We start from the raw sequence: 57,671 nt of genomic DNA on the forward strand, positions 1-57,671 counted from the left end.
TCTTTGATCCTGTAACGCTGCTGGCTAAAACAGCATAGGCAAATAAAATTAATGCCCCTGCAAGCATTGCTTTTTTTCTGTTCTCATCCATCTGATACCACTTTCACTTAACAGAGTGAGATCGATATCTATTTAATATTTTTGGATATGCCAACTATCATATTCTAAGGAATAGCCCATTTAAACTTGTTTCAGGACTTCTAGGCTACTCCGCTTTCAATATCCCGGATCAATGAAAGGATTATAAGCAATACTCTAAGGTTCACACCTGATATTCCAGAGGCCCCAGATCCCAGTTTCCTTTTTTGGTACCGGCCTGGTATACACTTTCCATGAAATCCATTATCTCCTTTTTGGGGTCAGGGGATTCTCTGATGTCATTATACATCAGAAGGGCCATACCTCCTCCATCGGGTGACCAGAATGCTTTCTCAGGACTCAAAGGCTCATCGGTAAGTCCTTCGGGTTCAGGATATACGGCAGCATAGAATGCAGGTTCTCTGACGTTCTCATCCCCTGCCCAGAAACCATAGGCTATCATCTCATGCGAATAGGCCTCGCTGTCCACCATGCTGGCGCCTTCCCACAGAGTTGCAGCTTTTCCAGAGAAGAAGATCAATGAAAGGTCCTTATGATGCCAGAAATATTGGACCGGGGAACATTTTCCTGCAAATCTTCCTCTGTATGTCTGGAAGACCGAGTTCATCTGCACAAGGATACGCCAGTACATGTTCACATACTTCTCGTCATATGCTGCATGTTCTTCGTCCGTTTCGAACGGTTCCGTACTAAAGGGTGTGTCATAGGGAACAGCCCATATTTTTGCCTTTATACCAAGTTCTGAAAGGGATGAGAATACATCCTTATAGAATCGGGATACAGAAAGTCCTTTCAAGGGGATGACCTTCTCAGAATCCCTGCTTGTCGTGATAACCAGTACATGGTCAATGAGATCGAATTCCATCTCAAAGGCCATATCCTCATAAGGAATAGGTCCTGTAGTGATCCCTCTTGTAGACATGTACAATGTCGCATGCCACCAGTGGTTCCTTTTAGGGAATAGCCCAAGGCGGATCTTTCCGATTATTTGCGAGAATAGATGGAATGTGTTCATTGTATCTTCCCATTCTTCAATGGGAAGAGCTGGAAACTGTTCTTCATGGTGTATATTGCTCATAGTTATTACTCCCACAGGTTCAAATATGAGATCTTAATAGCCCCAATAAAGGTATGAGGACAATGTTATAAAAATAATTGGAAAATGTGAATAATATCTCTACAAAGCAAAATGGGTATATAGTAAAAAATCAAAATTAAAATGGGGAGCCAGAATCGATTTCTGATCGATACTGGAGTTTTGTTCTAGCAGAGCTTCCAAGCCGTAAGAATGGACCAAGGGGGAGTAAAGTGACCGCTGAAGAGAATATGGAATTAATGATAACACTGGACGATGCCTGGAATGCACAGGACTGGGATACATTCGATAAGCGTCATGCTGACGATACAGCTGTCTACTGGCCAGGACAGGATGAACCGACAAGAGGAATAAAAGCACATAGGGAAGAAGCTATAGAGTTCTACAAGACCTTCCCGGACAATCATGTGGAGAACAGGCCCTACAAAACATTGTTCGGCCAGGGAGACTGGACATGTTCAGTGGCCGTATTTACCGGTACTATGAAAGGTCCAATGAAAACTCCTGATGGAGGGGAGATCCCACCCACAAATAAGAGTTTCAAAGTGGACTTTTGTACAGTTGCTCACTGGAAGGACGGACAGATCGTTGAAGAGAAGCTTTTTTATGATCTCATGAGTGTGATGAAACAGATCGGGCTGATGTAACTAATTTTTCCGATAATGATCTTGATATGAGCACCTGTCCCGTGGAAACGTAAGGTGTCCACAATAACAGATGGGCTGCCGATGATACAGGAAGTTTTCATGCTTCCAGCTTCGGCCACTTCCATGCATATCCGACGATCAGTAAAAGAAGCACGAATTCCACAACGGAACCGAATATATAAAAGAACCAGGACTCTCCAATTGTATTCCCTATCACAACAACAATATAGAGTATACCCACGATGATATTCGTCCAGCGATTAGCTTTTGCCGGCAACGCCACTGACAGGAAAACCATAAGAGCGGGAATGGTCATTAGTACCATGGCTGCTAACAAAGATGCCTGAGTAACCGGAAAAGGTCCCAGATTCCCTGACATTATATGTTCGATTTCCCCTGGTGCATGCAAATAGAAAAGATCTACATATAGATATAAGAACATCAAAGTTGCCCATAGTGCTGAAAGTTTTAACTTCACATTTATCTTCACATCTTCTAAGATCCCTGTTGTCCCTTTAGTTGAATTCATTTCATGCTAACTCCTTTTAATTAAATTGTATGTCATTGGCTTTAAAGTACCTGTAGGGATCCTGTTAGTTATACTTTGAATTCATCAATCTTCAACAACAGCAGTATTTTGTGTTCTTTAGAATGGCAGTGGAGGAAAGTGCCGCCTGCGGCGGATGTCGCATTGTCCTTTGTTTGCCAATTATTCTTGTATAACTATCAGAAACACAAGGTTGCAGGGGGACAATATGATTGACGGATCGGAAATCATAAGCAACTAGATCCATCCCGGAGGGTACGGCGAAGCCGGCACTATCCTGAAAGGTGGAAATGAATTTGTTGCTTGAACTTTTCTGATGAAGTCGAATGGAAAATATATAGAGCCTGTATTTTCTTCTATGAAGCCAAACCTCTTCACTTCATCCCCGGTTTTTTGTTCTCTTCAAGTCGCTTAATGAGTTCTTTGAGCCTTCTTTGCCTTGTTTCCTCTCTTTTAGCATCGAGTATCCATTCAATATAGTTTCTTTTGTATCCGGGTGCAAGGTTGTTGAAGTACTCACTGGCCCTTTTATTTGCAGAGAGGGCCTTTTTAACATTAGGAGGAATGACAAGTTTCTTTTTCGCTTCTTTGTTCGTTTCCTTTTTGCTGACCTTCAGGCCGTTCTTATCCTCTTCCAGCAGTTCCCTTATTTTTTCGCAGCCGGCATCTGTCATCTTTCCTGCTTTGATCATCTTTCTGGCCCTTTCTTTGTTCAGGTAGGACCAGTTGCTTTTGCTTTTCCGGGGCGTGAACTTCTGCATGTACTTTTCATCGTCCAGCTTTCGTACAACACTGTCTATCCATCCGAAACAGATCGCTTCTTCCACAGCATCGTCGTATGGTATTGTGGGCTTACTGGTGTGTTTCTTATAGTATACCAGCCAGATCTCACTTTTCTTGTCGTGATGTTCATCAAGCCATTTTCTCCACTCATCACGGTCACTTACGTAGAGTTGTTCAGGTGGCTGCTTTTTGGTCTGTTTGGAATTGTTTGTGGAATTCATACGACCTTACCCACATCTAATTTGTAGTGCTTGTTTATTTACTTCTTTATGTGGGTGGCATGTGAAAAGAGAGTTTATTCTCTAATAAGTGCGGGAAAAACGTAGGAGGAAATATCAAAAATATGGAACTAAACCAGGGGGTGGAAAAAGGTTAAAATTTACAGGATCTTTAAAAAATCCTGTTTGTTACAATTTCCGGGCTTTGGCTTTTAAAGTCTATCTTAATGGTAGCACTGAAATCATAATAATTCAAAAATAGTTCTGTTGTATCGGAAAAAACATGTTTATTAGCCCCTATTGGCCAGGTCCTATTGATGTCTGTATCTTCTTCAATTTCGAAGACAGGAACATTGAAAGCATTTCAAGCTCATCAAAGGGTATCTGCATCTCTTTCAGGATGGGTTTGAGGTGGAATTCCAAAAGTTCTGCCTCATATGAATCTACATTTTTTTTCCATTCCTCTTTTATCCTGGCCTTCTCTTCATCTGAGCTATTTGATCTTGAAAAAGAGTCAACTATCCATTCAGCAAAATCCCGGATGATCAAAAAACCAATTGGACATGGCTGCAGTCCAACAGAGTTGCCGGATGTGTTTACCTTGAAGGGATACATACCACAAACGGTAGGTCTTTTATCATACACTTCGCATCTGCCGGTTGAACCGAGGAAAGAGCAGGGTGCATTCATCAAGTAAAGGCCTGCAGATAAACCTTCATTTGTGATCATCCCGGCTTTTTTCTCGTTCAGGATACTCAGGACCTTTACCTCATCCTCGAATATGTGTATCTGCCCCTGACTGCAGCAATGTGCTCCACAGGTATCAGGGCATTGATAGTGTTTCAGGATATTCTGAACCGCTCTATAATGAATTGCATTCTTTACAGCAGTGCTAATTTCCATAGGCTTGTTTTTCACCTGTTTTTAATTTATTAAATTGCTCTAAAACAGTGCTTATAACTAAAACTATGGATATAATGGTTTTGCTCATAAAATATCTACTATAAACTATTTTATAAAAAAATAATGCTCTATTACTACTTTGATTCTCTATTAATCTAGTATTATCTCTTTTATTCCTAAAATCGGCTTTAATGGTAGATTTTAGATTCATGTCATATGTTAGCAGTAGAAGTCACAAATGTTACAATGTATGATGTGTGGTTTCAGGAATAGTACTCTGAGCTGTAGTTCACGAGCAAGGTTTGCAACCCCTTGCAAGGACACAGGAAATGATGTGAAGAGTTCAGGGAATATGCCGAATGCAGGGGCTTGAGACCAGGAGCTGGTTTATGTGATACTCTTCTAGCTGTGTGGATTGCTCCGGGAATAGGATCGATCATCACAGTAGAAAAGTGTCAGAAAATCGATATACTCACTTTGATATATGAGCATCAAAAGAAAAATGATGAATGGAAGAGAATCACTCTCTCCATTCATAGATGTAGTTTGTCCTGTAGAATGCAGCATTCTGGTAGGTGTATGTCATTCTGAATGACCCTCCAAATGCATTTTCCCAAGGTGCGTTTGCCTTGAATGTACCTTCCTTGACGGTGCCTGTTGGGTCATTATGCTCCATCTTGAAGAAAGCTCCATAAGTATCATCTTCCAGATAATAGTGGCTTCCGGAACCTCCTCTGATATCAATATCTGCATCGTCTATTACAATGTAGCTTGAATCTCCAAGGTAGAGACCTTTAGTTTCCATCAAAGTGGCCTCTTTTCTAACATAGATCGAGATCTCTTCTTCAGCAGCGTAGAAGTCCTCTGGTTCTTCACTGATAGTTCTTACCTGTGCAGTCTCACCTTTGTCTCCTATATCACTGGTCCAGACATTTCCTCTTTCGTAATCTACGTCGTATGTGTAATATTCGTGTGTACTTACTACTTTGTCTCCGTAGTCTTCGACTTCAACGAGGTACCAGCCAGGTATTATGTCTGATGAGCTTATGCTTGCTGACTGTCCAATTCTGCTTCCTGTCCAGCCACCACTCCATGATGAACTGTCAGAGCCGTATCTCCAGTTTCCTTCGAATGAGTTACCGTCGCTGCTAAGTTTAAGTTCTACATCACCTGCATCGTTAGGTGCTGAATATGAAGGGCTTTCGGACCAGGTTCCTATGAATACGTCGCCGTTCATGACACCTTCAAGTCTTCCGCTGTCGTGAGTGTACTCACCGACTATCTTATCACCAGATTGCCAGAATGTCATATCTCCCCAGTTCGAGCTCCATTCTCCTACAAAGCTGTATGATGTGCTTTCAGATACGAATCCGCTTTGTGGAGTTGGTATTGTATCAGCTGTTCCTGTGCTTCCGAAATCGGCCTGATGGCTGCTTGTTGTTGTACCGTCGAGCAGGTCAAGTGGTATTGAAACAGTCTCACCGTCTATTATCTCGAACTCAACGGATTCTTCAACTCCTGCTCCGCTTATGATTACCTCATAATCTCCAAGTGGCCAGCCATCATCCGGTTTTTCTAGAATGAAAGTTCCACGTCCGAAGTCTTCACCGGTTTCGGATTCGAAGGTGTAGATCGAATAATCATTTTCGAGATATATCCACTCGATGCTTATCATGTCGTAATCGAAGTTGTCATAGATGAACCATGCATACAGTTCGTCTGAATCCTGTGAGTATTTCAGTACCTTATCAACTGGAATGAAGTTGTGTGTTGTTGATGTCATCATAACTTCGAGCAGTCTTGGTTCTCCACTGGCTGTCATATCACCATACTTCTCAGTTACTGCATCTACGATCTGCTGCTCTTCTTCGGTCGCTCCGAAACTTCCGGGCTTATAAGAATCACTTATGTCTGTACAGCCCGAAAGCGCTACTATGCTTACAAGAAGCATTACCACCAATAATTTTGCTTTCATTTTTTCACATCCATTTATGTATTAATATTATTTTTCCAACCACCCACTAATAATAAAAATATATACATGCCTTGTCTTCTTTCTTTAATATTTTAGGCCATTTCACTGGTCATTCGCTCTATATATAATTATATGTTTTCAATCTACTTGAAATTTTAATTAAATGTAATCTTGTCCTTCTCATGCAGTGATATATTCCTGTCTCGTATACACTCCAAATATAAATATGACATAAAACCAATCTCCCTATATGAGTTCCATCATCGACAGGATAATCCCAAAACAGCGTAAGATGTCCACAAGGGTAGGCGGACTGCTGATAATCGTGGGAGAGACCATGTTCCTTTTCTCCCTGCTCAATTTCCTGATGATAACCAGATTGCAATATTACAGTTCAGGTGATAGTTTTATGAGAACGCTTTTTCCTCATTACCTGCTGTTCCTTGCAGCCTTGTTCTTTGCAGCATTCATAGGCATGTGGCTCACCTATGTGTACGTATTCCCGAGCAAGCAGCGTTTCTCGCAGGAACAGTCGATCAAGGATGACAGGAGTCCTATGTATAATAAGGTCCTTGGGATCGAGAATGAGATCTCTGAACTGAAACAGATCGTTCTTGAGATATCAGAGAAGATGGAACGTATGGACATGAATAAGGATATAGATAAGGATCAGGGAAATAGCTGATCCCGGTGACAATGACTATCAAGATCGATCCCATAATTGATGAACCTGCACTTGTGGTAAGCAACGAGACAAAGGCACTTGTGATAGCTGATGTGCATCTTGGTATAGAGTGGGATCTCTACAGAAGTGGATTCTCCATTCCCAGCCGTATGAAATATGGTCTTGAGAGGGTTCTTGCTTACATCAAGCAGGTATCTCCCGACAGGATCATCCTTCTGGGGGATGTGAAACACAATGTTCCACAGATATCATGGCAAGAGCGTGATGAGATCCCGTATTTCCTTTCAACACTCTCCGACCATGCCATAGTGGATATCTTCCCCGGAAATCATGATGGTGGTATAGAGTATCTGCTTCCCGATGACGGAGACATTAACGTACATCCGGTACGTGGTTCTGTGATCGAGAACGTGGGCTATTTCCACGGCCACACATGGCCGGACCCGAAACTGCTCAATGCTGAATACATCATCACTGCACATAATCATCCCACCATCCGGCTTACTGATTCACTTGGTTTTGCCATGGTGGAACAAAGCTGGATCAGGACACGTCTGGACCTTCAGGTACTTCAGGGACATTTCACCAGTCTTGAGCTGAGCAAGGAAAACGGTAACTGGAACGACCCTGAGCTTATCGTAGTTCCATCATTCAATGAACTCTGTGGCGGTGTGGCCTTCAATGAATCCATGCATGATGACCTTCTGGGACCGTTGTTCTCATCGAAGGGTGTCGATATCGACAATGCACAGGCTTACCTTCTGGACGGGACCCAGCTTGGAAAGCTAAAGAATATAAGGAAACTGGAAGAGAGCAAAGTCCGTCCCAGGAGAAAACGTAAGGGGGCTAAGAAATGAGCGACGAGATAAAAAGAGATCTTAGATTCGGGAATCTATTCGATTCATTCGACCCCAGAATTCAGGATGCCCTTGAGAAACAGGGCTTCAAGGCTCCTACAGAACCTCAGGAAAAGGTGTTCCCATACATCATGAAAGGTGACCATACTTTCCTTATTGCGCCCACAGGTTCCGGTAAGACCGAATCCGCAGTCCTTCCCATATTCCATGCCATCCTTGCAAAGTCAACAGAAGAGAGGACAGGGATCTCAGCTCTCTATATCACACCTCTCAGGGCGCTCAATCGTGATATGCTCTCCCGTATCCAGTGGTGGGGAAAGGAACTTGGCATCGATGTACAGGTGAGACACGGTGATACTTCTCAGTACGAGAGACAGAAGCAATCGCGTAAACCGCCGGACTTCCTTATAACGACACCTGAGACATTGCAGGCTATGTTCACAGGTTCACGTCTGCGGAAGAACCTGAGCTATGTGACACATGTCGTTGTAGATGAGATACATGAGATGTCATCCTCAAAGAGAGGAACCCAGCTTACTGTTGGTCTTGAAAGACTTGTGGAACTTTCAGGCGAGTTCCAGAGGATCGGGCTTTCAGCCACAGTGGGAAATCCTGATGTGGTGGCAAAGTTCCTTGCAGGTGCAGAAAGGGATGTTTCCATAGTGTCGGTTTCCCTGCTAAAACTCCTTGAATTCAGTGTTGTGTGTCCTCAGGTAACGGATGAGGATATAACGATATCGAAGAAACTGGCATGTGATGTCAACTTTGCAGCACATGTCCGATGCGTCAGGGATATTGTGATGGACAATGTCTCAACACTGGTTTTCGTTAATACCAGACAGAGTGCAGAGGCACTTGCAGCCGGATTCAATATGCTGGAACTTCCTGTTGGAGTTCATCATGGTTCCCTTTCGGTTGACTCGCGTATCGAGGCTGAGGAATCCTTCAAAAATGGTGACCTAAGGGGTCTGATATGTACATCATCCATGGAGCTTGGTATTGATATAGGTAACGTGGACCATGTGGTACAGTACGGTTCTCCGAGGCAGGTCTCAAGATTATTGCAGCGTGTTGGACGTGCGGGACATCGGATACATGAGGTCTCAAGAGGCACTATCATTGCCATGGATGCCGATGATGTGGCAGAGAGCATGGCGATATGTAAGCTGGCTATGGAAGGGAAGGTCGAGTCTATATCTCCTCATATGAATTCACTTGATGTGGTTGCCAACCAGCTTGCTGGGATAGTGCTTGATTTCGGGGACATTGGGATCGAGAAGATATACAGTATCCTCAGGCGTGCCTATCCTTTCAGGAATCTTCGTATCGAGGTTCTCAGGAAGGTCATAGCTCAGATAAAGGACTACAGGATGGTCTGGCAGGAGGAAGGTTCCGATAATATCAGCCGCAGGAGGAAGAGCTGGCAATATTATTATGACAATCTCTCCATGATCCCGGATGAGAAGAAGTATGAGATTTTCGATATCGTCACCGGAAGGACAGTGGGTGTTCTTGATGAGGCTTTCGTTATAAATTTTGCAACTCCTGGTGCGGTGTTCATCACCAAGGGTGATATGTGGCGGGTGATCGAGATGATCGGTGACCGTAACAGGATAAAAGTGGAACCGGTCAGGGGAATGGGTGAGATCCCAAGCTGGGTCGGCGAGGAGATACCTGTTCCTTTCGAGGTTGCTCAGGGAGTTGCGGATATCCGGTCACTGATAGCGGGTATGGTCCATGAGGAAAAAGAGGATGACCATATCGCAAAAGAGGTATCTTCAATCTATCCTATCGACCCGGAAAGTCTGGCAGACCTGCTTTCCATTATCAGGGAGCATGTGGAAGGTGGATTTCCGCTGCCGGATAAATATATGTTCGTTATAGAGGATGCCGGGGATGCGGTCCTGATGAATGCCTGTCTTGGTCACAATGCAAATGAGACTCTGGGAAAGGTTTTGACATCTTTGCTCGCTGCAAGGTATGGGAGCAGTGTTGCACAGGAGATCGATCCGTACAGGATCCGCATGACACTTCCACGGAGGATAAAGGCGAAAGAGATCGAGACGCTTTTGCAGGATATTCAGCCGGAGCATATTGAACCTATCATCGAGATGACCCTGAAGAACACCTCGCTTATGAAGTGGAAGATGGTACATGTTGCCAGGAAGTTCGGTGCCCTTAGCAAGGATATCGACTATGGCCGGATAAGCATGAAGAAGCTCCTTGAGATATATCGTGATACTGCCATGTATGATGAGGTTATCAGGGAGATCTTCCATGATATGCTGGATGTAAAGAGGGTCACGGATATCCTTACAAAAATGGCCGAAGGTGAGATCGGTCTTGTCATCAGCAGATCGACGCCGATAGGCAGTTCCGGTTTTTCAATGAAGCGGGACCTGGTGGCTCCGGAAAAGGCAGACAGGTCCATTGTAATGGCTTTGAAGGAACGTATAATGAATGATCGTGTGATCCTTTTCTGTGTCCATTGCAGGAAGTGGACCTCAAGGAGACAGGTGAAGAATGTTCCTGATGATATCATCTGTCCTGTATGTGATTCCGGTCTGGTTGCTGCTCTGAAGCCCTGGGAAGAAGAGGAGATAAAGCTTGTGAAGAAGCAGGATAAGGTCACTGCAAAGGAGGATGTGAAACGTATCCGCAGGGTCTACAGGAATGCCAACATTGTGATGACCCATGGGAAGATGGCAGTAATAGCACTTGCAAGCAGGGGTGTCGGACCTGAGATGGCAACCCGTGTGATACAGAAGATGCGCCATGATGAGGAGGCTTTCTACCGTGACATACTGGTGGCTGAAAGGAACTATGCCAGGAATAAGAGATTCTGGAGCTGATCAGCTCTTACGTCTAAGGCTGTTAGTATAGATTATATTAATATTGCTATGAGTCCAATATATTTATTGGGAAAAGGTCACTGACCTTGAACCGGGAGGCTAAAGATGCAATCATTCATAGTTGAACACTATCTGCAAAAGAGGATCGATATCTATTGTGGCGGACCTGACAGGTTCTATGGGGTCGTGGAAGCATGTGCTGACGGGGTCCTGACGATCAAGGATAACGATAAATATACACATATTGCAATTGACAAGATCATTGCTATATGGAGTGATGAAAAGAAGTAACTGGTGAAAGGCCAGTTTACTGTACATTTTACTTCAACCTGATCCTCAACTCTTATTAATATTTATTCGTCGTATCTCTATAAGTTGGATAGTTTCTCAGTTTATCATGGTTATTAATTGTGATTTTTTCTAATTTTCTGCATCCCTCTGCTTTAATCCAATAGTTTTATATCTGATGTTACGCAAATCAAGGTGACTAAAATCTACTCAACAGAGAAGGATTCATTATGAACATGAAAGAAAGATTACTCAAAGCATTAAATGGTGAAGAAGTCGACAAAGTACCTGTTTGTACTGTAACACAGTCTGCAATTGTTGAGCTTATGGACCAGACCGGTGCAGAGTGGCCAGAGGCACACAGCGATGCACAGAAGATGGCAGACCTTGCAATCGCATCATATGAAGTATGCGGTCTTGAGGGTGTAAGAGCTCCATACTGTCTTACAGTTCTTGCAGAGGCAATGGGCTGTGAGATCAACATGGGTACAAAGAACAGACAGCCATCAGTCACAGGTCACCCATACCCAAAGGGTGTTGACGACCTTAAAATGCCAGAGAATCTCCTCGAACAGGGAAGGATTCCTGCTGTAATGGAATGCATGAAGATCATCAGAGAGAAGGTAGGAGACGAAGTACCTATCATCGCAGGTATGGAAGGTCCAGTAACCCTCGCATCTGACCTCGCAAGTGTAAAGAAGTTCATGAAATGGTCAATCAAAAAGCCAGAAGACTTCGACACAATCCTTGATTTCGCATGTGATGCATGTATCGAGTACGCAAACGCACTCTTCGATGCAGGAGTAGACGTTATCAGTGTACCAGACCCAGTAGCATCCCCAGACCTTATGGCACCTGACACATTCGACAAGCAGCTCAAGCCATTCCTCCAGAAGTTCGCTGATGGTGTAAAGGGACCAATGATCCTCCACGTTTGTGGTGACGTATCCCCAATCCTTGAAATGATGGCAGACTGCCACTTCCCAGCAATCAGTATCGAAGAGAAGGTCACAGACCTCGTAGGCGCAAAGGCAAAGGTAGCTGGCAAGGTAACGATCTGTGGTAACGTATCAAGCCCATTCGTACTTCTCGCAGGCGATGAAGCAGCTGTAAAGGCAGCAGCAACAAAGGCTCTTGAAGACGGAGTCGATGTCCTCGCACCAGGCTGTGGAATTGCACCTGACACACCAGTTGCAAACCTTAAGGCAATGGTCGAAGCAAGGAACGAATACTACGCATAAATTCTCTAAACGGACATGCCATAGTTCTATCTATGGTCATGTCAAACTCTTTTTTTATTCATTCATAACTTATTTTAGGTCTCTTGCTTACGTTTTACTCTTCGGTGTTAACATAATATTTTAATATAACCTGGCTACATCTTTAATTGATCAAAGGTTAATTGCATCATTACTTTATCTTTTTGAATGTAACCTTGGTTTTCTGACTTGTAAAATGGAGGTATATTATGCACTATAGTCTGGGAATTGATGCAGGTGGGACGTATACGGATGCTATTCTTGTAAAGGATTCAGATGGTTCCATTATAAGTTCGTCTAAGGCCCTTACTACTTATCCCGATCTTGTTGTTGGTATACGAAACGCAATTGAGTCACTTGATTCGGAATCTTTTGAACATGTAAACCTTGTTTCTGTTTCCACTACGCTTGCTACAAACACTGTGCTTGAAGGTACAGGATGTCCCGTAGCCCTTATTCTTGTAGGCGAGCACCCTGTAAAAGGTGATTTTCCGGCAAAACATATACTTTCTACACCAGGTGGTCATGACTTTAACGGCGGAGAGATTGAGGAGCTTGATATTGAGGCCGTTAGAAACTTTGCTGAAAAAGTAAAAGATGATGTTGCTGCTTTTGCTGTTTCTTCTTTTTTCAGTATTCGAAATCCTGAGCATGAAATTGCAATAACCGATGTAATACATGAAATGACAGGTCTGCCTGTAGTTTGTGGTCATGAGCTTTCCCAGGACCTTGGTGCCTATGAAAGAGCGGTCACTGCAGCTTTGAATGCACAGCTGATTCCCATTGCCCACAAGTTTGTCCGTTCAGTAATGGATGAAATTGAAAGAAAGAATATCGATGCCCGGCTTCTCATGCTAAAATGCGATGGTACTGTTGTGGGTCTTAAGGATGCACTGGATAAACCAGTGGAAACTATATTCTCAGGTCCGGCAGCAAGCCTTGTAGGAGCATCTTTCCTTTCGGGCCTTGATACCTGCGCTGTTGTGGATGTTGGTGGTACAAGTACGGATGTTTCAGCGATTAACGATGGAATTCCTGAATTATCAGATACCGGTGCGGTTGTAGGTGGGTGGAAAACAAGAGTCCGCGCTACAAGAATGGAAACATCCGCAATGGGTGGAGATAGTCATGTCTGGACACGTTCAAAAAAGATTAACATTGGTCCCAGGAGAGTAATTCCTCTCTGTCTTGCTTCTTCAAAGTATCCTTCATTTTTGAATAAGCTTAAGAAAAGTCCTGTTCCCCTGAGAAGCGTACTTGACAGAAATGTGCAGCCTACAAAGTTCTTCATGAGATCCGGATTCAAACCAGTGGGCCTGGATGAATCAGAAGCAGAAGTTCTCAATGCAATTGGTGATGAGCCCATGAGTCTGGATGAGATATCACTGGTATCAAAAAGATATCCATCCACTGTAATCATTGATTCCCTTATTCAGAAAAGACTTATTCAGGCAGTTGGTTTTACTCCCACGGATGCTCTGCACGTTCTGGGAGAATATACTTCATGGGATGTGGAGGCCTCAAAAGTAGGTGCTGAAAAGCTTGGAAGACTTAGCAAAATGACCAGCTTTGATTTTTGTGTGAAAGTAAAAGAAATTGTGGCCAAAAATATGGCTTTTAACCTGATGTCCTATCTGCTTCCGGGAATAGATAGAGATGGGATTAAAAAGATAGTGGAAGGGGAATTTAAGTCCAGATTTAAAGTTGATATTCCCGTTGTTCTTCTTGGAGGGCCGGTTATTGCCTATGAAGAATATATGGAGAATGTAATTGATGCTGAAATAATCATCCCTGATCATGCCGAAGTTGGAAATGCTGCTGGTGCTCTTTTTGGTAAAGGTATCAAGAGAGTAGAACTAATTGTAAGGCCTGTTTCGGTTGCAGACCCTTCAGAAGGTTATCTGGCATTTTCACCAATGGGACGAAGGACTTTTGACAATTATCGTGAAGCAATTGAGTATGCCAGTGATCACGGCAAAAAACTTGTTATTGACTATATGGGTGAATGTGGTGTCAGTAAAGATAACACTGAGATCAATATTACTCAAAAGACGTATTCTCCGGAAGACTGGAAACATGATCCTCTTGAAACTGTGATTCACATTACAGGAATAGGCTACCCCAAGAAATTCATGATGTAATCTGCATCATGTTCTTTTATTTTTTTAGTTCATTATTTTGAGCCGAAAAAAGAGCATACTATCCAGTATGGTATTTTGAACTAATTTCTGAAAAAAAGAAAAAAGGAACAAGTTCTGAAAGAACTTGTTTCGCATCTACATTTAGAACTTGTAGTTGTCGTCTGGTCTGAACACAGCGACTTCTGCCTTGTACTTCTCGAGACTGTCGCTCATGAAGGTGTCGGCTTCGTCGGTCATTGCGCTGAGTGCATCCTTTGCATTGTTGAGAGCATTGATCTCGAACTTGGACATGACAAGCTTGCTGCTGTCTGCTGCATTGAGGATGTCTACACAGGAGATTGCTGCGTTCTTTGCACGGAGGTAAAGGTCGTCTCCGTCCTTTGCGATTGACTCTGCAACCTTGTATGCGTTGTCGTATGCAAGGACATATCCCTGTGGGTCTCTGTACTTGTCAGAGAGTACGAGGATGTCACGAAGCATCTTTGCGTTTCCTGTCTCGGTTGCTACGTTAAGCATTGCTGCATCGTAGTTAAGGGACTCGGACCAGCACTGTACAGAGGTACCACCGAATTCTGCGTGGTATTCTACAGACTCGTTTGACCAGAGGTCACAGCACTGCATGACAAGGTTACCCATTACATCTGCGTGTGCACATGTTGAGGTCTTTCCTTCCTGGGTGATTGGGCATCCGGTGATTGCTTTTACGATTGTGTTCTCGTATCCACAGTCCTTTCCTGGACCCTGAGCACCTGCTTCATATCCTGCGAGTGTCCTTGGTGCGGAGATTGCTCTTGCGATGATTGCAATGGTGTGTGCGAGGTTCTTGTCGAGGAGACCACCTGCAATAAACATTGCAGTGTTTGCCTGTGCACAGTCTGTGTCACCAGCTGCAATTCTTCCCTTCTTGTCAGCGATCTTTCTGATGTCTGACCATATCATGGTCATGTCAATTGAACCGAGGCAGCCAATTGCGTATACGAGACCTGGGATATCGTTTCTGAGGATAGAGTAGTCAAGGATTTCCTTACCGCCCATTGTTTCGATGGACAGGAAGTCAGCACCGTTGTCTGCGACCTGCTCAAAGGATTCCATGAGCTTGTCGTACTTGTCACCGATAAGTGCAAGAAGGTCACGGTTCTCACGGATGTCACCAGGGGTGTGCCTGAGAGCGGACTTGATTCCGTATTCTTCATGGTATTCTTCCATGATGGTCTTCTGGACGTGAGCGACCTCTCCTCCCCGGTCTGGGTTGTTGGTCATCTGCTCGACGTGCTCTGTCTCAAGTGCTACTCCTGGGAAACCGATCTGGACTGCTCTTGCCATGATATCGGTTGTGAGTCTGCGGTATTCTGAAACGAGTTTCTCCTTGGAGACACCAGCTTCTGGTCTTGGTGCGTAGTTAACTTCTGCAGTTACGTATCCTGCACCTACTTCTAATCCAAGTTCTGCCTTTACTGGGTATACTGACTTACCGAAGATCATGTCGTCAGCAGCTTTGTATGCAAGTGATGTGTATCTTTTAACCATTTCTGTCACCTCTGTTTAGTGTTTGTGGAACTGCTCCTTAAGCTGTGCAAGACCCTTTCCTGAGAGGATTGCGTCTGCCATCTTTGGTGCGTCTGCTGCTTCTTCACCATATACACCGAGCTCGTACTGGACAACGAAGTCCTGGTTTACTGCTCCGCCACCACACTGGAATGGAAGTTTGATTCCGGACTCGAGGAGTCTGTCATTGACTTCCTTGAATGCATACATTGTTGTTGTCATCAGTGCTGTTCCGGTAAGCATCATTGGGTTTTCCTTCTTTACAGCTGCGATAACTTCATCTACTGGTACATCACGGCCAAGGTCGACTACTTCGTAACCAGCTGCTCTGAGGAGTGCTGCTACAATTGTCTTACCGATGTCGTGTACGTCACCTTCTGCTACGTGGCATACGATCTTGCCCTTTGGCTCTGGTGCTGCACCGCCCTGTTCCTTACAGAACTCGATACCTTCGAGCATTGCATCTGCTGACATCATAACGTTTGGCAGGAAGATAACACCCTGGTCATATAAGTCTGTGGTGATCTTCATTCCGACCATAAGCACATCGTCGATGAGTGCGATTGGGTCTGCTCCGCCCTCGATTGCCTTCTCGAGGCCCTCGATCACGTCGTCTTCTTCTCCATCAAAGATTGCTGCGCAAATTGACTTTGCTGGCTCTTCTGCTGGATAGAGTTCAGCTGCCATCTCTTCAGGTGTCTGTGCTTTTTCTTTAGCAACGTTGTACCTAACTAATATTTTACTTGGGTCTACATCCATCTAATTCTACCTCCTTAGATCTAGATTGACTTCCTGCAACTTTATTCATTACTTCAAGCGAAGTAATTCAAAGCAGCAGATGGAATCTATTGGCTTATGACTTTAATCAACCGGGCAAAAGTCTCCACAACCATTTGCTAACGATCTTTAGTCATCTGCTAACTTCATCTTTCCACATAAACACCTATTCTGAGTTGGTATATAAACCTAGCGGTTTCTCCATTTTATAATAAAGTAAAAATACTACTTGGCTATTTATTTTTTGACAGTTCCGGCTGTTTTCTTTTTTGTGGGTGCTCTATGGGTGTATCTCCTGATTATATTTACAGAGTATGCCATCAACTGTTAGATTTTATTTACTTAAATGGGGTTATTTGTTTAGAATGTATCAGTTAATTTTAAATACTACCGGTGAAATCTGCGATTTCCCTCAGATTAACTAAAGTTTGCTTGTTATCTCTTATTCAATATTTTTGTTTTTATTTAATTGTGTAATCTTATTTTTTTTTGATTATCTATTTTTTTTATTTTAATGTTTGTGTATTGAAATGCAATATGTCACTTTAGCCGTTAATTGTTAACCGTTCAATTTAAGTAACGTCATATGCCGAAGTCTACGATACAACATGCTAATATTTATACGAAAGTATGAAATCTTAATGATCATACGTTATACTTATATAACAGTTAATGTGCCGGTCAATATTGCCACATTCTTTGAGAATTTGTCCTTACTTTTCCGGACAACTCTACTACCCTCTCAAGGGTTAATTATGTCAAGGTTATGAAAAAAAGTATCAGCAGACCTTTTCAGGTGAGGTCTGCGATATAATCAATTGTTGTTGATTAGGTCTATCGGTTTGGGGTGACCGTGGCCATGTGGTTTACTGTGCTTGAAACTGATGTTACGGCCTGAGAGCTTTTCAGATATGGTGTTATTCACGATATCTATCAGCTTACCCTGGTCAATACTTGAAACTGCGGTGAGTACTTTGAGTCGGGGCGCATCCGCTGGAACTGTATTGATGATCTCCATGGTAATGTCCTGGTCAAATGCCGTAAGGTTCGTCTTGATCGTGTTAGTATCTGACTCTATGAACAGTTTAATGTGCCCCACGAACTCCGGGCTCAGTTCCATTACCTTTGCCTTGAGCTCTTCCATAATGTCCTTTGCAGTGGTCTGTGCGACATCTGCCGGGATCTTGCTATCTAACTGGAACTCTGTGGCATAACTGGATATTCCTGATGCCTCAATGGAATCAAGTGTTTCTTCCACAGGTTCACCTGTTATCTCATCGAGAACCTGTGTATCAGGGCTGGTAGTTTTGAGCTCATGCTTTTCCTGATATTCAGGGAAATCTCCCATTGCAAGCTTCACGAAGTCGAACCAGTGCTCATCTTCCTTAGATGCAGAAAGCAGTATGACCTTTGCCTTTGGGTTCAGTTGCTGTACTGAAGCCTCAATGATCGGAATGCGTATCTCATCGATCAGGTCTATCTTATTGATACCCAATATCTCCGCATCGATTATCTGGCGCATAGCAAAATTCTTTGCTTCTTTCATTAACTGCTTGAACCGGCTACCATCTATAAGTGTAACAAGAGGTTGGATTGTGGTATCCCTGAGCTCCATCAGGTCGATCTCGTTCTTGATGAGCTGGGGGAATGCGATCCCGGTAGGTTCTATAAGTACGATATCCGGGTCATATTCTTCCTTGAGGATCTTCAATGTGGCCTTCATGTTGACCTTAAGGGAGCAACAGATGCATCCGCTTGTCAGCTCCTTCATATCCAGTCCGTATTTTGAGATCACATCACCGTCAATACCTACTTCACCAATTTCATTGACAATGACAGCGATCCTTTGTCCCGTCTCGCTGAATTCCTTGCCCAATCTTATGATGGTGGATGTTTTTCCGCTACCTAAGAACCCACCAACTACTAGTATTTTCATTTTTTATTCCTTCTAAAAAGTTTAAAAGAGGCTTATGCTGCCTCTTCCAATACTACCAGGTTTTCCCACTTGAACTTATCATTCGGACATGCATTGATGCATCTCTTACAATTTGCACCGTCACAGAGGTCAGAGCTTATCATTACAATACCCTCAGAGTCCATTGTTATAGCATCGTTAGGACAGACCTTGATACACTTCTCACACTCAGGGCAATCAACCTTCATGGTAAGGTATGTTCCAACCTGCTCAATGACTTCAAGTCCTTCAGGACCAAGTACAGGAATATCTTTCTCAACAACCTTGTTTACACTGACAACGCCTTCCGGAAGGTCGATCTGTGGAAGTCCTTTCTTCTTAAGGAATTTCTTGAGCATCTTGAAAGGCATGCCTTCTCCCCAGTATGATATCTCCTGGATGTAGGCTTCCTTGAAGGCAGGGTCAGTTGCAAACATCACGTGGTTGCTGACGATCTTTCCTGCAATATCCTGGAGTTCCCAGAGCCTGTCCTCTGAAAGAAGGATCTCCCTTGCGACAATAAGTGAGGTGTTACCGATCTGTATTACTTCATCTACATTGTATGGGACCATACCTACCTGGTGCGCCTTGACAGCATCCATGTAAGTACCTGCAGCACCGGACATGTATGCCTTCTTTACATCGGCAACCTCAATACCGGCTGCATTACAGAGTGCAAGGTGACCTGCGCGGATAGCACCAATTGCAAGACCTGCTGCTTCAACGTCCTTCTCGAAGAACTTGATCTTGTCCTGCAAATACAGGATGTGGTCAGGTGTGTTAATCTTTGGGAGCGTGATGATCCCGTCCTTCATTCCTGCCTCGATGATGGCAATTACACCTGTTCCGGTAATTCCTTTTGCCTTGATCGAATCCTCTTCGATTATGTCTCCATTGTTCGGGTTGATCAACTGTGCTTTGACGGTGTCCATATCTGCGTCAAGGACATAGTTGCGTATGTTCTTGCCCTCGAACTCGACATCTGAGATGACGAATGGTGATGCTAGGTTACCGTATTTGATCTGCTGACCTTCAAGTGCAGGACCTGCTGCTGCGGAACCTGTGTAGATGGTGCCCTCGTGGATGAGTGCCATCTCAGCGTTGGTTCCGTAGTCAGTTGCTATAGCTGTTTCTTTTGTGTCCAGGAATCCTGACTTAATGATAAGAGCAAGTGCATCGGCACCAACTTCGTGTCTGATCGCTGGTGGGACTACAAGCTGTGCGTTTGGATATACTTCAAGTCCTTTGATCTCTGAACAATCAATGATCCTTGCGCTTCTGTCAGATTCCTTGATGTTCAGCCTTTCTTTCTTTCTCTCGCCTGCATATGCGAGGTCATCAATAGGGATTCCCTGGAATATTGAAAGCTGTATAGGGTTTCCACAAATTGACATCCTTTCCAGTTCTTCGGGCTTGACACCCAATGTCTCTATAACGTGCTTTACCGCGTTAACGTGCAGGCCCTGAGCAAGATCAAGTCCATAGGTGATAGCGAAGTCCAGGTGATCCATAACATTTGCTCCCGGGAGCGGGTTACGGAGAGTGATGACTGTCTTCTGGATATCGCCGGAATCAAGGTCGATCTTCTGTGCTCTTATACCACTGGTACCAATATCTATTGCAACTCCAAGTTTCATTTGAATCCCTTTTAATCCTTTCAAATTAAATAACGTAGTATCTGTGTTCCAACTTCAAAATATATGTTGCGGTAATTTTGTCTCTCTGAGTGTCATTATTTAAACTGATTGAAGTACATCTCAAAACCTCTGGAATATGACAGTACCGCTGTCAGATCTCTTTTGTTTATGGATCAATTGAAGTTTCAAAAAAATGATGTACTATATTATATGTATCCCGGGCATATGCATGACATTTTTTGGATAACGTGGTCTTATGCCTGAAAAAAGTTCAATTGCGGCATATCCTCTCACCCTTTTCTGTCAATTGGTATGCTTTTCCCTTTATGTCTCCCCCTTCATCGGAGCAGGAAGATGCCGCACTGCATGAACAACATGCAGATGACTTTGGTTTTGAATTATTGCATACTTCTCTTATGTATCCCATATGTTCCAGCATAAGGAGCCTGTCCCTGATGCTTCTCTGGTCGGTCCCAAGTTTTGCTGCCGCTTCCTGAAGCGTACAATTCTCAATGAAAAGCAGGTTCAATGTCTGTTTTATCATTTCAACATCCCCTTCTCGGGTATCGGGTCGAACATATCTTTCCATTTACTGAATGCGAACAACGGGAGAAGTGCAAGGTATATTCCGGGTCTAAGGTCACTGAGTGGTGTCCAGTCAACGAACTCCTCATTCTTTAGCAGATATGCCTCAAGCATGTTACCCGTACTTACCAGCATATATATCGCTGCAAATATCAGTGCTATCAGGATGCCCACATATGCATAGGATACACCTTCGTATATTCCTGACCGCATTTCCATCACACCATATATGAACACTGTTCCTATGAGCAGCAGTACGAATGCTCCGATGATGTCCGCAGGCACGAACAATATGCCTGTAAGTGGTATTTGTGTGTCAGGTCCAAGGATGATCTTAGCCGTACCTGCTGATAACTGAAGGAGTCCTAAAAGGACATAGAGGGTACCAGTGACAATGGAAAAGACCATTGGGATCCTTGTGTCAGGTTTTTCGTCCACTATATCTCCTTTAATAACCAAGTAACCTGCCTCCCTGATAGATGATAAATGCTGTGATCCATGCGACTGCAACCCCGTAGAATATTGCGAACGTGGTCCATTTCCATGACCCTGTCTCCTTTTTGACAACACCTATGGTTGCCACACAGGGCATGTACAGTAAACTGAATGCCATGAGGCTGAGTGAACTAAGTGCAGTGATGCCAGGGTCTGCCAGAAGTCTTTCGCTGAGTGCTTCTGAATTGTCACCCGAACCGTAGAGGACACCCATGGATGCCACAACGATCTCTTTGGCAACCAGTCCGAATATGAGTGCAACAGATATCTTCCAGTCAAAGCCAAGTGGTTTAAGCAGTGGTTCCACCGCATGCCCGAGACTGCCGACATAACTTGCCTCGCTTCCGTATTCAACACCCCATGGGAATGATGCCATTATCCATATGATGACAACACCTACAAGGATGATGGAACCTGCTTTTTTTATGTACATGAATCCATTGTCCCACATATGGATGATACTGGACTTGAGCGTGGGAACGCGGTATGGTGGAAGTTCCATTATGAAAGGTGCCGGTTTACCTCTGACCACCGTGCTTCTGAGTAACTTCGCGGAAATGATCGCTATGACTATCCCCAGTATGTACATTGCGAATATGACAGTCCCTGCCTGTCTTCCGAAGAACGTGCCTGCGAACAGTACGTATATAGGTAGTCTGGCTCCGCAGGATACGAAAGGAACTACAAGTATGGTGATGAGTCTGTCCCTGTCATCCTCTATGCTTCTTGCAGCCATGATAGCAGGCACATTACATCCGAATCCCATGAGCATGGGAATGAATGACTTGCCATGCATGCCTATCTTATACATGAGCTTGTCCATGATGAACGCAGCTCTGGCAAGGTAGCCACTTCCTTCCAGCAGTGAAAGCAGGAAGAACAGGATGAATATATTCGGCACGAATACAAGTACTGCCCCGACACCACCGATTATTCCGTCTCCCACAAGTGAAGCCAGCCAGTCGGGATGGAGGCTGGAGGATACATAACCTGCAAACCACGTGGCTGCAATGTCTATCATATCCATGAATGGTGTCGCAAAGGCGAATGTAAGTTCGAATGCACCCCACATGAGTGCAAGGAAGATCGGGATACCCAGATACTTATTAGTTAGTACCCTGTCGATCATATCCGATTTTGTAAGTGTGTCATTGGCACGGGTACACATCTGCGGGAATATTGTGTTGATGGCAAGATAGCGCTTGTCTGCGATTTCCGCCTCATATTCTTCCTGGTCGATGGAATCGATGATCTTCATTACTCTGTCATATACCGGGCTGTCAGCGATCTTCTCCCTGACGTTGCTGTCACCTTCGAGCAGACGTATGGCAAGCCATCTCAAGGGGTAACGCTTATCACGATTCTCGTCCTCGCTGAGCACCTTCTCGATCTCAAGAACCCTGTCCTCTATCTCATTGCCGTATCCTATCTCGTGTCCGTGCTGCTGATCGATCTCCTTTTGTTCGATCACCCTGTCAAGAAGGTCGTGTATTCCCTTCTCCTGCGTAGCAACGGTCTTTATCACCGGGGTTGCGAGGAGTTCCTGCATCTTTTCGATATATATCCGGTCGCCTCTTTCCTCGGCAATGTCATACATGTTGAGAACAATGAGTATCCGTGACCCCAGTTCCATGAGCTGGGTAGTCAGGTAGAGGTTCCTTTCAAGATTTGATGCATCCACTACCTGAATTACAACATCCGGTTTTTCCTCTATTATGTAATCCCTGGCAACGATCTCGTCCATGGAGTATGCGGTGAGACTGTATGTACCGGGCAGGTCTATTACCTCGATATCGTACTCTTTATATGTTACCCGGCCACTTTTCTTCTCCACAGTGACACCTGGCCAGTTACCAACATGCTGCCTGGAACCAGTAAGAGCATTGAAAAGAGTGGTTTTCCCAACGTTCGGATTACCTATGAGTGCTATCTTTATCTCCCTTTTTTCCATGGGATGCTCCTCTGAGAATAGTTATAGTAATTATGTATGTGCCGTAATGTCCGGCGATATGCAAATATCGTGAATGTCGACTTAGAGTTTGTTGATGAATATCTGACTTGCTTCTTCTTTCCTGATGGACAGGTGGTAGCCCTTTATGTTGTAATCCATTGGGTCTCCGAGTGGTGCATTCCTGACAAGTTCGATCTCAGTACCGGCAACCATTCCCATATCCATTAGTTTCCTCCTTGCAGTACCCTTTACCCTCACTTTTGTTATCCTGGCCTTCTCTCCAGGTTCTAATGTATCAAGTGTTGTCTCTTCAATATCCTGCAAGTTCATTACCTGTCCTTTTCTATGATAGCACTAATCCGTTTTTTGTATATAGCGATTTCTCCCAGCCTAATTTATTTAACCATGCAAAGATGTGGTATAGACCATACTTCCAGTTACAGGTGCTGGTAATTGACATAAGTAGCAGGTGTATCCCATGAAGCGAAAACATTCTGTTCTGCTTCAGGATAATCAGGTGTATTTTATGCCTGTGCCTTCTTTTTTCCATGCACAGGACAGTCATCCTTCGCCGTAGGGATGCAGTTAATGACCTCTCCGGTTTCACAATAATGGTTGAAGTGGTCAAGCCAGTATGGCCATTCTTCCCTGATGTTCATGAACTCTACGAACTTTGTGAGCACTTCAAAGGTATCAGGTGTTAGCACATGCTCTATCTTGCATGCATCATGGTCTGCAATATTCTCGTCAAGACCCAGAATAAGTAAGAAATCCCTGATGATGCCGTGTTTTTCCATAGTACACTTTGCGATCTTCTCGCCTTCGGGTGTAAGGGTCACGCCACCGTATTTCTCATAGTTTATGAATCCCATTTTGGTAAGTTTCTTGAACATCCCTGTGACGCTGGGTGAACTGATATCAAGTTCTCTGGATACGTCTTTAACCTGTGCATAACCTTTTCTTTCGATTATCTTCTCGATGACCTTAAGATAATCTTCAGTTCTCTCAGTTGTCATGTAAGAAACTACCTTTTTTTGGATATGATTGATCCGCTTTCATTTATATATTCTGAACCAACCATTATTTTGTATACTACAGGTACTATTTTAACTTTGCCTATTTTGACTACAAAATATAGGTTCTATAACAAAAAGTAGATTTACTGGTTCTGAGTGCTCTCTTTGAGTTTTCCCTCTTTAAGATATCGTTCCAGCCTGTCCATTCCTTCCATTATATTCTCAAGACTGTTGGCGTATGAAAATCTAAGGTGCCCTTCTGCACCCTGGCCGAAATCGATGCCAGGGGTGATGGCAACTCCGATATCCTCCAGTATCTGCCTGCTCATCTTCAGGGAATCCTCGCCGAATTTGCGGGCATCGGCAAGAACATAATAAGCTCCCTTTGGTTCCACCTTGATCTCGAAACCAATATCTTTCAGTCTTCCGATCAGGTACAGACGCCTCTTATTATATGTATCGACCATCTCTTCTGTAAGTTCCTGCGGACCTTCAAGGGCAGCGATACCTGCGTACTGGACAAAGGCATTCGTGGAGATGAACAGGTTCTGCTGTATCTTTTGCAATGTCCTTATGTATCTTTCTGGTGCTATCAGGTAGCCGAGTCTCCACCCGGTCATGGCATAGAGCTTCGAGAAACCGTTAAGCACGAAGGCATTGTCCGTATACTCCAGGATAGTATGTTCTTCGCCCTCGTAGACCAGTCCCTGATATATCTCATCGGATATGATGGGAATATCTCCGGCAATCTCTGCAAGTCCTCTTAATGTTGCGTCAGGTAATACCTGTCCGGTAGGATTTGATGGGGAATTGATGAGTATTGCCTTTGTTCTTGGGTTGATGTGTGCGGCAACCTCTTCCGGCTGCAGCATGAAACCATTGTCCTCATTGGTATAGATGAAGTCCGGTACGCCTCCCACAGTATTGACAAAGTTGGGATAACATGCATAGTGAGGGTTCGACATGATTATCTCATCCCTTGGGTCGATCATTGCAAGGAAAAGCAAAAGCATGGCAGGACTTGTGCCGGATGTGACTATTATCTGGTCAGGGCTGATATCCACATCGAACCTGTCGTGATAACTTCTGGCAATTGCCTGCCTGAGTTCTATAAGACCCTGGCTGTGTGTGTATCTGGTATTACCTGCACACATTGCTTCCTTTGCTGCATCACATATATGCGGAGCAGTGGGCTGATCAGGTTCTCCTATCTCCAGATGGATGATACTTCTCCCCTGCTCTTCAAGCTGTTGTGCTCTTTCAAGTACTTCCATTACGTAAAAAGGCGGGATGTTTTCAACTTTTTCAGATAACATATTACTCATCGTCAGCAAAAATTATAGTTCTGGATCGATCTGGAACGATAAAAGATCTTTGTTCAGGAACTACGATAAAAAAAGAAACTGGCAGATTATGCCAGCTTGTATATCTATGGATTATGTTCTATGTCTCTGTATACTTGCTCTGGGATCCTATCTTTTTGCCCTGGCATATTCCACAAGCGCTTCCTTGATACCCCATTTGAAAGCCACAACAACTGCAATACCCCATGCAAGCGGTCCAATAAGGATATAGAATATGCTGGTATCAATAAGCAGTGCATCAAGTGCCAGAAGGATCACTACGAATGCCAGGAACCCTCTCAGAGCAGGGATCCATATATTCGTACCTTCGACATTCATATTCTTGAGCATGCTTTCAATATAGTCACCGAACATGTCGATCGACAGTAATCCTATAAGCAGGATGAGTATTCCTGCAAACAGGTTTGGCAGGTAGTTCAGTATAGATTGTATTACTCCGGCTATCATGTTGAGATTAAGTATGTTCAATGCTGCCATGATGAACAGCAGATAACCGAATACCTGTACTATCAGAGCTACAAGTCCTGAACCTGTTGTTCCACTTGCTGCCATTGCACTGCCAAGACTTGTCCTGGATATGTGCTCATCAATACCTGTTGCTATCAGTACGTTCTTGATGAGACTTGCAAGGAAATCAACCACAAGAAGACCTATAATAAGCACTACTACGGCAGAGAGTATCAGAGGTATGTAAAGTATTATCTGCGTAATGAAATCTGCTACTATCTGTATGTTGAGCAGGTCTATGATTATAACTGCAAAGATGAAGTAGACGAACCACCTGATAGTGGCATCGAAGAATTCCACGGTTGTGATGTTTGTCCTCTCTATCATCTTTCCGATAGAGGTTTTGTCTATCAGATCATCAAGACCTATCTTGTCAAGTATCTTTGAACCTATCTTTCCTAATGCTTTACCGGCTATATTTCCGACTATCAGCAGTAATATTACAGCTATCAGTGTCGGAAGAAAAGCTATTGTTTTGTCTAGCATAGCGTATACGCTATCCATGATTGGCGATGTTGCCATAATTTTCCCCCTTTGATATTTTCTTTTATGCCAGCAGAACTGGCATAACCCCGTTTTCCGCTTTAAAAATCTTTCTTGATACTATTTATATGTACTCATATTTTGTTAAAATATCAAATGAAGTAGAAAATTATGTCCTGAGCAAAGCTAGGAGTGAATATCAGATACATATGGGGGTAGCGGGGCTTAGAATACTATGTGCTGTATCCCTGCTATTATATGCTGACAAGTCCTGCCATTGAAACGATTGCAAGGACCATCATCATATAGAGGAATATGATAATACCTACTTTTTTCGTGCTTATTATGGCTTTGTTGTTCATTCTCCAACTCCATTACTCTATATGTACTAAAAGTATATAATGAATTTTAGTTATTTGTTATCTATAATACGGTGTATGCTTTTGCTGCTGGTTTGTTGTTAACTTATTATATTATGGATATGAAATAAATATCAAAAAGTTTATATCTATTTAGCTCAATCCAAGACTTGAATCAGTAGTGGGGGTGGTCTCACCGAGGCAGGACGGCTCTTTAAGGCCGTTGCTTCGAAGGCCGTCCTGCCCATCCTGCTTGAACACATAGGATGTGAGACACTTGGGCTTAGCAACAATACACCCCCACAAATGACCTTTTCTATTGTCTCTTTTACCAAAGGATCATATACTTCCTGTGACCAACTTCTTATGGGGTCTTAAATGGAGAAAGTTGAACGCTATTTCTTTGCATTATTAGGATTGGTGATCGTGCTCCTTCTTGTATTGGTTATAAGCATGGTGAATGACCAGCGTACAAGCTACACATACATGCCGGGATATGAATCCGGGGGCATGATGGGTGCCGGTTATTATGGACAGGGTGGCATGATGGGTTCAGGATATTATACTGACGATGGTATGATGAGAGGGGACTATGTATATCCTTACGGGGTTGACCTGAAAACAGATTTCGATTCCAATGGGGAGGCCATCTACTATACCGGTTACAATGAAAGCGGATCAAGGATCAGCTTCACATATGGGCCTAACTGGCTCTATGTTCATGGTGGAAGCTGTGTCAACTGTCATGGCGTTGACGGAAAGGGTGGCGTCCCGATAATGATGTCCTATGTCATACCGCCGGACATCACTTATGATTCCCTTACATCTGAAGAGCATGAGATGGAAGATGGTGAGGAACATGAGGTGTTCACGGAAGAGGATATAATGATCGCAATAAGGGATGGTGTTGAGCCATCAGGTGAGGAACTCGATCTGGCGATGCCTCGCTGGCAGATGTCTGATGAGGACCTGAATGATATTCTGGCATACCTGAAAGAACTATGAAGGTAGCCAGCTTTTTTCTTTTTTCTTTTCTTATTTTCTCGATAAAGAGCAGTATTGTCCTGATATCATGTACATTCCTTTCAAATCTGGGCGTTAACGTGATATATCCATGAGCTCGTAAATGTGCATGAAGAAACACTTCTAGGAGATATACATGACTTCAAAAGATAACCTTAAAGCAGCATTTACCGGCGAATCAATGGCGAACAGGACATATCTCGCATTTGCAAAGAAGGCAGATGCTGAAGGATATACACAGGTAGCTAAACTCTTCAGGGCTGCTGCAGCAGCTGAAACCATCCATGCACATAATCATCTTCAGCGCATGGGCGGTGTTGGGACTACTATGGAGAACCTGAAAGAAGCAGTCAATGGTGAGACCTACGAATTCGAGCAGATGTATCCTAAATTCATCGAAGAGGCAAAAGCAGAAGGTGACAACAAGGCACTCTGGAGCTTTGAGGTTGCAAATGAGGTCGAAAAAGTTCATGCCACCCTCTTTGAAAAGGCACTGAATGAACTCGGGGACAACGAAGATGTCGATTATTACGTATGTCCTGTCTGTGGCCATACCCATGAAGGTAAACCTGAGGACAAATGTCCTGTCTGTGGTGCACCTGCATCCAAATTCGAAAGGATCGATTAAATTCTGAAAAATAAACGATCATATCTGTAAAGCCTGAAGGAACACGGGCTTCATTTTTTTAATATCGGTCATTACAGTTTTTTCAAATTCTCAACAAGCAATTCATATTGCTTATCAAGCTCTGGTATCTTTTCCTGCAGATCATCTATTTTCCCAGACTTTGCTGCTGTCTCTATTTCAGCAGCAAAATGACTTAACGTTATTCCGCCAACACTTGCAGAAGCGCCTTTTACTATATGTGCAGAGTTGTTGATGTTCTCTATTTCTTCCTTATTGATGGCACTCTTCAGATTTTCAAGTTGACGCGGGGCATTCGTCATAAAAATAGATATGATCCTTCTTGCAGTTTCCAGATCATCCATCACGTTTTCCATAAGCATGTCACTATCAAATATCAGTGTGTCCAATCTTGCTTTTTCCAGTTCTTTGACACCCTTATAACTCTCTTCATGCAGTGGATTAAGCCACTGGTCCAGTATGTTCGCAAGTGACTTCAGTTTGATAGGTTTTGATATGTAGTCATCCATACCAGCTTCAAGGCACATCTCCCGGTCTCCTTTCATTGCGTGGGCGGTCATTGCAATGATAGGCGTATGCCGGTCACTGGATAAAGTGTGTGATCTTCGTATGTGCTTTGTTGCTTCCAGTCCATCCATCTCGGGCATTTGCACATCCATTAGAATAAGGTCATACTCTGCTTTCTCAAAAGCTTTTACAGCTTCAATTCCATTGTTTGCTATATCTGCATTGAGTCCAAGTTTTTGCAGCATACTCTGTGCAACGTGTTGATTCACGATATTGTCCTCTACAAGCAGGATCCTGACATTGCTGTCCTGGAATTCATGAGTGACTGTTTCATCTCTTCCAGTCTGTGTTTCCTTTCTATTTTCATCAGTAGCGAACAATGAGTTCAGTTTATCACAAAGTTCGGAGGGTCTGATGGGCTTTGTCAGATAGGCTTCAAAATTGGATCTGTATTTTGGCCATGAGTGTGAATGGTTTCCCAGGGAGCTTAGCATGATTAGCGAGATACCACTCAGGTCCTTATCTGATTTTATGACCCGTGCAAGTGATTCCCCATCCATTCCGGGCATGTTCATGTCAAGAAGAGCTGCATGGAATGGTTTTTCATTCTCATGTGCTCTGGTAAGTGCTATCAGTGCTGTGGGTCCATCTTCCGCTTCCTCCACTTCCAGACCCCATGATGTAAGCAGTTTAACGAGTACCTCGCGGTTAGTATCATTGTCATCTACTATGAGGACACGTCCATCCTCTATTCTTGAATAATGTTTCTTTTCATTTCCTGTATTGGGATGCTTCTCAAATGTTATCTGGAACCAGAACTCAGAACCTTTTCCTTCCTCACTTCTAACTCCGATGTTACCTCCCATTATCTTTACAAGTTCTTTGGAAATAGCAAGTCCGAGTCCTGTTCCACCATAGTGGCGTGTTGTTGAGGCATCAACCTGACTGAACTTATTGAAGAGTATGTCTATTTTGTTGTCAGGTATGCCGATCCCTGTATCTTTGATAGAGAAAAGCAATGTTGCATGAGTATTTGTATCTGATATGATGCTTACATTGATGGCAACCTCTCCTTCATGTGTGAATTTGATGGCATTTCCACCAAGGTTCGTCAGGATCTGCTTCAATCGGGCAGGGTCTGCTATGATATTGGTTGTTACGTCGGGGTCTGCTGCACATATTAGTTCAAGTCCTTTGTCGTGAGCTTTAGCAGACAGTAAAGAGGCAAGCTCCTCAAGAACATCATCCAGGTCGATATCTATCTCTTCAAGTTCGAATTTGCCGGCCTCTATCTTTGAGATATCCAGTATATCGTTGATAAGTTCAAGCAGAGCTTCCCCGCTCTTTTGAACTGTATTTACGTAATGTAGCTGCTCTTCGTCCAACTCTGTATCAAAAAGCAGGTTTGTCATACCTATGACCCCGTTCATAGGTGTGCGGATCTCATGTGACATGTTCGCCAGGAACTCACTTTTTGCCCTGGTTGCTTCTTCAGCTGCTATCAGGGCTTTATCAAGTTCTTTGTTCTTCAGCCTCAGTTCATTTGTATATTCCCTCATCTTCTTCTCTGCCATCTTGATGTCTGTCACATCAATTCGTGAGATCACGACTTTGCGGGGGAATGATTCAGTTCCTTCAAAAGGATGTACTTTGCTTAAGAACCAATGCTTCTTTTTTGTGAAAGGACATTCGAACTCAAGTTCAAAATGCTCTTTCCGTCCCATCATTACATCTTCTATCCCGAGGATGAATTTCAGGGTAATGTTCCTGAAGTCGGTCTTTATGTTCTTTAGTGACCTGATCAAATTCGTACCTTCACTGAAGGTATTGAACATGTCTATATTCTCGGTGGCAAAATCCTTCCAGGAGCGGTTGGCTTTGATGATCATTCCGGTCTCATCAAGTACACATACACTGGCATCAAGGGAATCAAGTGTAGATTGGTTCAGACAGTTAAGTTCTTTGATCGTCTGTTCTGCATTCCAGTTCTCAGTTATGTCACGTCCCACACCAACCAGTCCGATGATATCGCCTGTCGAATCGCGAAGGGGTGCTTTGATTATATCAAGAAGGACCTTTAAACCATCATGGTAGTTAGCCCATACCTCGTCATGCCTGATCTTCCCTTCTTTCATCATGAGCTTATCGTTCTTTGTGAAAATGTCAGCTTTTTCTTTACTGAATATATCGTGTGATGTAAAGCCAATGATCTCGTCTTTTTGCTTTCCCGCGAATTTTGAGAATTCAGAGTTACATCCAAGATATTTTCCCTGAAGATCCTTGAAGAATATCATATCCGGTATGGAGTCGAGAAGTCCTTTCAGAAGAGTTCTTTCATTCTCAAGTATCTCCTCTGCGACCTTTCGCTCTGTAATATCACGGACGGCGGCTACACGAACCTTTGTTCCTGCATGTATGATACTATGTACTTCTATTTCTACCGGCAGTACCGTACCATCCTTTTTCACAGCACGGACCTCATAGGGTTTTACATTATCATGGACCATTTTGCTTATTACCAGACCCCTGTCATCCGGATGTATGGCTATTTCGATGACATTCTTTCCAATAAGATCATCACATTCATATCCGGTAATTCTGGTGATGGCCTCGTTTATCTCCTGAACGAATCCATTCTCATGAATAACGATACCTTCGAATGTTGTGTCTGAAAGTAAACGGTATTTCATCTGGCTGCAGGTAAGTTCTTCCTGCATCTCGTTGCGTTCAGTGATATCCGTTATTATCGAGCAGAGCAGATCCTTTTCATCTATATGGACCGGGACGGTGTATACTTCGATATCACGTATCTCCTCACTTGAAAGGCGATGTTTGAAAAAAAAGTGGTTCTGTGTCTCTTGACTGGCCTTTTTCATCTCAGCCATCATCTCTTCTTCGGATAATGTATTTATCTCGAATATCCTCTTACTGGTGATCTCCTTATGGGACCATCCATAGAAGTTACAAGCGGCACTGTTGGCATCGACTATACTCGCAGTTTCAGGATCCAGCAAAAGCATGATCGTGTGGTTATTATCAAATAATGACCTGTACCCTGTTCTATCCTCATGCAAGTCATTTGCAGAGTGCTTATCCTTATCTTTGTCCATGGCTGTCACGCCTGAGCGGGCTGTTCAGCCTGGCACTGTTTATCAATACCTGACTATACTTTAAGCCCTTGATATGATATTGGATCTGTTTTGCAAGCAAAATACACATTAATATAATTGCCCTATTTATACTAATCTATAAGGATATATAAAATTATTGATGTGTTATTACTTAACTGAACAAAGCTCATCAATGACTGCGAATTCGGGAACATCTCAAGTTTGTAGCTCTACAGTTTCTTCAATTCCTTAATTAAGAGCTCATATTGTTCTTCAAGTTCCTTAAGTTCCTCCTGGACATTATCCAGTTCATCTGTAGCGGCTTCCTGTTCTATTTTTGAAGCTACGTCGCTAAGTGCAATTCCACCGACACTTACGGAAGACCCTTTTATGGAATGTGCACAGTTTGCAATATCATTCGCTTCCTTTTTATCGATCGCCTCTTTCAAGGCAAGGAGTTGTTTGGGCGTATTCTTCTGGAAAATATCTATGACCTTTTTTGCAATTTCAATGTCACCAACTATGTTGTCCAGAAATGCCTGTTTGTCGAATATCATGGGTATGGTTATTTCTTCTTCAGGCGATTTTTCCTGTATCTTACTTTCAGTGAATATTCCTGCCCATCTTTCAAATATTCCGGTAAGTGCATCCATTCTGATGGGTTTTGAAAGATAATCATTCATCCCTGCTTCAATGCAGCGTTCCTTATCGCCTTTCATGGCATGTGCTGTCATTGCGATTATAGGTACATCATGATCAAGGACCGATGATTCCGGATTGCGGATATGCCGGGTAGCTTCCAGTCCATCCATCTCGGGCATCTGCACATCCATGAGGACAAGGTCATATTCCACTTCCTCAAGAGCCTCTATTGCTTCCAGTCCATTATTAGCAACGTCTGCTGTGAGGCCAAGTTTTTGCAGTACACCCTGTGCAACATGCTGGTTCACGACATTGTCCTCGACAAGCAGTATCCTTGTTTCCCCGTTCAGGCCTGTGTGAAGTTCTGTTGCTACCTCTCCGGCATCCTTTTCATATGTTTGTTCTTTGCTGGCAACAACATCTGATAATTTACTCAATACTTCCGATGTCTTTACCGGCTTTGAGATATAAGCATTGAAATTGTGTTTGTTCTTCTCCCATATCTCAGACTGTTGCCCTGCAGAACTTAACAGTATCAAAGAAACATCTTTCAGGTCATTGTCTGACTTGATTATGCGTCCAAGCAACATTCCGTCCATATCTGGCATTTGCATGTCAAGAAGGGCGATCTGATAAGGATCTCCTTCTTCGTGTGCTCTGAAGAGGGCATTTAGTGCAGAGGGTCCGTCTGCAGCTACTTCTACATTCATGTTCCATGAACCCAATAATTTGAAAAGGATATCACGGTTCGTTCTGTTGTCGTCCACTACAAGTACATGTATTCCATCCAGTTCAGTGGTATCTTTTTGCTTTTTCTCTCTGCCCTGGTGTTTTTCAAACGTCACTCTGAACCAGAACTCAGAGCCTACACCTTCCTGACTTTCAATTCCTATCTCCCCGTTCATCAGTTCTACAAGTTGCTTTGAAAGGGCAAGTCCAAGCCCTGTTCCTCCGTACTTTCGTGTCGTAGAGGCATCTACCTGGCTGAACTTCCTGAACAGAAGGTCTTTTTTATGTTCCGGGATCCCGATCCCTGTATCTTTTACAGAGAATAGCAATGTAGCTTTTGAATCTGTTTCACGGTCAAGGCTCACCCGAATGGCAACCTCTCCTTTGTGACTGAATTTGATGGCGTTGGAACCCAGATTTATAAGGACCTGTTTCAGTCTTGTTGGGTCGGCTTTGATATTAACGGGTACATCTGGTTCTGCCATACATATAAGTTCCAGTTCTTTACCATTGATCCTTGTAGACAGCAATGATGCTGTCTCTTCCAGGATCTCATTAAGATCGATGTCAAGCTCTTCAAGTTCCAGCTTGCCTGCCTCTACCTTGGAGATGTCAAGTATGTCGTTTATGAGGTCAAGCAAAACCTCCCCGCTCATTTTCGCAGTCTCTACATAGTGATGTTGCTGTTCATCAAGGTCTGTATCCAGCAACAATCCTGTCATTCCGATCACACCGTTTAGAGGTGTGCGTATCTCGTGGGACATATTGGCAAGGAACTCACTTTTTGCTCTGGTGGCTTCCTCTGCTTTTATGAGGGCTTTATCAAGTTCGTAGTTCTTATCTTCCAGTTCTTCAGCATACTCCAGCAGTTTTTCCTCTGCGCTCTTGCGAACAGTAATATCCTGTAGTGTGCCGGTTATTTTTACAACCTTTCCAGCTACTATCTTTGGATAACCACTTGACCTTACCCATTTATGGTTACCTTTAGCTGTGGTAAATTCAAGTTCAAGTTCATAGGGATCGCCCCTTTCTATGAGTTTATCAAGTGCTTTTTCAAGTATTTCCCTTGATCTTGAAGGGTAATAGGACAGTCCTTTCTCAATATTTAACGCTTCATCACTGTCTAGTTCATGTATCTTTGCAACTTCAGGCGTCCATGTAGGTTCGTTGGTCAACAGATCAAGCTCCCAGCCACCGATCATTGCAATATTTCCCATCTCATTAAGAAGAGATTCTCTTTCAAGCATTTTCTCTTCATATTCTTTACGTTGTGTGATATCTTCTGCAAAAATTATAATGCCGCCAATAGATCCATCAGCCGCTTTCCATGGTCTGAGTTCCCAGCGCAGCCAATGTACGCTACCATCCTCTCCAATGTAGAAATCCTCATTGTTGCGTATAACTTCTCCTTTCATGGCTCTGCGATGTGCATCTTTCCATTCTTCTTTGATATACGGCATCACTTCGTAATGATGCTGACCTATAATGTCCATATCAATGGAGAAGTCCTCAAGCCACCGCTTGCTTACGGCTATGTGTCTCATATCATGGTCCAGCATCGTCAAAGCTGCCGGAGCATGCTCGATGAACAGTCTGAGTTTCCCCTCGTTCTCAAACAGTTTATCTTCTGCTTCCTTGCGTTGACTTATGTCCTGGATCATACCTATTATTTTAACGACCTTACCATATACTACCTTAGGACGTCCACTTATTTTTACCCATTTGTAATCACCTTTTTCTGTGATTATCCTCAGTTCAGAATCATATGGTTCAGCATTTTCAATAGCATTATTGATAAGTTCTTCAAGTCTCTCTCTTGAATCAGGTGGATAGCAGGCAAGTGCCTTCTCAAGACTTTTGAGGTCTTCAGTTTCATGGATCTCTGCAACTTCAGGTGTAAATGTGATCTCATTGGATGCGACATCAAGCTCCCATCCTCCTATCTTTCCGATTTTGCCCATTTCATTAAGAAGTGCTTCACTTTCCCGAAGTTTATCTTCTGCTTCTTTTCGCTTGGTAATATCCCTTGCTACTGCGTAGATATGTTCTCCTATAGGAGTAGAGCGCCACTCTATCCAGCGATAGGTACCGTCTATGGCAAGATAGCGATTTACAAAACTTTGAACCTTCCTCTTATGGATGGCCTGATCAGAAAGGTTTTCAATAGTAGCTTCTTTGTCATCCGGATGTACCATATCTATGAAGTAACGACCTTCCAGTTCGCTGATGGGGTACCCAAGGACGTTCTCCCATTCCGGGTTCAGGCGAATAAATCTTCCCTCAAAGCTGGCAATACAGAGAAGATCAAGACTGGATGTGAAATAACGCTCAAGTTCTTCGGTCTTCTCGTGCAAAGCCTTTTCTGCCAGTTTCTGTTCGGTAATGTCCCTGAACTCAACAACTCTGACCTTTTTTCCTTTGTAGGGTATATTCTTTGCTTCAAGTCTTAGAGGATATTCAGTTCCATCTTTGCGACGTCCCATTGCTTCATAAGGTTCCTCATAGCCTGCAAGGATGTTGGACATAACAAGATCTCTGTGGCTTTCGGCTATTAGCAGCAATCCGTCCATTCCTATCAGTTCTTCATATGAATATCCTGATATTTCTGAAAGCCCATGATTACAATCGATGATCCTGCCTTTATCGTGAATGGTAATTCCACCAAAGGAGGCGTTGTGCAAGGCTTTGAACCTTTCTTCACTTTCCCTCAATGCAATTTCAGCTTTTTTGGGCTCAGTTATATCCTGCATCACACCTGTTACTTTGATGACCTCATTGTTTTCGATAATCGGCTTTCCAATTGTTCTGACCCATTTGCGTTTTCCTGTTGATGAGATAAATTCCAGTTCCAGGTCATACGGCTTTCCTTCTTCAATAGCAGCATAGAATGCTTTTTCAATCATCTCCCTTGATCCTGATGGAAAATGAGTTATTGCATCTTTCGGGTCTTCATACGGGCCGGTTGTTTCAAACAGATCGATGACTTCGGATGTCCAGACAGACTTACCAGTGATCGTATCAAATTCCCATCCACCGATTTTGCTCATTCTGCTAACTTCAGTCAGGAGTGCTTCACTTTCTCTTAGTTTACTTTCAGCTTTCTTACGCTCCGTGATGTCCCTTATTGCTGCAACGCGGACCTGCCTTCCTTTGTGGGTTATACGATAGGATTCAATTTCAACAGGGAATACTGATCCATCCTTTCTGATACAGCGGACTTCATATGGCTGTGAATTGTCTTTTTTTATCTGTTTTAGAACAATATGCAGATCATCGGGGTGAATGGCTTTTTTCAGTATGTTCTGACCAATTATCTCTTCTCTTGCGTATCCTGTAGCACGGAACACAGCTTCATTTGCATCAAGGACTATGCCATTCTCATGGAAGATTATACCTTCAAAAGTGGCATCTGAGAGCATCTGGTATTTATCATTACTTTCCTTGAGTTCCTGTTCCATATCCTTGCTTTTTGTAATGTCCTGAAGCGTACCTATTATTTTGATGACCCTGCCATCTACAATTTTCGGACGAGCACTGGCTCTTACCCATTTATGATTACCTTTTCCTGTGATGATTTCCAGTTCAAGGTCAAATGGTTCACCTTTTTCTATTGCATCATTCGTTGCTTTTTCAAGTATGGTTCTTGATCCGGGAACAAAACGTTCTATTGCTTTCTCATAAGTATTGATCTCTTCAGTTTCATGGATCCTTGCAACTTCAGGTGTAAATGTGATCTTATTGGTTATCACATCAAGATCCCATCCCCCTATCATACCTATCCTGCCAACTTCATTCAGCAGTGCCTCGCTCTCACGCAGTGAAGTGAGTAGTTCATCACGTTCTTTCAGTGTCCTTGCAAGTTTGATGTTACTATAGCTCTGTGAGGAGAGGACAGACGTTAATTTGGTATAGAATCTCATTACGGTATTGACTGTTTCTCTATTCCAGCGCGGTACTCTCTCAAGTGCTTCCATGTATTCCTTTTCATCAAACCCATATTTTTTTGCCTGATGCCTGAAAGTATCGTAGGGAATATCTTCATCATCAAAGAAGAACTGGCCAAGGAACAGGTTGCCTAACTGAGATCCTGAAGCCATAATGGGTGTTGCGATATCCCACATGTTATTCTTGCACTTGTAAAGCTTGAATGTTCCCGGAGCTATATCTTTGGAGAATTGTTCATCGCTCTCAACACAATGCTTACATGTTTCGGGATGCACTCGATGGAAATTCGTGCAGATATCCTGCCATCCGGTAGCAACCAGTATATTGCCCTTGTTATCAATTACAGCACTCCCGATATGGGACAATTGGTAAAAATCATCCATAATTGATTGCAGAGTCTGGGTGTCAATGATATCGGCAAGTTCCAGTTCTCCGATATCTCCATCGGGCTCCATAATAGCATTCAACTTCCGTCTGACACGACTCTCACTTTCCCGCAATTTATCTTCAGCATTCTTGAGTTCAGTGATATCCTGTAGTGTGCCTGTTAATTTTATAACTTTATGATCTTCAACTACAGGTTTTCCAATTGTTTTAACCCATTTATGTTCCCCTTTTGCTGAGATAAGTTCCAGCTCAAGATAAAATGGTTCTGCTTTTTGTAAAGCATCTTCAAGTGCTTTTTCCTGTATCTTTCTTGACTCTGGAAGCAAGAGTTTCATGCTTTCTGTAGGGTTGGATATAGCTTCTTTACCCAGAATATTTGCAGCTTCTTTTGTCCAGGTGGCTTTATTGGACTCAACATCAAGGGTCCATCCTCCGATCTGGCCGAGTCTGCTTACTTCGCTCAGGAGAGCTTCATTTTCACGAAGTTTGTTCTCAGCATTTTTGTGTTGGGTAATGTCCTGGAATGCCCCGATGACCTTTACTACTTTTCCATTCTCTGTTATTGGACGGCCGCTCGTCCTTACCCATTTATGGTTGCCTTTTGCTGAAATAAATTCAAGTTCCAGATCGTATGGTTTACCCTTTTCGATAGCATCATTGAACGCTTTTTCTATGATAATTCTTGAAGTGGGGAGATACAAAGCAAGAGTATTCTCAATGCCTGTGGGAGAGCCGGGTTCAATATCATATATCCTGTAAACTTCAGGCGTCAATCTACCGTTTTTAGTTTCGACATTATATTCCCATCCACCTATCTTAGCGATAGTTCCGACCTCATTCAGAAGAGCTTCACTTTCCTTTAGTTTATCCTCAGCTATCCTGCGTTCAGTAATATCCTGGAAAACGGCTGCTGCAATATCTTCTTCTATGGAGTATGCAGCAATACTATAGTATCTTTTAAGTTCTTCAGAATATAGTTCTACATTATGGGGACTTCCGCTCAGTATTACATCTCTGTGCAGGTCGATAAAGGTGTTCTCCCTTTCCTCGATTCCCGGGTACACTTCAGTTGCACGTTTTCCTATTACCTGCTCTGGTCTTAATCCGGTGTGTATTTCAAAAGCACTGTTTACATCCAGAAAAATAAAATCTATTGGATATCCGTTCTCATCCCTGACAGTTTTAGTGACCAGTATGCCACTCATGTTATTCTCGAAAAGACCACGGAATTTCCTCTCACTTTCTTTCAGGTTCTTTTCAGCCTTTTTACGATCAGTTATATCCTGCAGGGTGCCGGTTATCTTTGTGACCTTATGATCTTCAATGATTGGATTTCCAATTGCTTTGACCCACTTTTTTCTGCCTTTTGCTGATATAAGTTCCAGTTCATGGTCAAAAGGTTCATGTTTCCTGATCGTATTGTCAATTGCTTTTTCAAGTATTTTCCTTGATTCTGGCGTGTAACGCTCTAATCCTTTCTGTAGATCGCTCTTTCCATAATCTTCTGTGATCTTATTGATCTCATCAGTCAGGGTGACTTCCCCTGATATCAGGTCCAGTTCCCAGCCACCAATTTTAGCAATTCTTCCAACTTCTTCCAGACGAGCTTCATTATCAAGTAGCTTTTCTTCCGCTTTTTTACGTTCTGTGATATCCCTTGCTGCAGCTACACGAACCTTTTTGCCTTTGTATGTAATGGTATGGGATTCAATTTCTGCAGGATATATCGTACCATCTTTTCTTATGACGCGGATCTCATAGGGTTCTGTAGTATCCTTCTTCATCTGCTGGTTTATATTGTCAATATCATCAGGATGTGCCAGCATTTCGAGAATATTCTTGCCTATCAGTTCTTCTTTTGTGTATCCTGTCAGACGACATACAGCTTCATTTACCTCAAGGATGACTCCATTGTCATGAATGGTAATTCCTTCGTAGGTCAGGTCTGAGAGCATCTGATATCTTTCCTGACTTTCTGCCAGTTCTTGCTCTATTTCCTTATTCCTGGTTACATCTCTGGATATCCCTTCTATTGATATCAGGTTCCCATCTTTGTCAAAATTATGAATGGCCTTTTGTTCAAGCCAGTAAAGTTCTCCGTTCTTCCTTATCCAGCGAAAAGTCCTGGTTGTTCGCTCACTATGTGTTTTCAACATCTCTCTCAGACTTGACAGGTCATCTGGATGTACTATCTTAGAAAGCAGTTTAGGATCCTCGTAGAATTCCTCGGGTGTATAACCTGAGATTTTATGTACAGCCGGGCTAATGTAGGTGAATCCTTTTTCAGGTTCATAGCGGTATACGATATCGTCTGCATGCTCAGCAAGTGTCCTGAAACGTTCTTCGCTTTCCCTGAGCTTTTTTTCCATCTCCTTGCTTCTGGTGATGTCCCTGAAAACACCAGCAACAATATCCTCTTCTATCTGGTAGGCATTAATGCTGAGGTATTTGTTCAATTCCTCTGAATATACTTCATTACTAACAGGCTTTCCATTAATTGCGACATTCAGATGCAGATCAAGGGCTGTATTCTTTCTTTTCTCGATCCCGGGATAGACTTCAGTTATACGTTTTCCTATTACATCTTCGGCTTTAAGTCCGGTACATTTTTCAAAAACATCATTTACTTCCTGAAAAACAAGATCTATAGGAGTTCCCTGTTCATCTCTAATGATCTCAGTGATGACCACTCCGCTTGTGCTGTTCTCAAAGAGTTCGCGGTACTTCTTTTCGCTTTTCCGGAGAGCTTCTTCATAGAGCTGCAACTCTTCATCTGTTCTTTTGGGCCTGATGCTGTCGTGAAAGGTCAAGCATAGCAGATCCCTATCTTCTACTATTATGGGGGTCGAGCTTACTTCAACATCATGTATTTGTCCGTCTACTAACGGATGACTGAAAGAAAAGGAGGTTTGCTGATCTGTATTTGCATTTTCTATATATTTCCTGATATCTTCTTCAGGCATTGCATTTAGTTCAAATACATTTTTCTGAACGATCTCTTTCAAGGGTAGTCCATAATAGTTGCAGGCAGAATCGTTTGCATCCAATATATCAAGGGTTTCAGGATCTATAATGATCATGACATCGTAGCTTTTATCAAACAATGCCTTATACCCGACAGTATCATTTTTCAGGATATGATTTTCCTTTTTATCTTTATGTGTACCCATTGTTCCCCCGTTTTTCAGTTGTTCAGATGATAACTTTGATTGTGTGATGTGAATTTGTTTTACAGTATCTACTCAAATGTTACTCACAATCAATTGCAAGGTCTGGTTGTATTCATCCCACATGAAATACAATATTCAATATAATATCAGGGTCTATATTATATCTATGTATTGTTTCATGGCTCTGGATATTGATATTCTTAAATAATATGTTTGTATTTTGATTTTAAATATCATTTTTTAGACAGGGTTTGTTAATTAAATGTGCAAAAAAATAACAAATATCAACTATGATATTAAGCACGTGAATGATATCTACAAAAAAGAGTAAAGAGGGAATACCTTGATTCCCTGATCTCAAGCCCCTGGAGAGATTCGAACCCTCGGCCTGCTGATTACGAATCAGCCGCTATACCGCTAAGCCACAGAGGCAGTGTGAACGACACTATAATTCTATATAATGATTTAATGATTTCGCTTATCTGTAATTTTTTCTGATTTTTTTCTTTAATAATACTATCCTGTGAAATAGGTATCCATGTACTCAGGCCATGAATTATCTTTTTACTGAAGAATGCTCTTATTATCTCCCAGTTACTCCGAATAAGTTTCTTATGATATTGATCATAAGGTCAATGATCTGAGATAGGCCATATCAAAAGAAACAAACAGTTACATTATAAGTATTCTTTTCTGAATGTCTTTAATTCTGTTTCCAGTAATTCAAACTCCCTTTCTATATCTGATAGAATTCCCTCGACAGTTTCTATATCTCTCGACATGGATTCTGCCTCTATATCTCCGGCTAAGTTACTCAAAACCATTCCACTGAGGTTTGCACAAGAACTCTTAAGTGAATGCGCATAACTGTTGACACTACTTATATCTCCTTTATCAGTAGCGTTTTTCAGGTCATCTATCAGTTTTGGTGTGCTTTCCAGAAAAATATCAATTACCTTTCTGGCAATATCCATATCGTCCATCATTCTTTCCATAAAGGACTGGCTATCGAATATTGGTATCTCTGGCTGATCCTTAATGTCTTCTGAAGGTACATTATCTATGTGCGCTTCTTCTATCACCGTTGACCATTTATTTAGCATTTTGATAAGTGGCTGGAACTCAATTGGTTTTGATATGTAGTCGTCCATTCCTGCTTCATAACAAAGTTCTCTGTCTCCTTTCATTGCATGAGCCGTCATAGCAATAATAGGGACATGATGATCAAGAACTGCTGACTGCTGGTCACGGATGTGTCGGGTAGCTTCAAATCCGTCCATTTCGGGCATCTGCACGTCCATCAAAACAAGGTCATATGCCCTCTCCTCAAGAGCCTTTAATGCTTCAACGCCATTATTTGCAATCTCTGCGCTGATCCCCAGTTTTTTCAGGATGCTCTGTGCCACATTTTGATTGACGATATTGTCCTCAACCACCAGGACTCTAAGATCGGTATTGTATTTTTTACTACCTTGCTGATCAGTGATGTCGTATATCTTTTGTTCTGTCAGGCTTGAGTCTTTGTTTGCAGAATGTCTTTCTACGCTGATAGTGAACCAGAACTCCGATCCTTTTCCTTCCTGGCTTTCAACACCGATCTCTCCTCCCATCATATTCACAAGTTGTCTGGATATTGCAAGCCCAAGTCCTGTGCCTCCGTAATTCCGTGTTGTTGAAGCATCAGCCTGAGTGAACTTGTTAAAGAGCATATCGATCTTGTCATCCGGGATCCCTATGCCTGTGTCCCGTACCGAGAAACGCAAAGAAGCATTTGAATCTGTTTTTGATAAGAGGGTTACATGGATTGCCACTTCACCTTTGTCTGTGAACTTTATGGCATTAGATCCAAGATTCAGCAGTATCTGTTTTAACCGGAAGGGGTCTGTTTTGATATATGCCGGTACGTCCCTTTCCATCTCGCATGTAAGTTTAAGTCCTTTGTCCCGGGCTTTTACAGACAACAGGGATTCCAGTTCTTCCAGGATATCATTCAGATCGATATCCAGTTCCTCCATATCCAGTTTACCTGCCTCTATCTTTGAAATATCAAGTATGTCATTGATGAGTCCAAGCAAAGATTCCCCGCTTTTCTTAATAGTATCTGCATATTGTTTCTGCTCTTCACTCAGCCAGGTGGTAAGAAGCAGGTTCGTCATTCCTATCACACCGTTCATGGGCGTGCGGATCTCATGGGACATGTTGGCAAGGAATTCACTTTTTGCTCTGGTGGCTTCCTCTGCTTTTATAAGGGCTTTGTCAAGCTCGATGTTCTTGAGTTTCATTTCATCAGCATATTCTTTCAGTCTTTTCTCAGCCCGCCAGTTCTCAGTAATGTCACGGCCAACACCCACAAGTCCGACAATATCTCCTGCATAATTTCGAAGAGGTGCTCTGATAAAATAAAGCAGGCGTCTTGAACCATCCTGATAATCCAGCCATGTTTCATCATGTCTGATAACACCTTTTTCCATAATCTCTTCAGCGATTGTCACAAATTCATCAGCATATTCCCATGGGAAGTAATCATAGGCTGTAGTACCGATGATCTCTTCAATTTCTTTGCCTACAAATCTCGCAAATTCCTGGTTTCCTCCCATATATGCTCCAGTGAGGTCTTTGAAGAATATCATTTCTGGTATTGAGTCGAAGATACCTTTTAGCAGGGACTTTTCTTTCTCAAGCTTCTCTTCTACAAGTTTGCGCTCCGTAAAGTCTCTGGCCACAGCATATATCAGCTCGCCTTTAGGCACAGAGTGCCATTCCAGCCAATGGTAGGAACCATCCTTGGAACGGTAGCGATTCTCAAAATTAGTGATTTTCTTTTTTGCTGCCAGTTTGTAGGTTGCCTCAATTGTGGCTTCCAGATCATCAGGATGCACAAAATCAAGGAAAGAACTTCCTTCAAGCTCATCTATAGAATATCCTAGTACTTTTTCCCATTCCGGATTGAGACGAATGAACTCTCCTTTGGTGTTGGCAATACATAGAAGGTCCAGACTGGATGTGAAATAAGTCTCAAGTTCCTCTGTCTTCTCACGCAGTGCCTCTTCTGCATTCTTCTGCTCGGTTATATCCCAGTTTGTACCGATCATGCGAATGGGTCTGCCAGATTCATTGCGCTGGACAATTGCAAGAGCACGGATATTGTGAATGCTCCCATCCGGCCAGAGTACACGGAATTCGGTATTAAACTCTTTTTCCCCTCGAAGTGCCATCTGAACCTCGTCATCGCTTTGCTTCATATCTTCAGGGTGAACTCCTTCTCGCCAGGCTTCATAAGCACCACTGAACTTATCTGAGCTAATTCCGTAGAGGCGTAGCATCTGTTCATCCCAGACGAGGGTATTGTTGACGACGTCATAGTCCCATATGCCTACACCGCCTGCCCGGGCTGCCAGTATAAGTCTGTCAGTTGTCTGTTTCAGTTCCTCCTCTATCTTTTTCTGCTCGGTTATATCCCTGAACTCCACTACTCTGACTTGCTTTCCTTTGTAGGGTATATTCCTTGCTTCCAGCCTGATGGGATACTCGCTACCATCTTTGCGGCGTCCCATTGCTTCATATGGTTTCTCGTAACCTGCAAGGATATTTGCCATAACCATATCTCTGTGACTTTCGGCTATAAGCAGCATTCCGTTCATTCCTATCAGTTCTTCCTGGGAATAATCGGTTATTTCGGAAAGGCCCAGATTGCAATCAAGGATCACGCCCTTGTCGTGAATGATGATGCCACCAAAAGATGCGTTATGTAGTGCTTTGAATCTTTCTTCACTTTCCATAAGTGCTTTTTCGGCTTCTTTGCGTTCTGTTATATCCTGCAACGTGCCGTATAATTTTACAACTTTATCATTTTTTATAAGTGGATGTCCTATCGTTCTGACCCATTTATGGGTACCTTTTTCAGAGATAAATTCAAGTTCCAGATCATATGGTTCTCTTTTTTCAATAGCATCATTAACTGCTTTTTCAATGATTTCCCTTGAGCCCGGAGGGAAACGATTTAGTCCGCTTTCAAGGTCATCCACTACATCTGTTTCATGAAGCCTTGCAACTTCGGGTGTCCATGAAGCCTTACCCGTTTCCAGCTCAAGTTCCCATCCTCCAACCTTTGCAATCTTTCCAACTTCATTCAGGAGTGCTTCACTTTCCCGTAATTTATTCTCAGCATTTTTGCGTTCTGTTATATCCTGTAATGTACCTGTTATTTTAGCTATCTTGCCATCTACTACCTTCGGGCGAGCACTTGCCCTGACCCATTTGTGATTACCTTTTCCCGTAATAGTTTCCAGTTCAAGGTCAAATGATTCACCTTTTTCTATAGCATCATTTGTTGCTTTTTCAATTATCATTCTTGATTCAGGGGGATAACGCTCCAATGCCTTTTCAAGAGTATCGATTTCTTCAGTTTCATGGATATTTGCAACTTCCGGTGTCCACGTGATCACATTGGCTGCTATATCAAACTCCCATCCGCCAATTTTTCCGATTCTACCAACTTCATTCAGGAGAGCTTCACTCTCACGCAGTTTATTCTCAGCATTCTTGCGTTCTGTGATATCACGGAAAGACCATACGCGACCTACTATCTCCTCACCGACTATTTGGGGTAGAGAGTAACGTTCAAAGATACGTCCATCTGCAAACTCGATATTATCAAAACTGGCTTCCTCTTGCCTTGCATATATTTGCTTGACTCTAGCTACAAACTCATCAGGATTAGATAGCTGAGATAGAATGCTGTTCACTGCATTGGAATCATAATGTAAGGAAAGTATTTTTTCCGGAATTTGCCACATCTCGGCAAATTTACTATTCCATTGGGTGATCTTTTGTTCCCTGTCCACAATAAGAATACCGTCAGCAGTTGACTCCAGAGATGCGTTTAGGAGTGATACTGAATATTTCAGATCATCTTCAGCATTCTTTCTTTCCGTGATATTTTCCGTGAAAATTATGATTCCACCAATGGTGCCATCTGCCGCTTTCCACGGCCTGACTTCCCAGCGGCTCCAATGTAGCGTTCCATCCGGTAGCTTTATGCAATCTTCGTCTTTGCTAATGATCTCTCCCTTTAGGGCACGTTGATGGATCGCTTTATAATATTCGTTATCAACCAGAGGCATTAGTTCATAATGGCTCATTCCTGTTATGTCCCTCTCGCCAAGGGAAAAAGCGTTCATCCAGTGACGACTGGTGGCAATATGTCGCATATCCCTATCTAACATCGCCAATGATACCGGTGCATGCTCAATGAACAGTCTCAGCATTTCCTCGTTCTCACGCATTTTTATCTCTGTATTCTTGCGCTCAGTTATGTCCTGAAATACACCGACAACAATATTTTCTTCAACTTTGTATACGTTGACGCTGAAGTATCTTTCTAAGTCGTGTGAATACGTTTCAGCACTGGATGGGATTCCGGTTAGTGCCACTTTCCTGTGCAGACCAAGATCCGTGTCTTTCCTTTTTTCAATAGCGGGGAATACCTGAGTCATACGCTTACCTATCACATCTTCGGTTTTGATGCCGGTATGCTTCTCAAAGGCACTATTAACTTCTAAAAAAATAAAATCTGTTGGGTATCCGCTTTCATCTTTGATTATCTCTGTGATCGCTACACCACTTATATTATTCTCAAAGAGTTCACGATACTTCTTTTCACTTTCTATGACGATCTTTTCGATATTTTTACGCTCGCTAATGTCATGAATGACAGAGCAGATCAACTGTATGCCTTCGATTATAGTTGGAATCGTGTTTATTTCGATATCGTGTTCTTTTCCGGCATGAACGTAGCTGAAAGAAAAGTGATCCTGAATGTCATTCTTTGCTTTGTTGATGTATGATCTGTTCTCTTTTTCGGAAAGTGTATCTATCTCAAATACCTTCTTTCCGACAATGGAATTGCGAGGTAATTTATAGTAATTGCAGGCGGCCCTGTTAGCATCTACTATATCAAGGGTCTCAGGATCGATAAGAAGCATGGGGTCATAGCTCATGTCAAATAATTTTTTGTATCCTGTAGTATCACTGTTCAGGATTTGACCCTTATTTTTGTTTTTGTGTATATCCATGGTCCCACCATTTTTAGCCTGCTTGAGTCACTAACTCTAACAATCTCTAACGTGGATTGTTTTGGATAATTTACTCAAATGTTACATTTTATCGTTTTAAGGGCACTTGTAGCGTTCTCCTCATGTAAAATGCAATATCCTTTATAATCTCTGTATTGATATGGTATATATATTCTTTCATGGTGACAGCTACTGTTTTTTTTAAGATGACTTTCAAATTTCAAATTTAACATATTTTTAAAAAATAACATCATCGAATGAATTTTAAAGTAAATATCTATAATTAGTTTGTCAGATGTGTGGATTAAAAGGTTACACAAAAAAGAAAAAGTAGGAAATTCCTTGATTCCCTGATATCAAGCCCCTGGAGAGATTAGAATCCTCCGCCTGATGATCACGAATCAGCCACTATGCCGCTAAGCCACAGAGGCAAATGTGAACGACACTATAATTCTATATAACGATTTAGTGGTCTCAGCTATTTTCTGCTGATCATGGTGCTCAAAGCACTCTCACTTCAATACAGACGTTGAACTGGTGCGGAGCATACGAACGGACAACACGTGTATCAACAACCTCGACAGACCTTCCGGCTCTGTCTGCTGCTTTCTCTATCAACTTCAATGAGCTCTCAAAGAGGTCGTCTTCAGGTGTGATATCATAGTAATGTATTACCGCATTCCGGGCGCAAAGCTTCACGGCTGCATCAAGGAATTCATTTGCATTATGTGGCAGGTTCATTATCACATGGTCGGCAACTCCGGCAAACCTCTCAGCCTCGACGTTGGCATCACCTTCTATGGCCTCGACATTAGCTACCGAATTAAGTTCGACATTGTGCCTCAGGAATTCCACTGCATCCGGGTTCTTGTCAATTGCAATAACACGGATGTCCTGACTTTTCCTTGCTATCATGATGCTGTAGGGACCAACACCTGCGAACATATCCACAACTGTCTGTCCTTCCCTGATCTGGCCCAGTATCCTTGACCTCTCTGTTGCAAGACGGGGAGTGAAATATGCTCTCTCAAGGTCGATGAGATATCTGGAACCATACTCTCTGTGGACAGTTGAGGTCTTATTCTCTCCAGCAACTGTCCTGAACCTGCGGGTTCTGAACTCTCCCTCTACGGGACTTATGGCAGCAAGAACGGTCTTTACGTTCTTCTTCACCTTCATGATGGCTTCAGCCGTTTTCTCAGGTTCCGGGACATCATCCTCTATGAGTGCGATATCGCCTATTATCTCAAAATGTGGTACTTCATCCAGCAGGTCCTCGAGTTTCAGTTGCCCTTTCTGTTCTTCGAACTCCTGTTCTGTCAGTTCGAATTCTCCGGTGATAACTTTAAGTTCTGCTTCCACGGGATCTCTGGTAAGTGGCAGGTAGAGGAATTCTTCTTTTGAAGCAATTCGTGCGGAATTGTCCAGCAGGTCCATTTCCAGCAGTATCCTGCGTATCGGTTCACCGCCTTTCTTCAAGACCTTGATGCAACTTCTTCTCATGTTCATTGTTATATACCTATTATGAACCATGACCCGAACAGGACAAGGAACAGACCACAAGAGAGCAGTACCCTTTCATAAACCTTTGGGGACATTAGTTTTTTCCCTTTGCTGAAAGATGTGGAAACAACAGTGAAATATCCGAGGTCTGCAAGCCAGTGTCCTGCCATGAATATCGCCGCTGCAAAAATACCGATCTCAAGTCCCTGAAGTATAAGTGCACTCCCGGCAGCAAGCCACCATATCCAGAAATATGGGTTTGATGCTGATGTGATAACTCCTGAAAGCACCGGTCTGGAAGTGCTTTTGTTGTGCTCATGTATTGAGCCTGCTGCACCTTTTGCATTTTTTATTGTGATAAGACCGAATATCACAAGGGTGGCTCCTCCCAGTATTGATATTGCCATTACGGTGTTGTCACTCACTGACGTAATACCATAGATTATCAGGATGCAGACCAGGAATTCAAGGATCGCATGACCGATAAATACCTCCGGACCTGCTTTCCATCCTCTTTTCAGGGAAGTGTCTATTGTCACAAAAAGCATTGGTCCGGGTACAAGTGCTCCTGTCAATCCCAGAACAAATCCAATTCCCAGCATCTCCAGCAGTTCGAACATGGTCTATACTGTCTGATCGGATCAAACGTTAAAAAAGATTTGGAAAAAAGGTGTAAACAAAGGAAGCGGTGGTAAGACTTCCTTTGTTTTGTTTTTATTAGTGTATTTTGGGTCTTGCTCAGAGGATGATCTCAATGTCAAGCTCTTCTGCAAGTTCCTTGTACCTGTTACGGATGGTAACTTCAGTTACACCTGCAACATCGGCGACCTCACGCTGAGTACGGCGCTCGCCACAAAGGATTGATGCGATGTAGATAGCTGCTGCAGCTACACCTGTAGGACCACGTCCACTGGTAAGTTCCTTCTCGGAAGCCTGCCTCAGGATCTCGACACCTCTGGACTGAACTTCTCCTTTGAGGTTAAGTCCTGAACAGAACCTTGGTACATAGTCTATTGGTGAGGTTGGCATAAGTTTCAGTGAAAGCTCTCTTGAGATGAAACGGTATGTCCTTCCTATCTCTTTCCTGCTTACCCTTGATACTTCTCCTATCTCGTCAAGTGTTCTTGGAACACTGCACTGACGGCATGCTGCATACAATGCTGCTGCTGCAACACCTTCAATGCTCCTTCCACGGATGAGGTTCTTGTCAACTGCCTTCCTGTATACTACTGCGGCAGTCTCACGCACGGTCCTTGGCAGACCAAGAGCTGATGCCATACGGTCAAGTTCGGACAGTGCGAACGCAAGGTTCCTTTCCGTAGCGTTACTTACTCTTATCCTACGTTGCCATTTTCTAAGCCTGTAAAGCTGTGCCCTGTTCTTTGATGAAATGGATTTACCGTATGAGTCACGGTTCCTCCAGTCGATCATAGTGGACAGACCTTTGTCGTGTATCGTGTAGGTCATTGGTGCACCCACACGGGAACGCTTCATTCTCTGGTCATGATCAAAAGCACGCCATTCTGGTCCTTCGTCAACGAACTCAGCGTCAACCACAAGTCCACAGTCGGAACATACGAGTTCAGCTCTCTCGTAGTCCTGTGCAAGGTTGCGGCTGCCACACTCAGGACACTGGACCTTTGCCTTCTCAACCTCAGCTGTCTTATCTTTCTCTTTACGTGCTTTGATCATTGCACGTATCTTCTCCCTTTCGGAGGTATCGGAATATCGTACCCTTTCAACTTCGACCATTCATCTCACCTTTGATAATATTAGTACAAAATATATTTGACAAGTCTCTCTTCAGTCATCTACAGCTCACGGAATAATGCATACTGCCCGTTCTAATCCCTCATTGAACGTAAACCCGCTCGTTTACAAGCTTTTCCAGTCCGGAAGCTATAACTCTCTTCTCAGGTTTCAAAGTAAAATAAGGCTGGTCAACAGGACCAAAAATGCTGGAAACCTTTCCAATTGGCTTAATGGACCTGTCCAGAGCAAAAGAGTTAATTCTTGGTAAGTCTTTCATAGAACCGGTGAACTCTTTCCTGTCGCCTCTGACAACAAGTTCATTCTGCTTCGAAATATGCAGGATCTGACCTAATCTTTTCATGTGTATTCGGTTACTTATATTTAGGTTTTTGTACTATATGGTGCTCTTATTCTATATATAGTTATCGTAAGCATTTTAATATGGTTTTTTTCAGTACAAAAGCATATCTATCCTTTTTCGGATCATGTCACTGCTTCACAGGCACCGTCATTTTCGGACCATGTCACTGTTTCACAGACCACAAGCTTAAAGAGATAAAAGAACAATTGAGGCACGACTTAACATTAATCCAAATAACAGTAATTGTCCATCATATTCTTATGCATGGAGGAAATTCGGTGGCAGAAAATAAATTCGTGTATTTTTTCGGGAACGAAGAAACTGAAGGCAAAAATAGTATGAAAGATCTGCTAGGTGGCAAAGGGGCCAACCTTGCAGAAATGGCCAACCTGGGAATCCCTGTTCCGCCAGGATTTACTATAACAACGGAAGTTTGTTTACTGTATCTTAAAGATGGGGACTATTCTACAGAGGTCGTTGACCAGATAAACAACGCAATATCACAACTCGAAAAGGTAACTGGTAAGAAGTTCGGGGATAATAATAATCCGCTACTTGTTTCTGTCAGGTCCGGTGCAAGGGTATCCATGCCTGGAATGATGGATACCGTCCTGAACCTTGGTCTTAACGATGACACCGTTGCAGGTCTCGCAAAGAAGACCGGTAATGAGAGGTTCGCCTACGACAGTTATCGCAGGTTCCTCACCATGTTCGGAGATGTTGTGCTCGATATAGAACATCACAGGTTCGAATCTGTCCTGAGTGCAAAGAAGAAGGAACTTGGTGTCGAGCTTGACACGGATCTTGATGCTAATGTCCTGAAGGAACTCGTCGAGGAGTTCAAAGGTATCATCAGGGACAGCATAGGAACTGATTTCCCACAGGATCCTCGCCAGCAGCTCCAGATGGCCATCGATGCAGTTTTCAACTCATGGAACAACCAGCGTGCTATCACCTACAGGCGCCTCAACAACATTCCAGGTGAATGGGGCACTGCCGTGAATGTCCAGTCCATGGTCTATGGTAACATGGGTGAGACATCCGGTACAGGTGTAGCATTCACAAGGGATCCTGCAACAGGTGACAAGCGTTTCTTCGGTGAGTATCTTATCAATGCACAGGGAGAGGATGTCGTTGCAGGTATAAGGACACCTGAACCGATCTCAACACTCCATGAGACAATGCCTGAGTCCTATGCGACCCTTGAGACTATCTACAAGAAACTGGAGGACCACTTCAGGGACATGCAGGATATCGAGTTCACGATAGAGGATGGCAAATTATACATGCTGCAGACAAGGACCGGTAAACGAACCGCTGCGGCGGCGCTTAAGATCGCGGTCGATATGGTCGAAGAAGGTCTTATCGATAAACGAACAGCTGTAACACGTGTCTCTCCTGAACAAATTGATCGTCTTTTGCATCCAACCATTGATCCTTCTTCTGAATATGAATCCGTTGCCACCGGTCTTCCCGCATCCCCGGGAGCCGCTGTTGGTAAAGTTGTTTTCACTGCAGAGCATGCAGAGGAAATGGCAAAGAACGACGAAAAGGTCATCCTTGTCCGTACTGAAACATCACCTGAGGACATCGGCGGTATGGATGCGGCACAGGGAATACTTACTGTCAGGGGTGGAATGACATCCCATGCAGCCGTAGTTGCAAGAGGCATGGGTAAACCATGTGTGGCAGGCTGTGGTTCAGTAAGTATCGATATCAATGCATGCACTTTTTCTGTATCTGACGTCACCGTTAATGAAGGGGACTTTGTGACCATCGATGGTAGCACAGGAGATCTCATCATCGGTGAGGTCGAACTAACAACTCCTGGTGTCAGCAGTGAACTTCACACACTTCTTGCATGGGCTGATGAGATAAGGGAAATGGGTGTCAGGACCAATGCAGACACACCACACGATGCTCAGGTAGCAAGGGAGTTCGGTGCTGAAGGTATCGGTCTCTGCAGAACGGAACACATGTTCTTCGGAGAGGACCGTATCCCTGCAGTAAGGGAAATGATCCTCGCAGAAGATACCGAAGTAAGGAAAGCTGCACTTCAGAAGCTCCTTCCTATGCAGAAGGAAGACTTCATGGGTCTTTTCAAGGTCATGGAAGGTCTGCCTGTAACTATCCGTCTGCTTGACCCTCCACTGCATGAGTTCCTTCCAAAGCATGAAGAACTTGCAGATAAGCTCAGGGCACTTGAGGCAGAAGGTGGCAGTGCTGAAGAGATGGAGAGCATAAAACAGGTCATGGAACGCGTAGAGTCCATGGTCGAGACAAACCCGATGCTCGGACACCGCGGTTGCCGTCTTGGTATCACCTATCCTGAGATCTATGAGATGCAGGTGCGTGCTATCATTGAGGCAGCATGTGAACTGAAGACCAGTGGAATGGACATAGTTCCTGAGATAATGATCCCATTGATATCACATGTCAATGAACTCGCTTCTACCAAGAAGGATCTTGTTGAAGTTACAGAATCCGTAATGGCTGAGAAGGACTGCAAGCTGGATTATCTGGTAGGTACCATGATCGAGCTTCCAAGGGCAGCCCTCACAGCAGATCAGATAGCAAAGGAAGCAGAGTTCTTCTCATTCGGAACCAATGACCTTACACAGACAACTTTTGGTTTCAGCCGTGATGATGCAGGCAAGTTCTTACCATTCTATATCGAGAACTCGATACTCGAGAATGACCCCTTCGCAGTCCTTGATCAGGAAGGCGTTGGTGAGCTTGTAAGGACAGGTATCGAGAAAGGACGTTCCACAAGGCCTGATCTTAAGATAGGTATCTGTGGTGAACATGGCGGAGAACCAAGCTCTGTAAAGTTCGGATACAACATCGGACTTAACTATGTAAGCTGCTCCCCATTCCGTGTGCCTATTGCAAGGCTGGCAGCAGCACAGGCAGTAATTGAGAAGCAGGATAACTCCTGATTCTTTATTACCTATTTTTCTTTTCTTTCTCTTTTTTGATCTCGATTATTCCCAGGTGAATATCTTCAGTTATCTGTACAATATCTGATTCGATAAGCGAAGCTCTGCAAGAGATCTGGTGCAGTAGCTCTTGATCAGAAGTTACGATTATTAAAAAAAGAAGAAAAAAGATGGTAACAGATCAGTATGATCTTGTGATCATATAATCTGCTATTGCCAGAAGGATCGTCTTTGCTTCGGAGTCCTCAACAACATCGAGGAGTTCTTTGCCCTTTGCTATGTAGCCGAGTGCAAGGTCTCTTACATAATCGATGGAGCCTGCATCTTCAAGCTGTTTGACTGCCTCGTTGATCTCTTCTGTTGTTGCCTCTCCCTTGCCGAATATCTTGAGGTCAACACCTTTGTTCAGGGCGTGTATGGCGATGAGGGTCTTCTTTCCTTCCATGAGGTCACTGCCTCTGACCTTTCCGAGAACTTCCTCCGGGGTGGTCATATCAATGACATCATCATATATCTGGAAAGCGATACCGATCAGTCTTCCACACTCGTAGAATGCATCGGAGACCTCTTCGGATGCACCACCAAGGATGGCACCGATCTGCATTGAAGCTGCATAGAGCACACCGGTCTTCTTCTCGATCATCTCAAGGTATTCTTCCTTTGTGACATCCGTGCGGTCCTCGAACTCGACATCCATCCACTGGCCTTCACAGATATCCCTGCAGGTCTTGGAAAGTATGTCGATACATCTCAGATTCCTTTCAGGTTCTCCTGGTGCGTGGGTGAGTATCTCAAAAGCCTTTGAATAAAGGGTATCTCCGGCAAGGATGGCTCCTGCCTCTCCCCATTTGACATGTACTGCAGGCATTCCGCGGCGGATATCATCCCTGTCCATGATATCGTCATGGACGAGTGTGAAATTGTGGACAAGTTCCACAGCCACAGCAGCCGGAAGCGCGGTCTCAAGGTCGGATCCCACAGCTTCTGCTGCAAGGATGACCGTTGCCGGACGAAGTCTTTTACCTCCTGCGTCAGGCAGGTATCGTGCTGCCTTGTAAAGTTCATATGGTTTGTCGATCGGAAGGTATTCCTCTATTCCTTTATCAACGTGCACTGAACGTTTTTTAATCTCTTCTATAAGATCCATATCCTGATTCCCCGTATTGATCACTCTTCTTCGATATAGAGTTCCTCTCCATTCCTCAGAAGGTGAAGCGTATCTCCAAGTATGTAGCCTGAATCCTCTGCCATCTGTATGTACTCGCTGTGCATCTTGATGGTTCCGTGTGCAGGTATTACATGTTCCGGCTTGAGCATCCTGAGAAGCTCCCAGTGGTCCTCACGGTATGCATGTCCTGAAACATGCACATTGTCATATATCCTGGCTCCTTTCATCTTCAACTTTGTCTCAAGTGCATAGCGGTTAGCCTGTGTCATTGGATTTGGAATGATATTGGCTGAGAATATGATCCTGTCACCCTTGTCGATCTTGAATGGTGTCTCTCCTGCAGCTACCCTTCCGAGAACTGCGCCGGGTTCTCCCTGGTGTCCTGTGACTACCGGGAGGTATTTGTCCTTGCCGCCTTCCATTATCCTGGCAAATGCCTTATCGATCTCCCTGCGGTTCCCGTATATCTCTACATTCTCAGGAAGTTCTATGTATCCCATCTGGTGGGCTGTCGCGATGTATCTTTCCATGGACCTTCCCATAAGGACTGGTATCCTGTCCATTTCCTGTGCGAACTGGACGATGGAGTTCACACGAGCCACATGTGACGCGAAGGTGGTAACGATCATACCGACATCGGATTCCTCAGTCTCAAGGAGTACGTCCCTGAGCATGGAGTGGGCTATCCTCTCAGATGGGGCCTTCCCATTGCGTCCTGCGTTTGTACTCTCTGTGATAAGTGCAATAACCCCTTCTTCTCCAAGTTCCTTGAGCCTGTCGAAATCAGGTGCCTCACCAAGTGTTGGGGTTCTGTCGAGCTTGAAGTCACATGCATAGACAATTGAACCGCTTGAGGTGTGGATGACAACAAAGACCGTATCGATTATACTGTGCTGTGTGTTGACGAACTCGATGGAGATATCCTTTGTGATCTCCATGGTCTCGCCGGCCTTCATTGATACGATGTTGTTCTTGACACCGAATTTCCTCTCGGATTCGATCTGGTGTTTTATGAGGGTTGTTGTATAAGGTGTTCCTATGATAGGAGCAGCATACCTGTGTGCAAGTTTTGGTATTGCACCGATGTGGTCAAGATGTCCGTGTGTACATACGATCGCACGTACATTTCCATTGACCTCTTTCATGATGGTATCATCGGGAATTGCCCCCATCTCGATAAGTTCAAGTGAATGCATCTTATCGGTCTCTACGTCCTCATGTATCTGGACCCTGTCCAGACGGAGGCCCATATCAATGATGATGATATCGTCATTGATCCTGATAGCAGTCATATTGCGGCCCATTTCATTATAGCCGCCAACTGCAATGATTCCTATTTCAGTCATATGTATTACTCGCTTATTATTAAAAATACTTTATTTAAATATTCCCTTTTGAATGATGAATGTTAAATTGCCAGAAGGTCGTTATTCGTTGAACGCATGGCAAGGTCTTTCACATTGAAACCGCGCAGTTCCAGATATTCCCTTGTCCACCCACTTACAACAGCAGGTGCATGATGCAGGTCGTTAACATTCCTGCAGCCACAAAGGAACATTGCCACTTTGAGCTCGTTGATCATATGCTGGATACTGCTTACGACCTCTTCCTTACCTTTCATTGCAGGTTCAACGAATGGAAGTGCGGCACTTCCAACTGAGGCACCGAGTGCAATTGATTTTGCTATGTCCAGTCCGGTTCTGAGTCCGCCGGTAGCTATGACCGGCAATGATACACTGCATTCGACTATGCTTGGGACGGTTGGTATCCCGAAGTCCCAGAACAACTCTCCAAGTGATTCGGATCCCATGTCCTTTCTTTCCCTTGCACGATACACTTCCACACCGGACCAGCTGGTACCTCCCACACCACCTACATCGATTGCAGATGCACCTGCCTGTTTCAGTATGAATGCATCCTCGTGTGAGATGCCTGCTCCGGTCTCTTTGATGATCACCGGCACATCCAGTGAGCATATGTCTTCGATAACTTCCAGTGCTCCTGAAGCATCCCTGTCACCTTCCGGCTGTATGGCCTCCTGAAGGAAGTTCAGATGGACTGCGAGGGCATCTGCATCGATCATATCGATTATCTTTTCAATACCATCGATACCATATTCCCTGATCTGTGCAGCACCGATGTTACCATAGACAAATGCATTGGGTGCCCTGTCCCTGACAACACGGAAAGACTCCTCCTGTGAGGGGTCCTCGATCGCTGCTCTCTGGCTGCCGACACCTATGCCTACACCGAGCTCTTCTGCTGCTTCTGCTAGTGCAGCATTCACGGCAGTTGTTTCAGGGTGTCCACCAGTAATGGATGCGATCATAAATGGGGCGTTCATTTCCTTTCCCAGAAAATCCGTGGACAGGTCTATGTCATCCATATCCATCTCAGGCAGAGCCCTGTGCACCAGCATCACATCATTGAAACCTGGTCCCACTTTCCTTGATTCTACCGGACTTGCAGCGCATAGCTCTAGGTGCTCTATCTTTCTCCTGGAAGTGCTCATAATAATACCTTGAATTACCTTAAATTTGTCTTGTCCCTGCACCTGATATCGCGGTGCCTATATTATTCCCGTTCAGGAAACCGGATACGTTCCCTGCATTCCCTGCATTGAATATATAAGAAGTACTGCTTGATCTTTCACTAAGGTTTAAAAGCTCAAGTACTTTTCCCAGCATGCCGC

38 protein-coding genes and 2 tRNA genes (2 of these 40 only partly in view) are annotated in these 57,671 nt (G+C 43.5%); 10 read left to right on the forward strand and 30 right to left on the reverse strand.

Annotated elements, in window-relative coordinates; genetic code table 11:
- Both V7O63_RS06795 and V7O63_RS06800 read right to left on the reverse strand, forming a co-directional pair.
- Positions 1–91, reverse strand: partial view of a DUF4386 domain-containing protein gene (locus V7O63_RS06795; protein WP_340820748.1) — the start only. The gene continues 467 nt to the left of window position 1, outside the view; the window shows 91 of its 558 coding nt (coding positions 1–91); its start codon is at positions 89–91; its stop codon lies beyond the left edge, outside the window.
- Positions 92–262: 171 nt separating this feature from the next.
- Entirely contained in the window at positions 263–1,177 is a 915-nt protein-coding gene (locus V7O63_RS06800; RefSeq protein ID WP_340820749.1) for a DUF5996 family protein, read from the reverse strand.
- 230 nt (positions 1,178–1,407) lie between these two features.
- On the opposite strand from V7O63_RS06800, the gene V7O63_RS06805 reads away from it, so the two are divergent.
- On the forward strand, positions 1,408–1,842 hold the full coding sequence (locus tag V7O63_RS06805; RefSeq protein WP_340820750.1) for an ester cyclase: 435 nt from the start codon (positions 1,408–1,410) through the stop codon (positions 1,840–1,842).
- Between the two features lie 97 nt (positions 1,843–1,939).
- On the opposite strand, the gene V7O63_RS06810 is transcribed toward V7O63_RS06805, so the two are convergent.
- The 4 genes from V7O63_RS06810 to V7O63_RS06825 form a co-directional block, all read right to left on the reverse strand.
- On the reverse strand, positions 1,940–2,371 hold the full coding sequence (locus V7O63_RS06810; protein WP_340820751.1) for a DUF6326 family protein: 432 nt from the start codon (positions 2,369–2,371) through the stop codon (positions 1,940–1,942).
- Between the two features lie 392 nt (positions 2,372–2,763).
- Positions 2,764–3,393: a YdeI/OmpD-associated family protein gene (locus V7O63_RS06815; protein ID WP_340820752.1), complete on the reverse strand. Its 630-nt coding sequence runs from the start codon at positions 3,391–3,393 to the stop codon at positions 2,764–2,766.
- Between the two features lie 294 nt (positions 3,394–3,687).
- The gene (locus V7O63_RS06820) at positions 3,688–4,293 is read right to left on the reverse strand and encodes a YkgJ family cysteine cluster protein (protein WP_340820753.1); all 606 of its coding nucleotides are present in this window, start codon (positions 4,291–4,293) and stop codon (positions 3,688–3,690) included.
- Between the two features lie 520 nt (positions 4,294–4,813).
- A complete protein-coding gene (locus V7O63_RS06825; protein WP_340820754.1) occupies positions 4,814–6,268 on the reverse strand; it encodes a hypothetical protein in 1,455 nt (484 codons plus the stop codon).
- A gap of 250 nt (positions 6,269–6,518) precedes the next feature.
- Here V7O63_RS06825 and V7O63_RS06830 point away from each other — a divergent pair, with 250 nt between their 5' ends.
- The 6 genes from V7O63_RS06830 to V7O63_RS06855 all read left to right on the forward strand — a co-directional run bounded on the left by V7O63_RS06830 (position 6,519) and on the right by V7O63_RS06855 (position 14,350).
- Positions 6,519–6,953: a hypothetical protein gene (locus tag V7O63_RS06830; protein ID WP_340820755.1), complete on the forward strand. Its 435-nt coding sequence runs from the start codon at positions 6,519–6,521 to the stop codon at positions 6,951–6,953.
- Positions 6,954–6,964: 11 nt separating this feature from the next.
- Positions 6,965–7,810 (forward strand): metallophosphoesterase, encoded by an 846-nt coding sequence (locus tag V7O63_RS06835; RefSeq protein WP_340820815.1) that lies wholly within the window; start codon positions 6,965–6,967, stop codon positions 7,808–7,810.
- Positions 7,807–10,662: a DEAD/DEAH box helicase gene (locus V7O63_RS06840; RefSeq protein WP_340820756.1), complete on the forward strand. Its 2,856-nt coding sequence runs from the start codon at positions 7,807–7,809 to the stop codon at positions 10,660–10,662. The genes V7O63_RS06835 and V7O63_RS06840 overlap by 4 nt, the downstream gene beginning before the upstream one ends.
- A 105-nt stretch (positions 10,663–10,767) precedes the next feature.
- Positions 10,768–10,953: an MM0924 family protein gene (locus tag V7O63_RS06845; protein WP_340820757.1), complete on the forward strand. Its 186-nt coding sequence runs from the start codon at positions 10,768–10,770 to the stop codon at positions 10,951–10,953.
- A 227-nt stretch (positions 10,954–11,180) separates the two neighbouring features.
- Complete coding sequence (gene mtaA / locus V7O63_RS06850; protein ID WP_340820758.1) at positions 11,181–12,191, forward strand: methylcobamide:CoM methyltransferase MtaA; 1,011 nt, start codon at positions 11,181–11,183, stop codon at positions 12,189–12,191.
- A 227-nt stretch (positions 12,192–12,418) separates the two neighbouring features.
- A complete protein-coding gene (locus V7O63_RS06855) occupies positions 12,419–14,350 on the forward strand; it encodes a hydantoinase/oxoprolinase family protein (RefSeq protein WP_340820759.1) in 1,932 nt (643 codons plus the stop codon).
- 141 nt (positions 14,351–14,491) lie between these two features.
- Here V7O63_RS06855 and mtaB read toward each other — a convergent pair whose 3' ends face one another.
- From mtaB to V7O63_RS06910, 11 genes are all read right to left on the reverse strand, one after another.
- Positions 14,492–15,877, reverse strand: a complete 1,386-nt coding sequence (mtaB, locus tag V7O63_RS06860; RefSeq protein WP_340820760.1) for a methanol--corrinoid protein co-methyltransferase MtaB — start codon at positions 15,875–15,877, stop codon at positions 14,492–14,494.
- Between the two features lie 15 nt (positions 15,878–15,892).
- Positions 15,893–16,654 carry a methanol--corrinoid protein MtaC gene (gene mtaC / locus V7O63_RS06865; protein ID WP_340820761.1) on the reverse strand — a complete coding sequence of 254 codons (762 nt, stop codon included), beginning with the start codon at positions 16,652–16,654 and terminating at the stop codon, positions 15,893–15,895.
- 832 nt (positions 16,655–17,486) lie between these two features.
- Entirely contained in the window at positions 17,487–18,608 is a 1,122-nt protein-coding gene (locus tag V7O63_RS06870) for a GTP-binding protein (protein WP_340820762.1), read from the reverse strand.
- A gap of 32 nt (positions 18,609–18,640) precedes the next feature.
- The gene (locus tag V7O63_RS06875) at positions 18,641–20,263 is read right to left on the reverse strand and encodes a methylamine methyltransferase corrinoid protein reductive activase (protein ID WP_340820763.1); all 1,623 of its coding nucleotides are present in this window, start codon (positions 20,261–20,263) and stop codon (positions 18,641–18,643) included.
- A gap of 271 nt (positions 20,264–20,534) precedes the next feature.
- Positions 20,535–20,807 (reverse strand): hypothetical protein, encoded by a 273-nt coding sequence (locus V7O63_RS06880; protein ID WP_340820764.1) that lies wholly within the window; start codon positions 20,805–20,807, stop codon positions 20,535–20,537.
- The gene (locus V7O63_RS06885) at positions 20,804–21,286 is read right to left on the reverse strand and encodes a hypothetical protein (protein WP_340820765.1); all 483 of its coding nucleotides are present in this window, start codon (positions 21,284–21,286) and stop codon (positions 20,804–20,806) included. The genes V7O63_RS06880 and V7O63_RS06885 overlap by 4 nt, the downstream gene beginning before the upstream one ends.
- Before the next feature lie 10 nt (positions 21,287–21,296).
- Positions 21,297–23,294: a ferrous iron transport protein B gene (gene feoB, locus V7O63_RS06890; protein WP_340820766.1), complete on the reverse strand. Its 1,998-nt coding sequence runs from the start codon at positions 23,292–23,294 to the stop codon at positions 21,297–21,299.
- A gap of 81 nt (positions 23,295–23,375) precedes the next feature.
- Positions 23,376–23,624 carry a FeoA family protein gene (locus V7O63_RS06895; protein WP_340820767.1) on the reverse strand — a complete coding sequence of 83 codons (249 nt, stop codon included), beginning with the start codon at positions 23,622–23,624 and terminating at the stop codon, positions 23,376–23,378.
- 194 nt (positions 23,625–23,818) lie between these two features.
- On the reverse strand, positions 23,819–24,310 hold the full coding sequence (locus tag V7O63_RS06900) for a metal-dependent transcriptional regulator (protein ID WP_340820768.1): 492 nt from the start codon (positions 24,308–24,310) through the stop codon (positions 23,819–23,821).
- A 143-nt stretch (positions 24,311–24,453) separates the two neighbouring features.
- Positions 24,454–25,626 (reverse strand): pyridoxal phosphate-dependent aminotransferase, encoded by a 1,173-nt coding sequence (locus V7O63_RS06905; RefSeq protein ID WP_340820769.1) that lies wholly within the window; start codon positions 25,624–25,626, stop codon positions 24,454–24,456.
- 156 nt (positions 25,627–25,782) lie between these two features.
- Complete coding sequence (locus V7O63_RS06910) at positions 25,783–26,703, reverse strand: hypothetical protein (RefSeq protein ID WP_340820770.1); 921 nt, start codon at positions 26,701–26,703, stop codon at positions 25,783–25,785.
- A gap of 698 nt (positions 26,704–27,401) precedes the next feature.
- Here V7O63_RS06910 and V7O63_RS06915 point away from each other — a divergent pair.
- Positions 27,402–28,028 (forward strand): cytochrome c, encoded by a 627-nt coding sequence (locus V7O63_RS06915; RefSeq protein WP_340820771.1) that lies wholly within the window; start codon positions 27,402–27,404, stop codon positions 28,026–28,028.
- A 154-nt stretch (positions 28,029–28,182) separates the two neighbouring features.
- Positions 28,183–28,674, forward strand: a complete 492-nt coding sequence (locus tag V7O63_RS06920; RefSeq protein WP_340820772.1) for a rubrerythrin family protein — start codon at positions 28,183–28,185, stop codon at positions 28,672–28,674.
- 71 nt (positions 28,675–28,745) lie between these two features.
- On the opposite strand, the gene V7O63_RS06925 is transcribed toward V7O63_RS06920, so the two are convergent.
- From V7O63_RS06925 to V7O63_RS06965, 9 genes are all read right to left on the reverse strand, one after another.
- Positions 28,746–32,309, reverse strand: coding sequence for a PAS domain S-box protein (locus V7O63_RS06925; RefSeq protein WP_340820773.1), 3,564 nt, complete (start codon positions 32,307–32,309; stop codon positions 28,746–28,748).
- Between the two features lie 230 nt (positions 32,310–32,539).
- Positions 32,540–41,182 (reverse strand): PAS domain S-box protein, encoded by an 8,643-nt coding sequence (locus V7O63_RS06930; protein WP_340820774.1) that lies wholly within the window; start codon positions 41,180–41,182, stop codon positions 32,540–32,542.
- Between the two features lie 360 nt (positions 41,183–41,542).
- A tRNA-Thr gene (locus tag V7O63_RS06935) sits at positions 41,543–41,614 on the reverse strand.
- 245 nt (positions 41,615–41,859) lie between these two features.
- Entirely contained in the window at positions 41,860–47,256 is a 5,397-nt protein-coding gene (locus tag V7O63_RS06940; RefSeq protein ID WP_340817657.1) for a PAS domain S-box protein, read from the reverse strand.
- Between the two features lie 359 nt (positions 47,257–47,615).
- A tRNA-Thr gene (locus V7O63_RS06945) sits at positions 47,616–47,687 on the reverse strand.
- A 70-nt stretch (positions 47,688–47,757) separates the two neighbouring features.
- Entirely contained in the window at positions 47,758–48,759 is a 1,002-nt protein-coding gene (locus V7O63_RS06950; RefSeq protein WP_340820816.1) for a class I SAM-dependent methyltransferase family protein, read from the reverse strand.
- Positions 48,760–48,767: 8 nt separating this feature from the next.
- Positions 48,768–49,379 (reverse strand): LysE family transporter, encoded by a 612-nt coding sequence (locus V7O63_RS06955; protein WP_340817659.1) that lies wholly within the window; start codon positions 49,377–49,379, stop codon positions 48,768–48,770.
- A 118-nt stretch (positions 49,380–49,497) separates the two neighbouring features.
- A complete protein-coding gene (locus V7O63_RS06960) occupies positions 49,498–50,511 on the reverse strand; it encodes a transcription initiation factor IIB (protein ID WP_340817660.1) in 1,014 nt (337 codons plus the stop codon).
- A gap of 100 nt (positions 50,512–50,611) precedes the next feature.
- Positions 50,612–50,872 carry a Gar1/Naf1 family protein gene (locus V7O63_RS06965; RefSeq protein WP_340817662.1) on the reverse strand — a complete coding sequence of 87 codons (261 nt, stop codon included), beginning with the start codon at positions 50,870–50,872 and terminating at the stop codon, positions 50,612–50,614.
- 278 nt (positions 50,873–51,150) lie between these two features.
- Between V7O63_RS06965 and ppdK the strand changes: the two genes are divergently transcribed.
- Entirely contained in the window at positions 51,151–53,811 is a 2,661-nt protein-coding gene (gene ppdK, locus V7O63_RS06970; protein ID WP_340817664.1) for a pyruvate, phosphate dikinase, read from the forward strand.
- Positions 53,812–53,992: 181 nt separating this feature from the next.
- On the opposite strand, the gene V7O63_RS06975 is transcribed toward ppdK, so the two are convergent.
- The 4 genes from V7O63_RS06975 to V7O63_RS06990 all read right to left on the reverse strand — a co-directional run.
- The gene (locus tag V7O63_RS06975) at positions 53,993–54,958 is read right to left on the reverse strand and encodes a polyprenyl synthetase family protein (protein WP_340817666.1); all 966 of its coding nucleotides are present in this window, start codon (positions 54,956–54,958) and stop codon (positions 53,993–53,995) included.
- A 20-nt stretch (positions 54,959–54,978) separates the two neighbouring features.
- Entirely contained in the window at positions 54,979–56,325 is a 1,347-nt protein-coding gene (locus V7O63_RS06980) for an RNase J family beta-CASP ribonuclease (RefSeq protein WP_340817668.1), read from the reverse strand.
- A gap of 62 nt (positions 56,326–56,387) precedes the next feature.
- Positions 56,388–57,497: a type 2 isopentenyl-diphosphate Delta-isomerase gene (fni, locus tag V7O63_RS06985; protein WP_340820817.1), complete on the reverse strand. Its 1,110-nt coding sequence runs from the start codon at positions 57,495–57,497 to the stop codon at positions 56,388–56,390.
- A 13-nt stretch (positions 57,498–57,510) separates the two neighbouring features.
- Positions 57,511–57,671: the final stretch of an isopentenyl phosphate kinase gene (locus tag V7O63_RS06990; RefSeq protein ID WP_340817669.1), read on the reverse strand. The gene runs 625 nt beyond the window's last position; only the last 161 of its 786 coding nucleotides appear in the window; its start codon lies off the right edge, out of view — the gene reads right to left on this strand; the stop codon is at positions 57,511–57,513.

Source organism: Methanolobus sp. WCC4 (assembly GCF_038022665.1).
In the GTDB taxonomy this organism is placed as follows: domain Archaea; phylum Halobacteriota; class Methanosarcinia; order Methanosarcinales; family Methanosarcinaceae; genus Methanolobus.

What these genes read in the sequence shown, in the direction of transcription:
- V7O63_RS06800 (WP_340820749.1), bottom strand. Translation starts at nt 1,177, where the DNA reads ATGAGCAATATACACCATGAAGAACAGTTTCCAGCTCTTCCCATTGAA.
- V7O63_RS06810 (WP_340820751.1), bottom strand. Translation starts at nt 2,371, where the DNA reads ATGAATTCAACTAAAGGGACAACAGGGATCTTAGAAGATGTGAAGATA.
- V7O63_RS06815 (WP_340820752.1), bottom strand. Translation starts at nt 3,393, where the DNA reads ATGAATTCCACAAACAATTCCAAACAGACCAAAAAGCAGCCACCTGAA.
- V7O63_RS06820 (WP_340820753.1), bottom strand. Translation starts at nt 4,293, where the DNA reads ATGGAAATTAGCACTGCTGTAAAGAATGCAATTCATTATAGAGCGGTT.
- V7O63_RS06825 (WP_340820754.1), bottom strand. Translation starts at nt 6,268, where the DNA reads ATGAAAGCAAAATTATTGGTGGTAATGCTTCTTGTAAGCATAGTAGCG.
- V7O63_RS06830 (WP_340820755.1), top strand. Translation starts at nt 6,519, where the DNA reads ATGAGTTCCATCATCGACAGGATAATCCCAAAACAGCGTAAGATGTCC.
- V7O63_RS06835 (WP_340820815.1), top strand. Translation starts at nt 6,965, where the DNA reads ATGACTATCAAGATCGATCCCATAATTGATGAACCTGCACTTGTGGTA.
- V7O63_RS06840 (WP_340820756.1), top strand. Translation starts at nt 7,807, where the DNA reads ATGAGCGACGAGATAAAAAGAGATCTTAGATTCGGGAATCTATTCGAT.
- V7O63_RS06845 (WP_340820757.1), top strand. Translation starts at nt 10,768, where the DNA reads ATGCAATCATTCATAGTTGAACACTATCTGCAAAAGAGGATCGATATC.
- mtaA (WP_340820758.1), top strand. Translation starts at nt 11,181, where the DNA reads ATGAACATGAAAGAAAGATTACTCAAAGCATTAAATGGTGAAGAAGTC.
- V7O63_RS06855 (WP_340820759.1), top strand. Translation starts at nt 12,419, where the DNA reads ATGCACTATAGTCTGGGAATTGATGCAGGTGGGACGTATACGGATGCT.
- mtaB (WP_340820760.1), bottom strand. Translation starts at nt 15,877, where the DNA reads ATGGTTAAAAGATACACATCACTTGCATACAAAGCTGCTGACGACATG.
- mtaC (WP_340820761.1), bottom strand. Translation starts at nt 16,654, where the DNA reads ATGGATGTAGACCCAAGTAAAATATTAGTTAGGTACAACGTTGCTAAA.
- V7O63_RS06870 (WP_340820762.1), bottom strand. Translation starts at nt 18,608, where the DNA reads ATGAAAATACTAGTAGTTGGTGGGTTCTTAGGTAGCGGAAAAACATCC.
- V7O63_RS06875 (WP_340820763.1), bottom strand. Translation starts at nt 20,263, where the DNA reads ATGAAACTTGGAGTTGCAATAGATATTGGTACCAGTGGTATAAGAGCA.
- V7O63_RS06880 (WP_340820764.1), bottom strand. Translation starts at nt 20,807, where the DNA reads ATGATAAAACAGACATTGAACCTGCTTTTCATTGAGAATTGTACGCTT.
- feoB (WP_340820766.1), bottom strand. Translation starts at nt 23,294, where the DNA reads ATGGAAAAAAGGGAGATAAAGATAGCACTCATAGGTAATCCGAACGTT.
- V7O63_RS06895 (WP_340820767.1), bottom strand. Translation starts at nt 23,624, where the DNA reads ATGAACTTGCAGGATATTGAAGAGACAACACTTGATACATTAGAACCT.
- V7O63_RS06900 (WP_340820768.1), bottom strand. Translation starts at nt 24,310, where the DNA reads ATGACAACTGAGAGAACTGAAGATTATCTTAAGGTCATCGAGAAGATA.
- V7O63_RS06905 (WP_340820769.1), bottom strand. Translation starts at nt 25,626, where the DNA reads ATGTTATCTGAAAAAGTTGAAAACATCCCGCCTTTTTACGTAATGGAA.
- V7O63_RS06910 (WP_340820770.1), bottom strand. Translation starts at nt 26,703, where the DNA reads ATGGCAACATCGCCAATCATGGATAGCGTATACGCTATGCTAGACAAA.
- V7O63_RS06915 (WP_340820771.1), top strand. Translation starts at nt 27,402, where the DNA reads ATGGAGAAAGTTGAACGCTATTTCTTTGCATTATTAGGATTGGTGATC.
- V7O63_RS06920 (WP_340820772.1), top strand. Translation starts at nt 28,183, where the DNA reads ATGACTTCAAAAGATAACCTTAAAGCAGCATTTACCGGCGAATCAATG.
- V7O63_RS06925 (WP_340820773.1), bottom strand. Translation starts at nt 32,309, where the DNA reads ATGGACAAAGATAAGGATAAGCACTCTGCAAATGACTTGCATGAGGAT.
- V7O63_RS06930 (WP_340820774.1), bottom strand. Translation starts at nt 41,182, where the DNA reads ATGGGTACACATAAAGATAAAAAGGAAAATCATATCCTGAAAAATGAT.
- V7O63_RS06940 (WP_340817657.1), bottom strand. Translation starts at nt 47,256, where the DNA reads ATGGATATACACAAAAACAAAAATAAGGGTCAAATCCTGAACAGTGAT.
- V7O63_RS06950 (WP_340820816.1), bottom strand. Translation starts at nt 48,759, where the DNA reads ATGAGAAGAAGTTGCATCAAGGTCTTGAAGAAAGGCGGTGAACCGATA.
- V7O63_RS06955 (WP_340817659.1), bottom strand. Translation starts at nt 49,379, where the DNA reads ATGTTCGAACTGCTGGAGATGCTGGGAATTGGATTTGTTCTGGGATTG.
- V7O63_RS06960 (WP_340817660.1), bottom strand. Translation starts at nt 50,511, where the DNA reads ATGGTCGAAGTTGAAAGGGTACGATATTCCGATACCTCCGAAAGGGAG.
- V7O63_RS06965 (WP_340817662.1), bottom strand. Translation starts at nt 50,872, where the DNA reads ATGAAAAGATTAGGTCAGATCCTGCATATTTCGAAGCAGAATGAACTT.
- V7O63_RS06975 (WP_340817666.1), bottom strand. Translation starts at nt 54,958, where the DNA reads ATGGATCTTATAGAAGAGATTAAAAAACGTTCAGTGCACGTTGATAAA.
- V7O63_RS06980 (WP_340817668.1), bottom strand. Translation starts at nt 56,325, where the DNA reads ATGACTGAAATAGGAATCATTGCAGTTGGCGGCTATAATGAAATGGGC.